This window comes from Maritimibacter sp. 55A14 (assembly GCF_003122205.1).
GTDB lineage: Bacteria > Pseudomonadota > Alphaproteobacteria > Rhodobacterales > Rhodobacteraceae > QEYE01.
In genome coordinates this window covers 111,513-165,950 of record NZ_QEYE01000003.1, presented here as the reverse complement: position 1 = coordinate 165,950, position 54,438 = coordinate 111,513, and the positions used below count along the sequence as shown (strand labels likewise).

59 protein-coding genes and 1 other RNA gene (2 of these 60 running past the window's edge) are annotated in these 54,438 nt (G+C 66.5%); 40 read left to right on the top strand and 20 right to left on the bottom strand.

The features are described from left to right. From DDZ14_RS03745 to DDZ14_RS03710, 8 genes are all read left to right on the top strand, one after another. On the top strand, positions 1-122 hold the 3' portion of the coding sequence (locus tag DDZ14_RS03745) for a GXGXG motif-containing protein (protein WP_109423596.1). Its footprint begins 748 nt before the window's first position; only the last 122 of its 870 coding nucleotides appear in the window; its start codon lies beyond the left edge, outside the window; it ends in the stop codon at positions 120-122. 61 nt (positions 123-183) lie between these two features. Continuing rightward, complete coding sequence (locus DDZ14_RS03740; RefSeq protein ID WP_109423595.1) at positions 184-1,548, top strand: FMN-binding glutamate synthase family protein; 1,365 nt, start codon at positions 184-186, stop codon at positions 1,546-1,548. Positions 1,549-1,621: 73 nt separating this feature from the next. Then, positions 1,622-2,035: a hypothetical protein gene (locus DDZ14_RS03735; protein WP_109423594.1), complete on the top strand. Its 414-nt coding sequence runs from the start codon at positions 1,622-1,624 to the stop codon at positions 2,033-2,035. A 4-nt stretch (positions 2,036-2,039) separates the two neighbouring features. Beyond that, entirely contained in the window at positions 2,040-2,888 is an 849-nt protein-coding gene (locus DDZ14_RS03730; protein WP_109423593.1) for a carbon-nitrogen hydrolase family protein, read from the top strand. After that, a complete protein-coding gene (locus tag DDZ14_RS03725; protein ID WP_109423592.1) occupies positions 2,885-3,478 on the top strand; it encodes a hypothetical protein in 594 nt (197 codons plus the stop codon). Before DDZ14_RS03730 ends, DDZ14_RS03725 begins: the two co-directional genes overlap by 4 nt. Before the next feature lie 70 nt (positions 3,479-3,548). Beyond that, positions 3,549-4,910 carry an NAD(P)/FAD-dependent oxidoreductase gene (locus DDZ14_RS03720; protein WP_109423591.1) on the top strand — a complete coding sequence of 454 codons (1,362 nt, stop codon included), beginning with the start codon at positions 3,549-3,551 and terminating at the stop codon, positions 4,908-4,910. Positions 4,911-4,967: 57 nt separating this feature from the next. Further along, positions 4,968-7,340, top strand: coding sequence for a DUF1989 domain-containing protein (locus DDZ14_RS03715; RefSeq protein WP_158275456.1), 2,373 nt, complete (start codon positions 4,968-4,970; stop codon positions 7,338-7,340). Continuing rightward, the gene (locus DDZ14_RS03710; RefSeq protein WP_199221287.1) at positions 7,337-8,647 is read left to right on the top strand and encodes an FAD-binding oxidoreductase; all 1,311 of its coding nucleotides are present in this window, start codon (positions 7,337-7,339) and stop codon (positions 8,645-8,647) included. Before DDZ14_RS03715 ends, DDZ14_RS03710 begins: the two co-directional genes overlap by 4 nt. Positions 8,648-8,807: 160 nt before the next feature. Here the strand turns inward: DDZ14_RS03710 and DDZ14_RS03705 are convergent, their stop codons facing one another. Next, on the bottom strand, positions 8,808-9,494 hold the full coding sequence (locus DDZ14_RS03705) for a GntR family transcriptional regulator (protein ID WP_109423588.1): 687 nt from the start codon (positions 9,492-9,494) through the stop codon (positions 8,808-8,810). Positions 9,495-9,552: 58 nt separating this feature from the next. After that, positions 9,553-10,878 (bottom strand): aspartate aminotransferase family protein, encoded by a 1,326-nt coding sequence (locus DDZ14_RS03700; protein WP_109423587.1) that lies wholly within the window; start codon positions 10,876-10,878, stop codon positions 9,553-9,555. A 108-nt stretch (positions 10,879-10,986) separates the two neighbouring features. Here DDZ14_RS03700 and DDZ14_RS03695 point away from each other — a divergent pair, with 108 nt between their 5' ends. From DDZ14_RS03695 to DDZ14_RS03680, 4 genes are all read left to right on the top strand, one after another. Next, positions 10,987-11,859, top strand: coding sequence for a MurR/RpiR family transcriptional regulator (locus DDZ14_RS03695; protein ID WP_109423586.1), 873 nt, complete (start codon positions 10,987-10,989; stop codon positions 11,857-11,859). A 44-nt stretch (positions 11,860-11,903) separates the two neighbouring features. Then, positions 11,904-12,872, top strand: coding sequence for a TAXI family TRAP transporter solute-binding subunit (locus DDZ14_RS03690; protein ID WP_109423699.1), 969 nt, complete (start codon positions 11,904-11,906; stop codon positions 12,870-12,872). 125 nt (positions 12,873-12,997) lie between these two features. Next, positions 12,998-15,607 carry a TRAP transporter permease gene (locus tag DDZ14_RS03685; RefSeq protein WP_109423585.1) on the top strand — a complete coding sequence of 870 codons (2,610 nt, stop codon included), beginning with the start codon at positions 12,998-13,000 and terminating at the stop codon, positions 15,605-15,607. Next, positions 15,604-16,038 (top strand): universal stress protein, encoded by a 435-nt coding sequence (locus tag DDZ14_RS03680; RefSeq protein ID WP_109423584.1) that lies wholly within the window; start codon positions 15,604-15,606, stop codon positions 16,036-16,038. Before DDZ14_RS03685 ends, DDZ14_RS03680 begins: the two co-directional genes overlap by 4 nt. 21 nt (positions 16,039-16,059) lie before the next feature. Here the strand turns inward: DDZ14_RS03680 and DDZ14_RS03675 are convergent, their stop codons facing one another. Next, the gene (locus DDZ14_RS03675) at positions 16,060-17,310 is read right to left on the bottom strand and encodes an FAD-binding oxidoreductase (RefSeq protein ID WP_109423698.1); all 1,251 of its coding nucleotides are present in this window, start codon (positions 17,308-17,310) and stop codon (positions 16,060-16,062) included. A 164-nt stretch (positions 17,311-17,474) separates the two neighbouring features. Between DDZ14_RS03675 and DDZ14_RS03670 the strand changes: the two genes are divergently transcribed. The 15 genes from DDZ14_RS03670 (at position 17,475) to DDZ14_RS03600 (ending at position 30,426) form a co-directional block, all read left to right on the top strand. Then, positions 17,475-18,212 (top strand): energy-coupling factor ABC transporter ATP-binding protein, encoded by a 738-nt coding sequence (locus tag DDZ14_RS03670; RefSeq protein WP_109423583.1) that lies wholly within the window; start codon positions 17,475-17,477, stop codon positions 18,210-18,212. After that, positions 18,187-18,789: an energy-coupling factor transporter transmembrane protein EcfT gene (locus tag DDZ14_RS03665; RefSeq protein ID WP_109423582.1), complete on the top strand. Its 603-nt coding sequence runs from the start codon at positions 18,187-18,189 to the stop codon at positions 18,787-18,789. Before DDZ14_RS03670 ends, DDZ14_RS03665 begins: the two co-directional genes overlap by 26 nt. A gap of 49 nt (positions 18,790-18,838) precedes the next feature. Continuing rightward, positions 18,839-19,384, top strand: a complete 546-nt coding sequence (locus DDZ14_RS03660; RefSeq protein WP_109423581.1) for a biotin transporter BioY — start codon at positions 18,839-18,841, stop codon at positions 19,382-19,384. 88 nt (positions 19,385-19,472) lie between these two features. Then, a complete protein-coding gene (locus DDZ14_RS03655) occupies positions 19,473-20,870 on the top strand; it encodes a PLP-dependent aminotransferase family protein (RefSeq protein WP_199221277.1) in 1,398 nt (465 codons plus the stop codon). 160 nt (positions 20,871-21,030) lie between these two features. Continuing rightward, positions 21,031-22,047 (top strand): TRAP transporter substrate-binding protein DctP, encoded by a 1,017-nt coding sequence (gene dctP, locus DDZ14_RS03650; protein ID WP_109423580.1) that lies wholly within the window; start codon positions 21,031-21,033, stop codon positions 22,045-22,047. 89 nt (positions 22,048-22,136) lie between these two features. Then, positions 22,137-22,787 (top strand): TRAP transporter small permease, encoded by a 651-nt coding sequence (locus DDZ14_RS03645; RefSeq protein ID WP_109423579.1) that lies wholly within the window; start codon positions 22,137-22,139, stop codon positions 22,785-22,787. Between the two features lie 13 nt (positions 22,788-22,800). Beyond that, positions 22,801-24,087: a TRAP transporter large permease gene (locus tag DDZ14_RS03640; protein WP_109423578.1), complete on the top strand. Its 1,287-nt coding sequence runs from the start codon at positions 22,801-22,803 to the stop codon at positions 24,085-24,087. 16 nt (positions 24,088-24,103) lie between these two features. Beyond that, positions 24,104-24,547, top strand: coding sequence for a universal stress protein (locus tag DDZ14_RS03635; protein WP_109423577.1), 444 nt, complete (start codon positions 24,104-24,106; stop codon positions 24,545-24,547). Between the two features lie 45 nt (positions 24,548-24,592). After that, complete coding sequence (locus DDZ14_RS03630; protein WP_109423576.1) at positions 24,593-25,378, top strand: aspartate/glutamate racemase family protein; 786 nt, start codon at positions 24,593-24,595, stop codon at positions 25,376-25,378. A gap of 90 nt (positions 25,379-25,468) precedes the next feature. Further along, the gene (eutC, locus tag DDZ14_RS03625; RefSeq protein ID WP_109423575.1) at positions 25,469-26,461 is read left to right on the top strand and encodes an ectoine utilization protein EutC; all 993 of its coding nucleotides are present in this window, start codon (positions 25,469-25,471) and stop codon (positions 26,459-26,461) included. A gap of 23 nt (positions 26,462-26,484) precedes the next feature. Next, on the top strand, positions 26,485-27,666 hold the full coding sequence (gene doeA / locus DDZ14_RS03620) for an ectoine hydrolase DoeA (RefSeq protein WP_109423574.1): 1,182 nt from the start codon (positions 26,485-26,487) through the stop codon (positions 27,664-27,666). Positions 27,667-27,736: 70 nt separating this feature from the next. Next, positions 27,737-28,186 carry a peptide-methionine (R)-S-oxide reductase MsrB gene (gene msrB / locus DDZ14_RS03615; RefSeq protein ID WP_109423573.1) on the top strand — a complete coding sequence of 150 codons (450 nt, stop codon included), beginning with the start codon at positions 27,737-27,739 and terminating at the stop codon, positions 28,184-28,186. Further along, complete coding sequence (gene msrA, locus DDZ14_RS03610) at positions 28,183-28,689, top strand: peptide-methionine (S)-S-oxide reductase MsrA (protein ID WP_109423572.1); 507 nt, start codon at positions 28,183-28,185, stop codon at positions 28,687-28,689. The genes msrB and msrA overlap by 4 nt, the downstream gene beginning before the upstream one ends. A 46-nt stretch (positions 28,690-28,735) precedes the next feature. After that, positions 28,736-29,668: an ABC transporter ATP-binding protein gene (locus DDZ14_RS03605; RefSeq protein WP_109423571.1), complete on the top strand. Its 933-nt coding sequence runs from the start codon at positions 28,736-28,738 to the stop codon at positions 29,666-29,668. Next, a complete protein-coding gene (locus DDZ14_RS03600; protein ID WP_109423570.1) occupies positions 29,665-30,426 on the top strand; it encodes an ABC transporter permease in 762 nt (253 codons plus the stop codon). The genes DDZ14_RS03605 and DDZ14_RS03600 overlap by 4 nt, the downstream gene beginning before the upstream one ends. Positions 30,427-30,589: 163 nt before the next feature. Here DDZ14_RS03600 and dtd read toward each other — a convergent pair whose 3' ends face one another. Further along, entirely contained in the window at positions 30,590-31,027 is a 438-nt protein-coding gene (gene dtd / locus DDZ14_RS03595; RefSeq protein WP_109423569.1) for a D-aminoacyl-tRNA deacylase, read from the bottom strand. Between the two features lie 131 nt (positions 31,028-31,158). Between dtd and DDZ14_RS03590 the strand changes: the two genes are divergently transcribed. After that, complete coding sequence (locus DDZ14_RS03590) at positions 31,159-31,575, top strand: Hsp20/alpha crystallin family protein (RefSeq protein WP_109423568.1); 417 nt, start codon at positions 31,159-31,161, stop codon at positions 31,573-31,575. Between the two features lie 33 nt (positions 31,576-31,608). Here the strand turns inward: DDZ14_RS03590 and DDZ14_RS03585 are convergent, their stop codons facing one another. From DDZ14_RS03585 to DDZ14_RS03560, 7 genes are all read right to left on the bottom strand, one after another. After that, positions 31,609-32,718 (bottom strand): primosomal protein N' (replication factor Y) - superfamily II helicase, encoded by a 1,110-nt coding sequence (locus DDZ14_RS03585; protein ID WP_109423567.1) that lies wholly within the window; start codon positions 32,716-32,718, stop codon positions 31,609-31,611. Between the two features lie 42 nt (positions 32,719-32,760). Beyond that, entirely contained in the window at positions 32,761-33,867 is a 1,107-nt protein-coding gene (locus tag DDZ14_RS03580; protein WP_109423566.1) for an SPFH domain-containing protein, read from the bottom strand. Beyond that, positions 33,867-34,664, bottom strand: a complete 798-nt coding sequence (locus tag DDZ14_RS19310; protein WP_146193076.1) for a hypothetical protein — start codon at positions 34,662-34,664, stop codon at positions 33,867-33,869. The genes DDZ14_RS03580 and DDZ14_RS19310 overlap by 1 nt, the downstream gene beginning before the upstream one ends. Positions 34,665-34,673: 9 nt before the next feature. Next, positions 34,674-35,540 (bottom strand): DUF2927 domain-containing protein, encoded by an 867-nt coding sequence (locus DDZ14_RS03575; RefSeq protein WP_369914457.1) that lies wholly within the window; start codon positions 35,538-35,540, stop codon positions 34,674-34,676. Positions 35,541-35,629: 89 nt separating this feature from the next. Beyond that, positions 35,630-36,823: a toxic anion resistance protein gene (locus DDZ14_RS03570; protein WP_109423564.1), complete on the bottom strand. Its 1,194-nt coding sequence runs from the start codon at positions 36,821-36,823 to the stop codon at positions 35,630-35,632. A 21-nt stretch (positions 36,824-36,844) separates the two neighbouring features. Further along, complete coding sequence (locus DDZ14_RS03565; RefSeq protein WP_109423563.1) at positions 36,845-37,732, bottom strand: 5-bromo-4-chloroindolyl phosphate hydrolysis family protein; 888 nt, start codon at positions 37,730-37,732, stop codon at positions 36,845-36,847. A 247-nt stretch (positions 37,733-37,979) separates the two neighbouring features. Then, entirely contained in the window at positions 37,980-38,765 is a 786-nt protein-coding gene (locus DDZ14_RS03560; RefSeq protein WP_109423562.1) for a pseudouridine synthase, read from the bottom strand. An 82-nt stretch (positions 38,766-38,847) separates the two neighbouring features. Between DDZ14_RS03560 and DDZ14_RS03555 the strand changes: the two genes are divergently transcribed. The 6 genes from DDZ14_RS03555 to rnpB all read left to right on the top strand — a co-directional run bounded on the left by DDZ14_RS03555 (position 38,848) and on the right by rnpB (position 43,024). Beyond that, the gene (locus DDZ14_RS03555) at positions 38,848-39,306 is read left to right on the top strand and encodes a nucleoside deaminase (protein ID WP_199221276.1); all 459 of its coding nucleotides are present in this window, start codon (positions 38,848-38,850) and stop codon (positions 39,304-39,306) included. Between the two features lie 157 nt (positions 39,307-39,463). Next, positions 39,464-39,751, top strand: a complete 288-nt coding sequence (gatC, locus tag DDZ14_RS03550) for an Asp-tRNA(Asn)/Glu-tRNA(Gln) amidotransferase subunit GatC (protein ID WP_109423560.1) — start codon at positions 39,464-39,466, stop codon at positions 39,749-39,751. After that, positions 39,751-41,241 (top strand): Asp-tRNA(Asn)/Glu-tRNA(Gln) amidotransferase subunit GatA, encoded by a 1,491-nt coding sequence (gene gatA / locus DDZ14_RS03545; RefSeq protein ID WP_109423559.1) that lies wholly within the window; start codon positions 39,751-39,753, stop codon positions 41,239-41,241. Before gatC ends, gatA begins: the two co-directional genes overlap by 1 nt. 29 nt (positions 41,242-41,270) lie before the next feature. Beyond that, the gene (locus DDZ14_RS03540; RefSeq protein ID WP_109423558.1) at positions 41,271-41,897 is read left to right on the top strand and encodes a hypothetical protein; all 627 of its coding nucleotides are present in this window, start codon (positions 41,271-41,273) and stop codon (positions 41,895-41,897) included. A gap of 19 nt (positions 41,898-41,916) precedes the next feature. After that, positions 41,917-42,615 carry an N-acetylmuramoyl-L-alanine amidase gene (locus DDZ14_RS03535; RefSeq protein ID WP_233252463.1) on the top strand — a complete coding sequence of 233 codons (699 nt, stop codon included), beginning with the start codon at positions 41,917-41,919 and terminating at the stop codon, positions 42,613-42,615. Between the two features lie 11 nt (positions 42,616-42,626). Continuing rightward, an RNA gene (gene rnpB, locus DDZ14_RS03530) (RNase P RNA component class A) lies at positions 42,627-43,024 on the top strand. A 77-nt stretch (positions 43,025-43,101) separates the two neighbouring features. Here the strand turns inward: rnpB and ggt are convergent. Next, positions 43,102-44,892: a gamma-glutamyltransferase gene (gene ggt / locus DDZ14_RS03525; RefSeq protein ID WP_109423556.1), complete on the bottom strand. Its 1,791-nt coding sequence runs from the start codon at positions 44,890-44,892 to the stop codon at positions 43,102-43,104. Positions 44,893-45,092: 200 nt separating this feature from the next. Between ggt and rpmG the strand changes: the two genes are divergently transcribed. Together rpmG and DDZ14_RS03515 are read left to right on the top strand one after the other, a co-directional pair. Then, on the top strand, positions 45,093-45,260 hold the full coding sequence (gene rpmG, locus DDZ14_RS03520) for a 50S ribosomal protein L33 (RefSeq protein ID WP_008330537.1): 168 nt from the start codon (positions 45,093-45,095) through the stop codon (positions 45,258-45,260). A gap of 90 nt (positions 45,261-45,350) precedes the next feature. Next, positions 45,351-45,857 (top strand): GNAT family N-acetyltransferase, encoded by a 507-nt coding sequence (locus DDZ14_RS03515; RefSeq protein ID WP_109423696.1) that lies wholly within the window; start codon positions 45,351-45,353, stop codon positions 45,855-45,857. A 16-nt stretch (positions 45,858-45,873) separates the two neighbouring features. On the opposite strand, the gene DDZ14_RS03510 is transcribed toward DDZ14_RS03515, so the two are convergent. From DDZ14_RS03510 to DDZ14_RS03500, 3 genes are all read right to left on the bottom strand, one after another. After that, positions 45,874-46,275, bottom strand: a complete 402-nt coding sequence (locus DDZ14_RS03510) for an MAPEG family protein (RefSeq protein WP_109423555.1) — start codon at positions 46,273-46,275, stop codon at positions 45,874-45,876. 70 nt (positions 46,276-46,345) lie between these two features. Then, positions 46,346-47,068 carry a Bax inhibitor-1/YccA family protein gene (locus tag DDZ14_RS03505; protein WP_109423554.1) on the bottom strand — a complete coding sequence of 241 codons (723 nt, stop codon included), beginning with the start codon at positions 47,066-47,068 and terminating at the stop codon, positions 46,346-46,348. A 114-nt stretch (positions 47,069-47,182) separates the two neighbouring features. Beyond that, positions 47,183-47,398 carry a DUF1127 domain-containing protein gene (locus DDZ14_RS03500; RefSeq protein WP_109423553.1) on the bottom strand — a complete coding sequence of 72 codons (216 nt, stop codon included), beginning with the start codon at positions 47,396-47,398 and terminating at the stop codon, positions 47,183-47,185. 123 nt (positions 47,399-47,521) lie between these two features. Between DDZ14_RS03500 and DDZ14_RS03495 the strand changes: the two genes are divergently transcribed. Continuing rightward, positions 47,522-48,376 (top strand): LysR family transcriptional regulator, encoded by an 855-nt coding sequence (locus DDZ14_RS03495; RefSeq protein ID WP_109423552.1) that lies wholly within the window; start codon positions 47,522-47,524, stop codon positions 48,374-48,376. On the opposite strand, the gene DDZ14_RS03490 is transcribed toward DDZ14_RS03495, so the two are convergent. Both DDZ14_RS03490 and DDZ14_RS03485 read right to left on the bottom strand, forming a co-directional pair. Next, complete coding sequence (locus DDZ14_RS03490) at positions 48,361-49,170, bottom strand: hypothetical protein (RefSeq protein ID WP_146193075.1); 810 nt, start codon at positions 49,168-49,170, stop codon at positions 48,361-48,363. The genes DDZ14_RS03495 and DDZ14_RS03490 overlap by 16 nt on opposite strands. Further along, a complete protein-coding gene (locus tag DDZ14_RS03485) occupies positions 49,167-50,132 on the bottom strand; it encodes an NADPH:quinone oxidoreductase family protein (RefSeq protein ID WP_109423550.1) in 966 nt (321 codons plus the stop codon). Before DDZ14_RS03485 ends, DDZ14_RS03490 begins: the two co-directional genes overlap by 4 nt. 373 nt (positions 50,133-50,505) lie before the next feature. On the opposite strand from DDZ14_RS03485, the gene DDZ14_RS03480 reads away from it, so the two are divergent. After that, positions 50,506-50,883 carry a helix-turn-helix domain-containing protein gene (locus tag DDZ14_RS03480; RefSeq protein WP_109423549.1) on the top strand — a complete coding sequence of 126 codons (378 nt, stop codon included), beginning with the start codon at positions 50,506-50,508 and terminating at the stop codon, positions 50,881-50,883. A gap of 89 nt (positions 50,884-50,972) precedes the next feature. Further along, positions 50,973-51,776: a histidinol-phosphatase gene (gene hisN, locus DDZ14_RS03475; RefSeq protein ID WP_109423548.1), complete on the top strand. Its 804-nt coding sequence runs from the start codon at positions 50,973-50,975 to the stop codon at positions 51,774-51,776. Between the two features lie 123 nt (positions 51,777-51,899). On the opposite strand, the gene DDZ14_RS03470 is transcribed toward hisN, so the two are convergent. The 3 genes from DDZ14_RS03470 to DDZ14_RS03460 all read right to left on the bottom strand — a co-directional run bounded on the left by DDZ14_RS03470 (position 51,900) and on the right by DDZ14_RS03460 (position 54,338). Further along, positions 51,900-53,000 (bottom strand): hypothetical protein, encoded by a 1,101-nt coding sequence (locus tag DDZ14_RS03470; protein ID WP_146193074.1) that lies wholly within the window; start codon positions 52,998-53,000, stop codon positions 51,900-51,902. 105 nt (positions 53,001-53,105) lie between these two features. Further along, a complete protein-coding gene (locus tag DDZ14_RS03465) occupies positions 53,106-54,050 on the bottom strand; it encodes an alpha/beta fold hydrolase (protein WP_109423546.1) in 945 nt (314 codons plus the stop codon). Further along, complete coding sequence (locus tag DDZ14_RS03460; protein ID WP_109423545.1) at positions 54,051-54,338, bottom strand: SCP2 sterol-binding domain-containing protein; 288 nt, start codon at positions 54,336-54,338, stop codon at positions 54,051-54,053. Positions 54,339-54,407: 69 nt separating this feature from the next. On the opposite strand from DDZ14_RS03460, the gene DDZ14_RS03455 reads away from it, so the two are divergent. Continuing rightward, positions 54,408-54,438, top strand: the 5' end (the start) of a protein-coding gene (locus DDZ14_RS03455) for a tetratricopeptide repeat protein (protein ID WP_233252462.1). Its footprint extends 536 nt past the window's final position; only the first 31 of its 567 coding nucleotides appear in the window; the start codon lies at positions 54,408-54,410; its stop codon lies beyond the right edge, outside the window.

The following is a 54,438-nucleotide window of genomic DNA, read 5'->3' as shown; positions in this document are numbered from 1 at the left end:
AGCTGACGCAATACGGCCTGATGCCCGACAAGGGGGTGGATCACTTCACCAAGATCGTCGCGGGCAAGCAGCTCTGGAATTACGACAATCTCGAACCGAACGAGAAGAAACTCATTCTCTGATCGCCGCGGCCGCCCGCGCCGCGCGGCGGCCCGCCCGATCCGATCGGAAAGGAACAGATAAATGGCTGATGGCGACATGCCGACGAAAACCGCTCTCGCACGCGATGTGAACCGCATCGGCGACAGCTTCATCTTCCCCCCGCGGGTCATGGACGACATCCATATCAAGTCCGAGCTTGGCCGCTACCGGATGCGGGGTTTCTCGCTCTTCAAGAAAATCCCGCATTGGGACGATCTGACCTTCCTGCCGGGTACGCTTACGCGCTTCGTGATCGAAGGCTACCGCGAGAAATGCGAGACCCGCACCCTGATCGGGCCGCGCGCCAAGCGGCCGCTCGACCTGGACATTCCGGTCTACATCACCGGCATGAGCTTCGGCGCGCTCAGCTACGAGGCCAAGACGGCGCTGGCGCGTGGCGCGACGATGGCGGGCACCGCGACATGCTCGGGCGAGGGCGGCATGATCCCCGACGAGCGGCGCTACAGCTCGAAATGGTTCTACCAGTGCATTCAGTCGCGCTATGGCTTCAACCCCAACCACCTGGTGCTGGCCGACGGCTGCGAGTTCTTCATCGGCCAGGGCTGCAAGGTGGGTCTCGGCGGGCACCTGATGGGCCAGAAAGTGACCGACCAGGTGGCCGAGATGCGCAGCTTGCCCGCCGGTATCGACCAGCGCTCGCCCGCCCGTCACCCCGACTGGCTGGGCCCCGATGACCTGGCGCTGAAAATCCAGGAGATCCGCGAGGCGACCGACTGGCAGATCCCGATCCAGCTCAAGCTGGGGGCGAGCCGCGTGTATGACGATGTGCGCATGGCGGTCAAATGCGATCCCGACTCGATCTATATCGACGGGATGGAAGGCGGCACCGGCGCTGGCCCGCACCTGGCTACCGAAGATACCGGCGTGCCGGGGATCGCGGCCATCCGCCAGGCCCGCAAGGCCATCGACGATCTGGGCAAACGCGGCGAGATCAGCCTGGTCTACGCGGGGGGCATCCGCAACGGCGCCGACGTGGCCAAGGCGATCGCGCTGGGCGCGGACGCCATCGCGATCGGCCATTCGGCGATGATGGCGCTCAACTGCAACAAGGATATCCCCGAGTCGAACTACCCCGAGGAGATCGGCGCCGAGCCGGGCTATTGCTACCACTGCCACACCGGCCGCTGCCCGGTGGGCGTGGCCACGCAGGACCCGGTGCTGCGCAAGCGGCTGGACCCGGACGAGGCGGCAGAGCGCGTGTACAACTTCCTGCACACGCTTACCATCGAGGCGCAGCTCTTCGCCCGCGCCTGCGGCAAGACCCATCTCCACTCGCTGGAGCCCGAGGATCTGGCCGCGCTGACGATGGAAGCCTCCGCGATGGCCGGTGTTCCGCTCGCGGGCACCAATCACACCGTGGGCGTCGCGGATTATCATCATTTCTAAGAGGTGGACCGGCGCCCATCCTGCACCAATTTCGCAGGGCGGGTGAGACCCTCCATCCGAAAGGAGAAAGACAATGGCTGGACATCAGTACCGCGGCTCCGAAATCAAGGATGTCGACCAGTTCCTGAAGGACGCCGCCGGCCTGGAGACCGAGCGCGAGAAGGAGATCGGGCAGCATATCGGCTATCGCTACGATGTGAACCTGGTGCCCGACTACTCACGTATCACGCCCTTCCTCAAGCAATACATGGAAGTGATGGGCTGGGACGACCTCAACTGGCTGGAGGACGTTCACATGGGCTATGAGGAAGGCGCCCCGGCGGTCTTTGACCGCAACATCAACGGCTGGGTGCGGGTGCCCGACACGATTGACCTGCCCGACAACCAGCAGGATCGGGACATGATCGCGCGAGAGCTTCTGATCAAGTTCCAGATGTCGGACCGGCACCCTTTGGTGAACCTCAGGAAGGCCTATATGAAGTTCTGAGATCATGCCGCGCCCGCTCGATATCGCCTGCCTCCAGACCCGGCCACGACCCGATTTCCGGTCGGCCCTGGACGAAGCCCTGCCGCTGGCAGAAGCCGCGGTGCAGGCGGGCGCGGATTTCCTTTTCCTGCCGGAATATTGCGGCGGTCTGGCCAGCCGGGGCAGTGCGCTCGCCCCGCCCTTCGCGGCAGAGGCGGCGCATCCGGTTCTTGCCGAAATGCAGGCCTTCGCCGCCCGGCGCCAGGTCTGGATGATGCTGGGCTCGCTCGCCGTCGAAGGGCCGGCGGGGAAGATCGTCAACCGCGGCTATGTGCTGGACGATCAGGGCCGGGTCCGAAGCCGTTACGACAAGATCCACCTCTTTGACGTGAAGCTCTCGGAGCAGGAGATCTACCGCGAGAGTGCGACGGTCGCGCCGGGCGGGCAGGCGGTTCTGATCGACACGCCCTTCGGCCGCATCGGCCATACGATCTGCTATGACCTGCGCTTTCCGCAGCTTTTCCGCGACCTTGCGAAGGCCGGGGCCGAGATCATCTGCGTGCCTGCGGCCTTCACCCGGCGCACGGGCGAGGCGCATTGGCATGTGCTCAACCGGGCGCGGGCCATCGAGAACGGGGTTTTCATCGTCTCGCCCTGCGCGGTCGGCGAGGTGCCGGGCGGCGGGGAAACCTATGGCCACAGCCTCGTGGTCAGCCCCTGGGGCGAGGTCATCGCCGATGGCGGCACGCTGCCCGGCGTCGTTCAGGCAACGATCGACCTCGACCGCGTGGCCGCGACGCGCGCCCGCGTGCCCAGCCTGTCGCACGACCGTCCCTATACGCTCGCCACACCCGCAAACAGGAGCGTCGCATGACCACCGTCGCCGCCGCCCTCGGCAGCAGCTATTCCGACCACCCGCTGAGGGACATGTTCCTCAAATGGCAATGCCGGGTGCGCCAGATCGCCATGCGCGAGAATGACGGCCGGCCCGACGACGCGATCATGCCGGCGGTGCAACTGCATGGCGCCGATGCGCCGATGGGCCATATCATCACGGTTCTCAACAAGGCGACGGCCTATTCGGTCACCGCGGAGTTGACGCATATGGCCGCCAAAACCAACGATCCGGCCCAGCGGCGCGAGCAGGCGCTGCGCTTCCTGTCGGCCACCCATTACCAGAAGCACCGGGAGTTTTCCGACCTGCTGACCGCGACCTTCCCGCCGGGCTCTCCCGGCGCCGCGGCGATCCGCGAGGCCGAACGCTGCCGCCTGATCTTCGACGCCTATTCCCAGCGCTTCGAGCTTGATTGCAAGGTCTGGCGGCTGGCGCCGCACAATCCGCTCTACCAGGCGACATGGGCGCACAACTTCCTCTTCAACCCGGCGCTGCCGCCGGATACCGAGATCCTGGGGTTCGAGCCCGACTGGGAAGCCTCCGGCGCCGAGCCGGGCATTGCCCGCTAGGCTGCCGCACCCCGCAACGCCGCGCGAACGAGACGACATGAAATCAGGGACCAACAAAGGGAGTTCAGACATGACCAAACGGGTATGCATCATCGGCGCAGGCCCATCCGGGCTGGCGCAGCTTCGCGCCTTCCAGTCCGCCCGGCAGAAAGGCGCCGAGATCCCCGAGATCGTCTGCTACGAGGCGCAGGAGAACTGGGGCGGGCTGTGGAACTACACCTGGCGCACCGGGGTGGACGAGGCGGGATATCCCTGCCACGGCTCGATGTACCGCTATCTGTGGTCGAACGGCCCCAAGGAGGGGCTGGAATTCGCAGATTACACCTTCGACGAACATTTCGAGCGAGAAATCGCGAGCTATCCGCCGCGCGCCGTGCTCTTCGACTATATCGAGGGCCGTGTGAAGAAGGCCGATGTGCGCGACTGGATCCAGTTCAACACGATGGTGCGCGACGTGCACTACGACGAGGGCACGGGCAAGTTCACCGTGACGGCACGCAACACCAGGACCGACACCGAGACCGTGGAAGAGTTCGACCATGTGATCGTCGCGTCAGGGCATTTCTCGACGCCCAACGTGCCCTATTATCCGGGCTTCGAGAGCTTCAACGGCCGCATCCTGCACGCCCATGATTTCCGCGACGCGCGCGAATTCATCGGCAAGGAGATCCTCATCCTGGGCACATCCTATTCGGCCGAGGATATCGGTTCGCAGTGCTGGAAATACGGTTGCAAGTCGGTGACGGTCGCGCACCGGACCGCGCCGATGGGCTTCAAATGGCCTGACAACTGGCAGGAGGTTCCCGCGCTGGTGAAGGTCGATGGCAGGACCGCCCATTTCAAGGATGGCACGTCCAAGGAGGTGGACGCGATCATCCTGTGCACCGGCTACAAGCACCACTTCCCGTTCCTGCCCGACGACCTGCGGCTCAAGACCGCGAACCGGCTGGCGGCGGCGGATCTCTACAAGGGCGTCGTCTGGGTCCACAATCCCAAGCTCTTCTATCTGGGGATGCAGGACCAGTGGTTTACCTTCAACATGTTCGACGCCCAGGCCTGGTGGGTGCGCGACTGTATCATGGGGCGGCTGGAACTGCCCGACGAGGAGACCATGAAGGCCGACCCGAAGGCTCGCGAGGCCGCCGAGGACGCGCTGGAGGACGACTATGCCTGCATTCGCTACCAGGGCGCCTATGTGCAGGAGCTGATCGACGAGACCGACTATCCGAGTTTTGACGTGGAAGCCGCGAACCAGGCATTCTTCGAGTGGAAGAAGCACAAGAAACAGAACATAATGGAGTTCCGCGACCACGGCTATGTTTCGCCGATGACCGGCAAGAAGGCGCCGGCGCACCACACGCCCTGGGTCGATGCGCTCGACGACAGCCTCGAGGCCTACCTGCAAACCGAGAAGGAGACGCAGGACGCCTGACACCGCGTTCCGGCCGGGACGGTCCCGGCCGGACCCCCGATGGAGGGAGATACCCTCATGACCGTAAAACCCGTTTTCGAAACACCCTATGAACGACACGGGGTTCTGACCCCGGGCCTGCCGATCCTGCCCCACGGGACCGAACGCCACCCGGTGCCGGGCGGCGGCTCGCGCGCTGTGCAGATCTCGGCGGGCGACGAAATTTCGTTGCTGAACCGCGAGGGGCTTCAGCCCGGCGAGCTGGTCTTCTTCGCGCCCGACGGCAGCTCCTCGGCGGCGATGATCGACGGCACATCGGCGGGCCGGCCCGAAGGCGTGATGGCGGTGCTGTCGGCCGGCAATCCCTCGGCGCGCAAGGTCCGCCGCGCGCTGGAGGCCGCGGGTTTCGATCTGACCCGCGCCGAGGCTGTGCGCGTCTTCGCCGACGGCTCGCGCCCCGGCGACATGGTGACGTTCACCGCCACGCGCGACGGCCTGCTGATCGCGGCGGCGCCCGGCGGCCCCATGGCGCCCGATGCGCAGAACGCGCCGACCGAGCTGATCCTTTACATCCGACGCGCCGATCCGGGGCAAGGCAAGGGCAGGCTCCTGCCGCCCGATCCGCTCGCCCGGACGCTGCTGGACATCAACATCCAGCCGGGAAACGCGCAATCCTATGAGGTCAAGAAGGGTCAGTACATCCAGATCCTCGACGTGCAGGGCCGCGAATGCTCCGATTTCCAGGCGTTCAGCCTGCGCGCGCTCGACCGCGGATTGGAACGCGAGATCGACCCGACGACCACGCGCTCGCTCATGGGGTCGCTTTATCCTCAGCCGGGCATCTTCTCGAAATACTGGACCGTGGACCAGGAACCGCTGGTGGAGATCGTGCAGGACACATGCGGGCGGCACGACACGTTCGGGCTTGCCTGCACGGCGCGGTATTACGAGGATCTGGGCTATCCCGGCCATGTGAACTGTTCCGCCAACATCAATGCCGACCTGGCACGCTACGACGTGCGCCCGCGCGCTGGCTGGCCGGCGATCAACTTCTTCTTCAACACCATGCTCGACGACGCCAACGCGCTCGGCATGGACGATCCCTGGTCGCGGCCCGGCGACTATGTGCTGCTGCGCGCGCTCTCCGATCTGGTCTGCGTCAGCACCGCCTGTCCCTGCGACGTGGACCCGGCCAACGGCTGGAACCCCACCGACATTCAGGTCCGCACCTATGGCGCGGGCGAGGAGTTCAGCCGCTCGGTCGGCTACCGGAAATCAGCGGAGGCCGATGTGGAAGACACCAGGAAAACCGGATTCCATGATTGTTTTGCCCGTCACACACGGGATTTCGTCGAGTACAACGGCTATTGGCTGCCCAACACGATGACCAATCACGGCGCGATCGCCGAATACTGGGCCTGCCGGGAAAAGGCCGCAGTCATGGACCTGAGTCCGTTGCGCAAATACGAGGTCACCGGCCCCGACGCCGAAGAGCTCATGCAGCTCTGCGTGACGCGCAACATGAAGAAACTTTCCGTCGGGCAGGTGGTCTATACCGCGATGTGCTACGAGCATGGCGGGATGATCGACGACGGCACCGTGTTCCGGCTGGGGGAGACGAATTTCCGCTGGATCGGCGGCAACGACACGTCGGGGCTGTGGCTGCGCGAGCAGGCCGAGAAGCGCGGGCTGAACGCCTGGGTGCGCGCCTCGACCGACCAGTTGCACAACATTGCCGTTCAGGGGCCGCTGTCGCGCGAGATCCTGGCCGAGCTTTTCTGGACCCCGCCCACACAGGCCACGGTGGAGGAGCTCGAATGGTTCCGCTTTACCATCGCCCGGCTGGGCGATTTCGCCGGCACCGCCGTGGTGATCAGCCGGACCGGCTATTCCGGCGAACTGGGCTACGAGGTCTTCTGCCACCCCAAGGACGCGCCGGAGATTTTCGACGCGATATGGAAAGTCGGCGCGCCGGAGGGCATGGTGCCGCTGGGGCTTGCGGCGCTCGACATGCTGCGCATCGAGGCCGGGCTGATCTTCGCCGGCATGGAGTTCTGCGACCAGACCGATCCCTTCGAGGCCGGGATCGGCTTCGCGGTGCCGCTGAAATCCAAGAACGACGACTTCATCGGCCGCGCCGCGCTGGAGGACCGCAAGGCCCATCCGCGCCGAAAGCTCGTCGGGCTCGACATCGAAGGCGGGATCGTGCCGGGCACCGGCGACTGCATCCGGATCGGCAAGGCGCAGGTGGGCGAGATCACCAGCGCGGTCAAATCGCCGATCCTGGGGCGGACCATCGCGCTGGCCCGGCTCGATGTCACCCATGCCGAACCAGGCACCGCGGTGGAGGTGGGCCAACTCGACGGGCAGCAGAAGCGCCTGAGGGCCACCGTCACGACCTTCCCGCATTTCGATCCCGGCAAGGAACGGGTGAAGGGCAATTACGCGTGAGCCTCTGGGCCGAGGGCGCAGCACCCGGCACCCCCTATTGGTGGGAGGGTGCGGAGACCCCTGCGCTGACCACGGACCTGCCCGAGCGCGCGGATATTCTGGTGATCGGTGCGGGCTATACAGGGCTCTCGGCTGCGATCGCGGCACATGATTGCGGCGCGTCGGTCTGCGTGGTCGATGCCGAAGCGCCGGGCCGGGGGGCCTCGACGCGCAATGGCGGCATGGTGGGCGCGCATCCGCGGCTGGGATGGGATGCGCTGGCGAAAAGCTTCGGCGGCGAGGTCGCCGATGCGCTCTTCGCCGAGGCCACGCCGGCGCTCGACTTCGTGCGCGACCTGATCGCGCGCGAGGGCATCGACTGCGACTTCCGGCAAACCGGCCGGGTGCAACTTGCCTGGACGCGCGTCCATTTCGAGGCACAGCAGCGGCTGGCCGCCCATGTCCGGGCCAAGAGCGACGTGAAGGCCGAGATCCTGGACCGCGCGGCGCTGGCGCGCGAGATCGGGACGGGGCGCTATTTCGGCGGCATCCTCTTTCCCGAACACGGCGCGCTCCATCCGCGCAAATACCATGACGGGCTGCTCGCCGCCGTTCTGCGGCGCGGGGTGCCGGTTCTGGGCGGTGCCGAGGTCACGAGCCTGGACCGGCAGGGGGGCGGCTTCACGGCGCAGACCGCCAAGGGTCCGATCCGCGCGGAAAAGGTGATCCTCGCCACCAACGGCTACACGACGCCGCTCTTTCGCTGGCATGTCGCTCGCGTCTTTCCGCTGCCCAGCTACCTGATCGCCACGGAGCCCTTGCCGGAGAACCTGATCGGCCATCTGGCGCCCGGTCGCCGCATGATGGTGGAGACCCGCGCGCGGCATTCCTATTTCCGCGTCTCCCCGGACGGCACGCGCATCCTCTTCGGCGGGCGGGCCTCGATGCGGGAGGTGGACATGCGGACCGCCGCGCGGCGGCTGCACGCGACCATGACCGGCATCTGGCCGGAACTGGCGGAGGTGCGCGTCACCCATGCCTGGTGGGGCAATACCGGCTTCAGCTTCTCGCACATGCCCAGGGTTGGCGAACACGCGGGGCTGCATTACGCGATGGGTTTTTCGGGCTCGGGAACCGTGATGGCGCCCTGGCTGGGGGCCAAGGCCGCCTGGCGTGCGCTGGGCGATCCGCGGGGCGAGACGGCCTATGCCGCCACGGCGCTGCGCCGGCATGTCCTGCACCCGTTCGCCCGGCCGCATTTCCTGAAGGCCGCCGATCTGTGGTATCGGTTCGCGGTCGATGCGGCGGAGACCCGCGCCGGCCGCTGAGCGCATGCCCACTCCATCGGCAGTATTCGCGTAGCGCACCACGGCGCGCGTGCGGATTCGCCCGGCAGGACCGGCTGGCCGGCTTCGCGGCGATCCGGCAGGGCAGGGCGGTGGCAAGAGACGAATTGGAGAGCCCGCCTCTTCCGGAGCGTTGCCGCGGTCAGTCGGTTCCGATCACGTCCAGCGGCAGCGGATCGGGATGCACGAACATTTCGATATGCTCGCGCGAGAGCGCCCAGTGTTCGAGCGTCAGCTTCACCACGCCTTCGGCGTCGCCGGCCTCGATCAAAGCGATGAAGCGGTCGTGGTGATCGGCAGCCGTGGCGATATTGTTTCCCAAGTCGGACGGGCCGGCGCGCCAGAAGGTCTGGCCGATCCGGGCGTGGTCGATCAGCAGACGTTGAAGGCTGGGCAGCAGATAGGGGTTGGCCGACATCTGCCCGATGATCCAGTGAAACCTGTCGTTCCAGGTGATCATCCCTTCCACATTGCCCGCCGCGACGGCCTTGCGGAACTTGGCCTGGGTGCTGCGCAACTCCGCGATCTGCGCGGGCTGGGCATTCTGGGCGGCGAGCCGCGCGACGGCGGCGTAGATCATCGGCGCGGCCGTGAAGAAGGCGCGCAGGTGCCGGTGGTCCATCGGCGCCACGATGGCGCCGCGATTGCTGCGGATCTCCAGATACCCTTCCCCGGCGAGACGGCGGAACACCTCGCGCAGGGGGGTGCGCGAGACGCCGTATTCCCGGCTCAGAGACGTTTCGTCGAGCGGCAGGCCCGGTTCCAGTTCCAGCGTGACGACGCGGCGTTTGAGATCCTCGTAGAGGCGTTCCTTGGCATTGCTCGGCATCTGTGGCCCTTCATCGGAGTCCACGGAGTATTGCAGAGAGCCGGGGCCGGGCAAAGCCCTAGCGATTGAAAACACGCTCGAAAGTGCGGCCGAGCTTTCCGATGATCTCGTCGATATGCGCATCCTCGATAATGAAGGGCGGCGCCAGCAGCAGATGGTCGCCCTGCACCCCGTCGATGGTGCCCGACATCGGGTAGCAGACCAGGCCCTCCTCGAAGGCGATGCGCTTGACGTCCCGCGCGATGCCGCGCGCCGGGGCGAAGGGGCGCTTGGTCTCGCGGTCCTCCACGAACTCGATCCCGCGGAAGAGCCCGCGACCGCGGATGTCGCCCACATGGGGGTGTTGGCTGAAGGCGTCTTCCAGCGCGGTCCGGAGCCGCTCGCCCATCACGCCGGCGCGTGCGGCCAGTCCGCCGTCGGTCAGCTTCTCCATTACCGCCAGCCCCGCGGCGCAGGCGGTGGGATGGCCCATATAGGTGTGACCGTGATGGAAGAAGCCGGACCCGGCCTCGATCGCGCCGTAGATGGCGCCGGAACAGAGCATCGCGCCGATCGGCTGGTAGCCCGCGCCGAGCCCCTTGGCGATGGCGGTGATGTCGGGCGTCACGCCGTCCTGTTCGCAGGCGAAGAGCGTGCCGGTGCGCCCCATCCCGCACATCACCTCGTCGAGGATCAGCAACACGCCGTGGCGGTCGCAGATCTCGCGGATGCGCTTGAAATAGCCCGGCGCGGGGGGCACCGCGCCTGCCGTGGCGCCGACCACCGGTTCGGCGACGAAGGCCATGACGTTTTGGGAACCCAGCCGCGCAATCTCGGCCTCCAGTTCATCGGCGGCGCGGCGGCCATAGGCTTTGGCATTTTCGCCGGACGCCTGCTCACGATAGGCGTAGCAGGGCGCGATATGAGAGGTCTCCACCATCAGCGGCGCGAAGGGCTCCCGCCGCCACATGTTGCCGCCGGTGGCCAGCGCGCCCAGCGTGTTGCCGTGATAGCTCTGCCGCCGCGCGATGACCCGGTGCCGGTCCGGCTGGCCGATCTCCAGATAGTACTGGCGGGCGAGTTTCAGCGCCGCCTCCATCGCCTCCGACCCGCCGGAGACGAGATAGACCCTCTCGATCCCCGGTGGGGCGTGTTCGATCAGCTTGTCGGCCAGCGATTCGGCCGGCGCGGAGGTGAAGAAGCCGGTATGGGCGAAGGCGATCGCGTCGAGTTGCGCCTTGACCGCGGCGATCACATCCGGGTCGCCATGCCCCAGGCAGGACACGGCCGCGCCGCCCGAGCCGTCGAAATATTGTTTTCCGTCAGTATCATAGAGGTAAACGCCCGCCCCGCTGGCGACCTGCGGGGGCTGCACCTTGGTGTGGCGCCCGAAGACATGTGACATGGTGATTCCCCAATCTGCGCAGGCAGCTAAGCAGACTGATACAAATGTCTCAAGACTTGACTGAAACTGAAACGGATGGAACCTTGGCCGGGTCATCAGGGGGCAGACATGGCCGAACACGAGACGCTGGAAGCGGTCCTCGCCAGGGAATATGCCGGGCTGAGCGCGAAACTGCGCGAGGCGGCGGATTTCGTGGCCGCCAACCAGGTTGACGTGGCCACCCGCAGCCTGCGCTCGGTTTCCACCGCCAGCGGGTTGGCGCCGGCGACCTTCTCGCGCCTCGCGCGGGCGCTGGGCTTCGAGTCCTACGAGGGCTTGCGCGAACAGTCGCGCGACTCGATCGGGCGGCAATTCAGCAGCTTCTCGGAAAAGGTCGAGCGGCTCCAGGCCGAGGCCAATTCCAACAACCAGCCGCCTTTCCTTGCGCGCCAGGCCGGGGCGTGCAGTGCAAATATCGAAACCATGATGGCGCGTATCGACCCGGCCCGCCTGTCGGAGGCTGTGGACCGGCTGCACGCGGCGCGCAAGGTGCTGCTGGTCGGCGCACTGGGGTCCACCGGGCTGGTGGAATACCTCTCCTACATGGCCAATTACGTCACCGACAACTGGTATCTCGCCGGGCGCATGGGCGCCTCGCTGGGCAGTGGCCTGGCCGAGATCGAGGCGCGTGACGCCCTGATCGTTGTGACCAAGCCGCCCTTCGCGCGGCGCGCCATCCATGCCGCCCGGCTGGGTGCGGCGCGGGGCGCCTATGTCATCGTGATCACCGACAGCCATGCCTGCCCGGCCTTGCAACACGCCGCCACGCGCTTCATCCTTCCCACCGACAGCCCGCAGTTTTTCTCGTCCTACGCGGCGACGCTGGTGCTGGCGGAAACGATCATCGGGATGCTGGCGGCACGCCTGGGGACGGCGGCCCGCGCCCGCATCCGCATGGTGGAAGAGAACAACAGGCGCCTGGAAGAGGTCTGGGATGGCTGATGGACCCGCAACAACCTGACTAGCAACCAAAAAGGGAGTAAATGATGTTTGCGAAATTCAAGCTGAGCGTAGCGGCCGCCGCGATCGGGGCGGTCATGGCCCCGGCGGCTTATGCCGAGGAGTTCATCACCATCGGCACCGGCGGCGTCACCGGTGTCTATTACCCGACCGGGGGCGCGATCTGCCGCCTAGTCAACAAGGGCCGCAAGGAACACGGCATCCGTTGCTCGGTCGAATCGACCGGCGGGTCAGTCTACAACATCAACACGATCCGCGCCGGGGAGCTGGAATTCGGCGTGGCGCAATCCGACTGGCAGTATCACGCCTATCGCGGCACCTCGCGCTTCGAGGAGCAGGGGCCGTTCGAGGAACTGCGCGCCGTCTTCTCGGTGCATCCCGAGCCGTTCACGGTGGTCGCCCGCGCCGATGCGGGCGTCGAGAATTTCGATGACCTCAAGGGCAAGCGCGTCAATATCGGCAACCCCGGATCGGGCCAGCGCGGCACGATGGAAGTGCTGATGGAGGCCAAGGGCTGGACGACGGCCGATCTGGGTCTCGCGACCGAGCTGAAGGCGGCCGAGCAGTCGGCGGCGCTCTGCGACAACCAGATCGACGCGATGGTCTACACGGTGGGCCACCCGTCGGGCTCGATCCAGGAAGCCACCACGGCCTGCGACTCGGTGCTGGTGGATGTCGATGGCCCGGCCGTCGAGGCGCTGATCGAGCAGAACTCCTTCTACCGCTCGGCCACAATTCCGGGTGGGATGTATCGCGGCACCGACGAAGATACGCAGACATTCGGCGTGGGCGCGACTTTCGTGACCTCCACGGCGGTCTCCGAGGACGCCGTTTATGCGGTGGTCAGCTCGGTCTTCGACAATTTCGATGACTTCAAGAAGCTGCACCCGGCCTTCGCCCATCTCGAGCCCAAGGAGATGGCCACGGCGGGCCTGTCGGCCCCGCTGCATCCGGGCGCGGTGAAGTATTACCGCGAGCAGGGCTGGATCGAGTGATCCCGGCGCCCTGAGCGCGCGAGAACGAAGGGTCGGGGGCGGTTCGCCGCCCCCTCCGCCGCCCGGAGGGGCGAACCGACAACGAAAATCAAGCCGCGCAAGGCGGCCCGCAGGGAGAGTGTGCCATGGCCGGGAACCAGCAAAAGGGTCGCCAACTCAGCGAGGAGGAGCTTCAGGAACTCGTCTCTTCCTCGGATGCGGGCGCGCGCAACCCGGTCGGACCGGTGGGCATGTTCCTGGGCGTGCTGGCGCTGATCTGGTCGCTTTTTCAGGTGCTGCTCGCATCGCCCGTCTCCAATGTGGTGCTGCCCGGCGATCTCATCAACAACTCCCGCCAGATCCATCTGGCCTTCGCGATCTTCCTGGCCTTCATGGCCTATCCGGCGCTGAGAACCAGCCCGCGCGACCGTATCCCGGCGCAGGACTGGGTGATGGCCGCCGCCGGGGCTACAATCGCGCTCTACGGGTACATCTTCTACGACAAGCTGGTGCAGTCCGGTGGCCTGGCGGACGACACCGACAAATGGTTCGCCCTGGCCGGGTTGGTGCTGCTCTTCGAGGGCGCGCGCCGCGCGCTCGGACCCGCGATGGCGATCATCGCGACGATCTTTCTGCTCTACGTCTTCTTCGGCGCCTCCGACATGGTGCCCGAGGTGATCCGCTGGAAAGGCGCTTCGCTGCAAAAGGCGATGAGCCACATGTGGACCACGTCGGAGGGCGTCTTCGGCATCGCGCTGGGCGTGTCGACGAAATTTGTCTTCCTCTTCGTGCTCTTCGGCGCACTTCTGGATAAGGCGGGCGCCGGCAATTACTTCATCAAGATGGCCTTCGGGGCACTGGGCCACCTGCGCGGCGGGCCGGCCAAGGCCGCGGTCGTGGGGTCTGCCGCGACCGGGCTGATCTCGGGTTCCTCCATCGCCAACGTGGTCACCACCGGCACCTTCACCATCCCGCTGATGAAGCGGGTCGGCTTCACCTCCGAACAGGCGGGTGCGGTCGAGGTGGCCTCATCGGTCAACGGTCAGATCATGCCGCCGGTGATGGGGGCCGCGGCCTTCCTGATGGTGGAATATGTCGGCATCTCCTATCTGGAGGTGATTACCCACGCCTTCCTGCCCGCGGCGGTCTCCTATATCGCGCTGGTCTATATCGTCCATCTGGAGGCGGTGAAGCGCAACATGCCCACGCTGGGCGACCGGGTCGTGTCGCTGGGGCGCACCATTGGCGGCATGGCCGTTTTCTTCGCGGGTTTCGCGGCGCTCTGCTACGGGGTGAAATACCCGGTGGGCTGGATCACCGCCGCGGTGCCCGATGGCGCCGGCTGGGTGCTCTCGGCGCTCATTTTCCTGGCCTATCTCGCGCTGCTCTGGCTGGCTGCGCAGACCGACGACCTGGAGCCCGACGATCCCAATGCCGAGGACGTGAAGCTTCCGGTGGTGGGCGAGATCTACAAGGCCGGGCTCTATTACCTGCTGCCGATCATCGTGCTGGTCTATTTCCTGATGATCGAACAGAAATCGCCCGGCCTGTCGGCCTTCTGGGCCACGGCGCTGCTCTTCGTGATCTTGCTCACCCAGCGTCCGCTCAAGGCGATCTTCCGGGGCGGGAGCCACACCGCCAACGCGTTCCGCGACGGGGTTCTGGACTTGGTCTCGGGATTGATCGACGGGGCGCGCAACATGATCGGGATCGGCCTGGCCACCGCCACGGCGGGCGTGATCGTGGGCACCGTTACGCTGACCGGCATCGGACAGGTCATGGCCGATCTGGTGGAATTCATCTCGGGCGGCAACCTGATCCTGATGCTGATCTTCGTGGGGCTGCTGTCGCTCGTGCTGGGCATGGGCCTTCCGACCACGGCGAATTACATCGTCGTCTCCTCGCTGATGGCGGGTGTGGTGGTGGAACTGGGCGCGCAGTCGGGGCTGATCGTGCCGCTGATTGCGGTCCACCTCTTCGTCTTCTATTTCGGCATCATGGCGGACGTGACGCCGCCGGTGGGTCTGGCCAGTTTCGCCGCCGCCGCGGTCTCGGGCGGCGATGCGATCCGGACCGGCTTCATCGCCTTCTTCTACAGTTTGCGGACCGTGGCGCTGCCCTTCGTCTTCATCTTCAACACCAACCTGCTGCTCATTGACGTGACGGTGGTGCAGGGGGTGGTGACATTCGTGGTGGCGACGGTGGCGATCCTGGTCTTCACGGCCGGCACGATGGGCTGGTTCCTGACCAAGAACCGCATTTACGAGAGCCTGGCGCTGGTGCTGGTGGCCTTCGCGCTCTTCCGGCCGGATTATCTCATGGACCGTATCCAGCCGCCCTTCACCGAGGTGGAGCCGGCCGGGCTTGCGCAGGCTCTGGACGCGGTGCCGGCGGGTGAGAACATGCGCATCGTCGTCAGGGGGCCCGATTTCATCACCGGGGAGGTGAAGGAGACGACGCTGGTCGTGACCGCCGAGGCGGGCACGCCGGGTGCGGAACTGCTCGACGCGCAGGGGCTGGCCCTGCTGGAGGAGGATGGCGTCGTGAAGCTGGAGGAGCCGTTCCCCGGCACACCCTTCTTCGACACGATGAGCGGCTTCGACTTCTACGGCGATAAGCCGGTGCAGGTCGTCGCGGCGCGTGCGGCCGCCGACCAGATGCCGCAGGAGCTGATGTTCATTCCCGCCCTGCTGCTGCTGGGGCTGATCGCGTTCCTGCAGCGCGCCCGCATGAGCCGAGAAGGAGTACCGGCATGAGCACCTCTGTCCTGTGTGCCGTCGACGTCAGCCAGCCCAAGGTGGATATCGAAGTTCTGAAAACCGCCGCACGATTGGCTGCGCTCGATGGCGCGCGCCTTGATGTCATCACCGTGGTCCCCGATTTCGGGATGAGCATGGTCGGCGGCTTCTTCGAGGAAGGCCATCACGACGCGGCGGTGGGTGCGGCGCGCAAGGCGCTCAAAACGCTCGTTGAAAAGGCCTTGGGCGCGGAGGCCAACAAGGAGATACGTCATGTCGTGGCGACCGGGAACGCCTATGAGCAGATACTCCAGACCGCGGCGCAGGCCGGGACCGATTTGATCGTGATCGGCGCGCACAAGCCGGATTTCAAGGATTACCTGCTGGGCCCCAACGCCGCGCGCGTGGTGCGCCACGCGGATTGCTCGGTGCATGTCGTGCGGGTCTGACCGCGCCGCAACCTCGCGAGATCAGCCGAACCGGTCGGCCGCATAGGGGACCATGTCGATATTGGGGCTCTGCCCGGAAATCATCTGGGCCAGCAGGCGTCCGGTTTTCGGCCCGCCGGTCAGCCCCACATGCTGGTGCCCGAAGCCGACCCATGCCCCAGCGACGCCGGGGGCCGGGCCGATGACGGGCAGCGAATCCGTCGTGGCCGGGCGGTGGCCCATCCATTCGGTGCACTCCGCCCAGGTGATGCCGGGCATCGCCGCCTGCAGGCTGCGGCGCAGCATCTCGAAGGGCGCGCGGGACGGACCGGCCTCCAGCCCGCCGAACTCCACCACTCCTGCCAGCCTCAGGCGGCCCTCCATCGGCGTGGCCACGAACTTGCCCGCCGCGATCATCGAGGGCGCGCGCGGCATGGCCGAGGGCTCCCACAGCTCGATGTGATAGCCGCGCTCGGTCTCCAGCGGGATGCGCAGCCCCAACGCGCGCGCCAGCGGCCCCGACCAGGCGCCGGTGGTCAGCACCGCGGTGTCGCAGGCGATCGTCTCGCCGCCCGCGCGCACGCCGGTCACGCGGCCCTCAGCGCGGGCAATGTTGCTGACCTCGGCCTTCAGGACGCGCCCGCCCTGTGCCTCCAGATGCCGGGCCAGCGCCTTGACATAGGCGCCGGGGTCGCTGATGCGCCCGTGATTGCCGATCCGTGCGGCGAAGCCCAGCAGCGGCGCGAAGACCGGATCATGCGCGGCCAGTGCCTCGCGCTCCATCTCGGTCCAGCGGAACCCGTGCGCGCGCCGGATGTCCCAGGTCAGCGCGTCGGCCTCGTATTCCGCGCGGCTGCGATAGACATAGAGGTAATCCGAGGGCACGACATACCGCTCCGCCCCGGTGCCCTCGGCCAGTGCCTGATGGTCGGCCAGGCTATCGCCGATCAACGGCATCAGCGCGGCGGCGATGCGGCGGGTTTCCGGGCCGGTCGCGTGGCTCAGATACCGCGCGAGCCAGGGCAGCAGCCGGGGCAGGTAGGACCAGCGCAGGTAGAGCGGCTGATCGCGGCCGAGAAGCATTTTCGGAGCCTTGGCGACGACCCCCGGCACGGTCACCGGTACGATCGCGCAGGAGGCCAGCAACCCGGCATTGCCATAGCTCGTCCCGTCGCCGGGTGCGCCGCGGTCGATCAGCGTCACGTCATGGCCCGCGCGGTGCAGCTCGATTGCGGTCGAGACGCCGACGATGCCCGCGCCGATCACCACCACCTTGCGTCTGTCCCCTGCCATGCCGAATATCCCCGCCGCGTCGTCCCGCGCCACTCTCCCCCCGCCCGCAGTCGGCGTCAAACCGATTATGCGTATCGCGCGCCCGGCTTGCGGCGGGGCTTTGCCTTGGCGGCGTGCGCGGCGTATAGGGGCGGGCAGAGTGGGGCCGGAACGGAGCCGGGCGAATGCAGGCGGGCGGGATCAGCGAAACGGGGGCGGGGGCGCGGCTTACCGGCGTCTCCTGCCGGCTGGGCGCGCGCCAGGCGATCGACGGGTTGACGCTCGACCTGACAGAGCGGCGGATCGGCGTTGTCGGGCGCAACGGGTCCGGCAAGTCCACCCTGGCGCGGCTCGTCTGCGGGCTGATCGCGCCTGATGCGGGGACCGTGCGGGTGGGCGGCGTCGATGTCGCCTCCGACCGCGCCGCGGCGATCCGCCAGGTCGGCATCCTCTTCCAGAACCCCGACCACCAGATCATCTTTCCCACGGTGGAGGAGGAACTGGCCTTTGGCCTCGGTCAACTCGGGCAGGGGCGCGACGCCGCGCGGCAGGGCGCGCACGCCATGCTGAAGCGGTTCGGGCGGGCACATTGGGCGTACCGGGCGGTGCATACGCTCAGCCAGGGCCAGCGGCACCTTGTCTGCCTGATGGCGGTGCTGGCGATGGAGCCGCGGCTGATCGTGCTGGACGAGCCCTTTGCCGGGCTCGACATCCCGACCACGCGCGCGCTGGGGCGATATCTCGACGGGCTGGACCAGCAGCTTCTGCATATAAGCCACGATCCCGCGGCGCTGACCCGCTATGACCGGGTGCTCTGGCTGGAGGCCGGCCGGCTGGCGATGGACGGCCCCGCCGGCACGGTGCTCGCGGCTTTCACCGAGGCGATGGAGGCGCGCGATGATCGCACTGACCTCGCCGATTGAGACGCCCTGGCATCGGCTGCCCGCGGGGCCGAAACTGGCGCTCCTTTGCGCGGTGACGCTGGGGCTGGTGCTGACCGGCAGCCTCAGCGTTCAGCTTGGCGCGCTGGCGGCGGTGGCGGGGCTCTACCTGCTGCCGGGCCGGGACTTCGCGCGGGCCGGACTGTGGGCGCTGCGCCCGCTCATTCCATTCTTGGTGGTGATCTTCCTGTGGCACTGGTTCACCGAAACCGCGCTTCAGGGGGCGGGCATCGCCGCGCGGCTGCTGGCCGCGGTGGGGCTGGCCAACCTGGTGACGATGACGACCCGGCTCGATGACATGATCGGCGTCCTGCGCCGGGTGCTCGCGCCGCTCCGGCGGCTGGGCTTGCGCACCGGGGCGCTGGAGATCGCGATCGCGATGGTGATCCGCTTCATCCCGGTGCTGGCGATCAAGGGCAGGGCGCTCACCGAGGCGTGGCGCGCCCGTGCCAAGGGGCGGCCTGGATGGAGAGTTGTTGCGCCCTTCACCCTTCTGGCGATAGATGATGCGGAACATGTGGCCGAAGCCCTGCGCGCGCGCGGCGGCGTACCCAGGTGATGAGACCGGCGGCAGGTTCGCCGCGAGACCGACGCAATGGAGATACGTCATGGAACGCAACGTCGCCCTTATTGCCCTTTTCGCCGCGCTGATCGCGGCACTGGGCCTGATCCCGCAGCTTGTGCTGCCTTTCGGCGTACCGGTGACCGCGCAGAGCCTTGGCGTGATGCTCTGCGGCACGGTGCTGGGCGCGCGGCGCGGCGCGCTGGCGGTGCTGCTCTTCCTGCTGCTGGTGGCGCTGGGTCTGCCGCTCCTGGCCGGCGGACGCGGCGGGCTGGGGGTCTTCGCGGGACCGACGGTGGGCTTTCTCGTGGGCTTCCCGATGGCTGCCTTCACCGCCGGTCTGATCATGGAGCGCTGGCGCGCCGTACCGGTGCTCTGGGCGGCGATCGCGGGCAGCATTCTGGGCGGGATCGTGGTGCTCTACATCCCCGGCATCATCGGGCTGGCGCTGGTTGCGGGCATGACCCTGCCGGCCGCGAGCGCGGCGATGCTGCCGTTCATTCCCGGCGATCTGGTGAAAGCGGGGCTGACCGGGGTGATCACCGCCGGGCTGGCGCGGGCGCGTCCCGACAGCCTGCTCTCGCGCCGCTGAGGGCGGGCCGGTCCGCGCGGCGGAACGCGGCGCGGGCGAGGATGGCCAAGTGGAAAACACTTGTAAATTGTCATGCGAATCGCAATCAATGGATTTCATGACAATATGGCCGCCAAAGCCCGGGACGCTGCGCCGGCCCGCCTACCGTTCGCTGGCCGAGGCGGTTGTGGCAGCGGTCAATGCGGGGCTCCTGTCGCCCGGCGACAGGTTGCCCACGCATCGCCAGATGGCCTTCGATCTGGGGCTCAGCGTTCAGACCGTCAGCCGCGCTTATGACGAGTTGATCCGGCGCGGCGTCGTCAACGGCGAGGTCGGGCGCGGCAGCTTCATCCGGCGGCCGCAAGCCGAGGCCGCGACGCCGTTCGCGCCGGACCGGCAGTTCGGCGGCGATATCGACCTGTCGCTCCTGAAGCCGGTGCTGGAACAGGCGCATCTGAATGCGATGCGCGACGTCCTGGCCGCGCTCAGCGAGAACTTCCCGACCACTGCGATCTCCTCCTTCCGGCCGTCGAGCGCGCTCAGGGCCTATCAGCCTGCGGCGGAGCGCTGGCTGAAACGCTGCGGTCTGCCGCTGGAACGGCAGAGCGTGTTGTTGACCAACGGAGCCACCGCCGCGATGACCGTCGCGCTGATGACCGTGGCCCAGCCGGGCGATCTGATCCTGGCCGAGGCGTTGAGCCATCACACACTGAAGACGCTGACGCGCTATCTGGGCATGCGCGTCGCGGGGCTGGCCACCGACGAGCAGGGCATTCTGCCCGAAAGCCTCGCCGCCGCCTGCGCCCGCGATCCGGTGAAGGCCCTTTATGTCATGCCTTCGGGGCTCAATCCTCAAGCGGCCATGATGGGCACGCGCCGCCGCGGCGAACTGGCCGAAATCGCACGCGCCCATGACATCGCGATCATTGAGAACGATGCCTGGGGGCCATTGCAGCCAGGCCGTCCCGCGCCGGTCTCGGCGCTCGCGCGGGAACGCAGCTTCTACTTCACCAGCCTGACGAAGTGTATCCTGCCGGGGTTGCGCATCGGGTTCCTGGTGGTGCCCGAGACGCGCGAGAGCGCGGCGGCAAGCCGCCATCTGGTGACCAATTGGATGGCCACGCCCCTGATGGCCGAGATCGCGGCGCGCTGGATCAATGACGGAACGGCGGACGATCTGCTGCAACGCCAGCGCGCCGCGCTGGCCGAGCGCAACGCCCTGGCCGAGCGCATCCTGCACGGCCTGCCGTTCCGCGCCAGCATCAACGGGATGCATGTTTGGCTGCCGCTGGAGCCGCCCTGGCGGGACGCGGTGCTCGTGGAACACGCGCGTATCAACGGCGTCGCGATCGCGCCGGGGACCACCTTCGCGCTCGACGGGGGCGAGCGGCGTCCTGGCGTGCGAATCTGCCTGGGTGGCGAGTCGCGCGAAAATCTCGAGCGCGGGCTGGAGGTGATCTCGCGCCTTCTGCGCAGCGCGCCGGAGCCGGTTCTGATGGCGATCTGAGCATCAAGCCGCGAATGGTGGAAAAACATTAATTGTCATGATATAATTATCCAAATTGACTCGCTTTTGACCCCGAGTCACAGTCGCCCCATCGCTAGCCGGCCCCGCGTTCCGTTCGCGGGAAATCGGCAATCGACGTTTGCAACAGAGAGGATGGTCCATGACTAATCGCAAAACCGCATTACTCGGTACGATCGCGGCCGCCGCGCTGGGGGCCAGCGCGATGATGGCGCAGGCCGATACCTGGCGTTACGCCTTCGAGGAAGCGATGGACGAGGTCCAGGGCAAGTTCGCGCAGAAGTTCAAGGAGGAGGTCGAGGCGAATTCAGATCACACGATCCAGCTCTTCCCCTTCGGCACGCTGGGCGAGAGCGCCGACACAATGGAACAGGCACAGGCCGGCATCCTTCAGTTCGTGGATCAGAGCCCCGGCTTCACCGGCTCGCTGATCCCGGAGGCGCAGGTCTTCTTCGTGCCTTACCTGCTGCCGCAGGACACCGAGGAGCTTGGTGAGTTCTTCCGCACGTCCAAGGCGATCAACGAGATGTTCCCCGAACTTTACGCCCAGCAGGGATTGGAACTGCTGACCATGTTCCCCGAGGGCGAGGTCTGCATGACCACGCAGGAGCCGGTTCACAGCCCGGCCGACCTCAACGAGGTCAAGTTCCGGGTGATGACCAACCCGCTCCTGGTCGAGAGCTACCAAGCCTTCGGCGCGACGCCGACGCCGCTGCCCTGGGGCGAGGTCTATGGCGCGCTTCAGACCGGCATCATTCAGGGTCAGGAAAATCCGGGCTTCTTCCTGGAATCCACCAAGATGTACGAGGTGACGGATGTCATCACCTGCATCGGCCACAACAACTTCACCACCGCGGTGATGGCCAACAAGGATTTCTATGACGGCCTGTCCGAGGACGAGCAGCAGATGATCCAGAACGCCACCGATGTCGCGTTCGAGTACATCCTCGACTACCAGTCGGGCCTTCAGGAGGAGGCGCTGGCGAACATCAAGGAAGCCAAGCCGGAGATGGAAATCAACATCCTCTCCGAAGAAGAGCGCCAGCCCTTCATGGAAACCGCGTCCGAGGTCGAGGCCGCCTTCATCGAGATGACGGGCGAAAGCGGCAAGGAGATCCTCGAGCAGATGAAGGCCGATCTGGAAGCCGTCGCCGAGTGAAATCTCGCCGCGCGACATGACGCAAAGACAATGGCTCCGGGCCGGTCAGGCCGGTCCGGGGCCGCTTGCGAAGAACGGGGACCGTGAGCATGGGTGAAGAAGAAAAAGCGGAAGAACAGGACGGCGCCACCCGTCCGGACAAGACCGGGGCCGGGCCGACCGGCGGCAAGGAAGCGCCGCGAGATACCCACGCCTCCACCCTTCCTGGCGTCTTCGGTTTCGTCGATAGCTGGATCAGCCGGATCGAGTCGGTGATGCTGGCGGTGGGGGTGCTGCTGATGGCGGCCAACACCATCGCCAATGTCATCGGGCGGTTCATCTTCCAGAGCAGTATTTTCTTCACCGAGGAACTCAACCGCATCCTGATCATCCTGATCACCTTCGCCGGTATCAGTTATGCCGCGCGCCACGGCCGCCATATCCGGATGTCCGCAATTTTCGACACGATGCCCGCCACGATGCGCAAGGCGATGATGATCATCATCGCGCTGGTAACGGCGGTCTTCATGTTCGGGCTTTGCTATTATTCAATCGCCTTCATCGAGACGCAGGCTGCGCGCGGCCGGGTGCTTCCGTCACTGCAAATCCCGGTCTGGATCATCCTGATCTGGGTGCCGGTGGGCTTCTTCATGACCGGGCTGCAATACACGCTGACGGCCATCAAGAACCTCGTCGAGAAGGACATCTACCTCTCCACCTCGGTGCTGGAGGGGTACGAGGAAGACGAACTGGAAATCTGAAAGGGGCAGGACCATGGCAGTTACCGTATTCTCCGCGATGATCGTCCTGCTTCTGCTGGGCTTTCCCATGATGATCCCGCTGATCGTCGGCGCCTTCATCGGGTTCTACAGCATGTTCAACGGCTTCGGTCAGATGGAAACCATGGTGCAGCAGATGATGGCGGGCATCCGGCCGGCCTCGCTCATCGCGGTGCCGCTGTTCATCCTGGCGGCCGACATCATGACGCGCGGCCAGTCCGCCGGGCGGCTGATCGACATGGTGATGAGCTTCATGGGCCACCTGAAGGGCGGGCTTGCGGTATCGACCGCCGCGGCCTGCACCATGTTTGGCGCCGTCTCGGGCTCGACCCAGGCGACGGTCGTGGCCATCGGTTCGCCGCTGCGCCCGCGGATGCTCAAGGCCGGCTACAAGGACAGCTTCGTGCTGGCGCTGATCGTCAACGCCTCCGACATCGCGTTCCTGATCCCGCCCTCGATCGGCATGATCATCTATGGTGTCGTCTCGAACACCTCGATTTCCGAGCTCTTCATCGCGGGGGTCGGGCCGGGGCTGCTGATCCTGGTGCTGTTTTCCTTTTATTCCTGGATCTACGCGGTGCGCAACGGCGTGCCGACCGAAGAAAAGGCAAGCTGGGCCGAGCGGTTGCGCGCGGTGCGCGGCGCGCTCTGGCCGCTGGGTTTCCCGATCATCATCATCGGGGGGATCTATGGCGGCATCTTCTCGCCAACCGAGGCGGCGGCGGCCTGTGTGCTCTACGCGCTGATCCTGGAAGTCGTGGTGTTCCGCTCGATGACCCTGCCGGATGTCTACGATACGGCGAAATCGACCGGGCTGATCACCGCTGTCGTCTTCATCCTGGTGGGCGCGGGCGCCGCGTTTTCCTGGGTGATCTCTTTTGCGCAGGTGCCGCAGGAAATCCTGGGTGCCATCGGGATCGACGAGATGGGACCGATCGGAGTCCTCTTCGTGATCTCGATTGCCTTCTTCATCGGCTGCATGTTCGTGGACCCGATCGTGGTGATCCTGGTGATGGTGCCGATCTTCGCGCCGGTCGTGGAAGCCGTCGGGCTGGACCCGGTGCTGGTGGGCGTGATCATCACGCTGCAGGTGGCCATCGGATCCGCGACGCCACCCTTCGGGTGCGACATCTTCACGGCCATCGCGGTCTTCAAGCGACCTTATATGGAGGTGATACGCGGTACGCCGCCCTTCATCGTCATCCTGCTGGGCGTCGCTGTGGCGATGATCTACTTCCCGCAAATCGCGCTCTTCCTGCGTGATCTGGCATTCGCGAAATAACCGGGGGGACGTGACAATGTTCAAGAGGATTCTGGTTCCCGTCGATGGCTCCAAGGGGGCGGAGGCGGCGCTCGACATGGCTTTGCAGCTTCAGTCCGCCACCGGCGGCAAGGCCGAGTTGCTGATCCTGACGGTTTTCCGGCATCACGGCCAGCTCGAGGCGTCCTTCTCGATGGTGCGTGCGTCCGAACCGAATAACATTGACGACGCACTGCGCGACCACGCCAAGGAGATCGCGGAATCCGGCAAGGCCCATGCGAAGAAGTCCGGTGCCAAGAAAGTCCGGGCCTTCGTCAAGAACGGCCCGCCCGCGCGCTCCATAGTAGCCTTCGCTCGCGAGCACGAGGTCGATCTGATCGTGCTGGGCAGCCGTGGCCTGGGCTCGATCGAGGGCTATCTTCTGGGCAGCGTCTCGCACAAGGTCACGGGGCTGGCCGAGTGCCCGGTGCTGGTGGTCTGACGGGGAGCGGCGGGGCCGCCCGCCGCGGTTCGGAAAGTTCGGGAAATGACTGACGAAAATGTCGAGGCGTCGCCGGTCGAGATCGCGTTGCGGCCGGCCGGGGATGTGGCGCGGTTCGGGTTGGTGGCACTCTCCACCGACCTGACGACGGAGGGCGACATGGCGCTTCTGCTGCCGCCGGGCGCGGCGCTTCATGTCTCGCGGGTGGCCTTCGAGAACCCCACCACGCCCGCGAACCTGGCGCGCATGGCGCCGCGGCTGACGGGTGCGGCCGATCTGCTGGTGCCGGGCGCGGCACTCAGGGCGATCTACTACGCCTGCACCGCGGCCTCGGTGGCGATGGGCGACGACTATGTGCGGGAGGCGGTGCAGGCCGCGCGCCCCGGCGTGCCGGTCGTCACGCCAACCGGCGCGGCCAGCGCAGGTTTCAAGGCGCTGGGCGTGGGGCGGGTCGCGCTGCTGACCCCCTACCTGCCCGAGACGACAGCGCCGATGGCGGCCTATTTCAGCGCGCAGGGTCTCGACGTGCGGCGCACGCATTGCATGGGCCTGGCCGATGACCGCGACATCGCGCGGGTCGCGCCCGAGGCGATCCTCGCCGCGGCGCAGGCAGTCGATTGCCCGGAGGCGGAGGCACTTTTCATCTCCTGCACGGCGCTGCCCGCGGCGGCGCTCGTCCCGCGCATCGAGGCGGCCATCGGCAAGCCGGTCCTGACCTCCAACCAGGCCGGCGCCTGGGCGCTGGCGCGGGCCGGCGGTTTTGGCGGCCACAGGCCGGCGGCGGGCGGGCGGCTCTTTCAGGCCGCGCCGGCCGAATCCGCCGCCCGATGATGGCTTGCGCTTTCGGCCGGCCGCGGCACTATCGCGAAACCGGAATCGCCGCACACGGTCGGCGGGACCAGACAAGACGGAGTTCAGAGAATGCCTGACATCACGATCCTGACCGAGGCGGAGTTGCGCCGGGCCGTGCGGCTCGATCCGGAAGCGATCGACTGCGTGCAGGATGCCTTTGCGGCGCTGGCGCGCGGCGGCGTGGAGATGCCGCCGATCCTGTCGATGGCGATCGAGGAGCATAACGGCGAGGTCGATGTGAAGACCGCCTACATGCCGGGCCTGGAGAGCTTCGCCATCAAGATGTCACCGGGTTTCTTTGACAACCCGAAGATCGGACTGCCCTCCACCTCGGGGCTGATGATCCTGTTTTCCGCCACGACCGGGATGCTGAACGCGCTGCTGCTGGACAATGGCTATCTGACCGATGTGCGCACCGCCGCGGCGGGCGCCGTCGCGGCACGGCACCTGGCGCGCGAGGACGCGGCCACGGCTTGCATCATGGGCGCGGGCACGCAGGCCATGCTGCAACTCAAGGCGCTGACGCTCGTGCGCCCGATCCGCCGCGCGGTAATCTGGGCGCGCGACCCGGCCAAGGCGGAGACCGCTGCGGCCGGGATGGCGCGGGAACTCGGCATCGAAGTGGTGCCCGAGGCCGAGCCCGTGAAGGCCGTCGCGGGCGCCGATGTGATCGTGACGACCACGCCCGCGACCACGCCGATCCTAAGCGCCGATTGGCTGGAGCCGGGCCAGCACGTGACCGCGATGGGCTCCGACCAGCACAGAAAGAACGAACTCGATCCGGCCTGCCTGGCGCGCGCGGATCTTTACGTGCCCGACCGGCAGGCGCAGACCGCCGTCATGGGCGAGTTGCGCGCCGCGATCGGGGCGGGGTTGGTGCGTGAGGACCGCAAGTTTGCCGAACTGGGTGAAATCGTCAACGGCACCGCGCCCGGTCGCGGCTCGGCACAGGCGATCACCATCGCCGATCTGACCGGCACCGGCGTGCAGGACACGGCCATCGCCACCTTTGCCTTCCGGCGCGCGCAGGACGCGGGCGCCGGAAGCGTTTTCAAGAACTGACAGCCAAGGAAGGATCAGGCCGCATGGCAACGCCCCCCCTGCATTTCACCCGCGCCGAATATGCCGACCGGATTGCCCGCACCCGCAGCGCGATGGAAGCGCGCGGCGTCGACGCGATCGTCGTCTCCGACCCCTCGAACATGGCCTGGCTCACCGGCTATGACGGCTGGTCCTTCTATGTCCATCAGGCGGTGGTCCTGGGTCTGGAAGGCGAACCCGTCTGGTGGGGCCGGGCGATGGATGCGGTGGGCGCGAAGCTGACCGTCTTCATGGATCACGCCAATGTGGCGGGCTATGACGACACCTATGTGCAGAACCCCTCCAAACACCCGATGGAAACGCTCGCCGCCCTGATGCAGGAGCGTGGCTGGGGCACCGGCCGCGTGGGCGTGGAGCGCGACAACTACTATTACTCCGCCGCCGCCCATGCCGCGCTGGTGGACGGGCTGCCGGAGGCGGAGATTCTGGACACGACCGGGCTGGTAAACTGGCAGCGCGCGGTCAAGTCGGAGGCCGAGATCGGCTATATGCGCAGCGCCGCGCGCATCGTCGAGGCGATGCATGCCCGGATCGTCGAGATCGCCGAGCCGGGGATGCGCAAGAACGACCTGGTGGCCGAGATCTACCGCACCGCGATCCGCGGGGTGGGCGATGCCTGGGGCGACTATCCGGCGATCGTGCCGATGGCGCCCTCGGGGCTGGACGCGACCGCGCCACACCTGACCTGGGACGACAAGCCGCTGAAGGCGGGCGAATGCACCTTCTTCGAACTGGCGGGCGTCCATCGTCGCTATCACGCCACGCAGTCGCGCACGCTCTTCTTCGGCGCGCCGCCGCAAAAATACCTCGACGCGGAAAAGGCCGTTCTGGAAGCGGTCGCCGCCGGGCTGGACGAGGCCCGACCCGGCAAACATGCCGAAGACATAGCCAACGCCTTCAACGCGACGCTCAACCGGCTGGGCTTCGAGAAGGACAGCCGCTGCGGCTATGCGATCGGGTTGAGCTACCCGCCGGACTGGGGCGAGCGGACAATCTCCTTCCGGCGCGGCGACCGGACAGTGCTCGAGCCCGGCATGACCTTCCATTTCATGCCTGCGCTCTGGCTCGACGATGGCGGGCTGGAGATCACCGAGCCGATCCTGATCACCGAAACCGGGGTCGAGATGCTCTGCGACACGCCGCGCAAGCTCTTCGTCAAGGACTGACGACCGCCGGGGTTGGACATCCGGTCCGCAAGGCCCCATCTTCATCCCACGGCAGTCATGGGAGGAGCCGATGACGACATTCCGCAGGACAGACGAGGCCGTCGCCGCCCTGACGCCCGAACAATACCGCGTCACCCAGCAGAACGGGACCGAGGCGCCGGGCAGCGGCGCCCTGCTCGGCAACAAGGCGCCGGGCATCTATGTCGATGTGGTCTCGGGCGAGCCGCTCTTCGCCTCCAGCGACAAGTTCGAGTCGGGCTGCGGCTGGCCGAGTTTCACCAAACCCATAGTGAAGGCACATCTCCGCGAACTGCGCGACACCAGTCACGGCATGGTCCGCACCGAGGTGCGCTCGGCGCATGGCGACAGCCATCTGGGGCATGTGTTTCCGGACGGGCCGCGAGACAGGGGCGGTCTGCGTTACTGCATCAATTCGGCGGCGCTGCGGTTCATTCATCGCGACGACATGGAGGCCGAGGGCTATGGCGATTACCTGGACCAAGTGGAGGACGTGACATGACCGAACGGGCAGTTCTGGCAGGCGGATGCTTCTGGGGCATGCAGGATCTGATCCGCAGACTCGATGGGGTGATATCCACACGTGTGGGTTATACCGGAGGCGACGTGCCCAACGCGACCTATCGCAACCACGGCACCCATTCCGAGGGGATCGAGATCGTCTTCGATCCCGCGAAGATCAGCTATCGGCGGCTGCTGGAGTTTTTCTTCCAGATCCACGACCCCACCACGCCGAACCGGCAGGGAAACGATGTGGGGATGTCCTACCGCTCGGCCATCTATTACGTGGACGACGCACAGAGGCAGACCGCGCTCGACACGATCGCGGATGTGGAGGCGTCCGGCCTCTGGCCCGGCAAGGTCGTGACGGAGGTCGAGCCGGCGGGCGATTTCTGGGAGGCCGAGCCGGAGCATCAGCGTTACCTGGAGCGCATTCCCAACGGTTATACCTGCCATTTCCCGCGCCCCGACTGGGTGCTGCCGCGCCGCGATGCGGCGGAATAGGCGGCCGGGCCGCACGGGCTGACGGAAGACGGGGCAGGGAGGTCCGATGGCGGCGATCATTTCGGTCGAGGGACTGGGCAAGCGCTATGCGGGCGGCGTCAGCGCGCTGGAAGACGTGTGCCTGGAGATCGAGAAGGGCGAGATCCTCGCGCTGCTCGGACCCAACGGCGCGGGCAAGACGACCCTGATTTCCATCATCTGCGGTCTGGTGACGCCAAGCGCGGGGCGGGTGACGGTCGGCGGCCACGATGTCGTGACGGATTACCGGGAGGCGCGCCGGCTGATCGGGCTGGTGCCGCAGGAGGTGGCGCTGGAACCCTTCGAGAAGGTCATCAATTCGGTGCGGTTCTCACGCGGGGTCTTCGGGCGGCCCGGCGACCCGGCACGGATCGAGGCGGTGCTGCGGCAATTGTCGCTCTGGGACAAGCGCGACGCGCAGATCATGACGCTCTCGGGCGGGATGAAGCGGCGCGTGCTGATCGCCAAGGCGCTGGCGCACGACCCGGATATCCTGTTTCTCGACGAACCCACGGCGGGCGTCGATGTGGAACTGCGCCGCGAGATGTGGCAGATGGTGCGCGAACTCAAGGCCGCCGGCGTCACCATCCTGCTGACCACCCATTACATCGAGGAGGCCGAGGCGATGGCCGACCGTGTCGGCGTCATCACCGGCGGAAGGGTGCTTCTGGTGGAGGAGAAGAACGCGCTGATGCGCCGGATGGGCAAGCGGGAGATGCGGCTGGAACTGCAGGAGCCCGTGGGCGAGCTTCCCGCCGCGCTCGCCCCCTACGGGCTGGAATGCGAGGAAGACGGGCAGGTGCTGGTCTACAGCTACGACACCGCCGCGGCGCGCACCGGCATCACGAGGCTGCTGACCGACCTGGCCGATACGGGGCTGGTGCTCAACGACGTGCAAACCCGGCAGAGCAGCCTGGAGGAGATTTTCGTCGATCTGTTGCGGGAGAACGCCGAGGCATGAACTGGCTTGCGATCCTGGCGATCTACCGTTTCGAGATGGCGCGCACCAAGCGCACCATCGCGCAGAGCGTGATCTCCCCCGTCATATCCACCTCGCTCTATTTCGTCGTCTTCGGCGCGGCCATTGGCTCACGCATAGACGAGGTGGAGGGCATCGGATACGGCAGTTTCATCGTCCCCGGCCTGATCATGCTGACGGTGATGACCCAGAGCATCGCCAACGCTTCCTTCGGGATCTATTTCCCGAAATTCCTGGGCACGATCTACGAGCTTCTCTCCGCCCCGGTCTCGTTCCTGGAGATCGTGATCGGCTATGTCGGCGCGGCGGCCACGAAATCGCTGATGATCGGGCTGATCATCCTGGCCACGGCCGGTTTCTTCGTGCCGCTCCAGATCGCGCATCCCGTGGCGATGCTGGCCTTCCTGGTCCTGACCTGCGTGAGCTTCAGCCTCTTCGGCTTCATTCTGGGGATCTGGGCCGGCAATTTCGAACAGTTGCAGCTTGTGCCGCTTCTTGTGGTCACGCCGCTGGTCTTCCTGGGCGGCAGCTTCTATTCGATCTCCATGCTGCCGCCGGTCTGGCAGACGATCACGCTCTTCAACCCCGTGGTGTATCTGATCTCCGGATTCCGCTGGAGCTTCTTTGGCATCGGCGATGTGGGCGTGGCGGTGAGCCTGGGCGCGATCCTGGCCTTCCTGACGCTCTGCATGGGCGTGGTGTGGTGGATTTTCCGAACCGGCTGGCGGCTGCGCAGCTAAAGTGGCCGTCCTTCGATCTGCACCGTACTGCCCTGAATGGAGATAGCTCCGCGCGGGAGCAAGGCCGCGGGCCACCGCGCAAATTCCAGACCGCGGTCTGGTGCCCCCGTAGCGCGTCTCCGAACCTGCCAAGGTCCGCAGTTCGGTTCGGGTTCTCGTGCTTTCAGACCTCCAGCCAGATCGTCACCGGGCCGTCATTGACCAGCCGTACCGCCATATCGGCCCCGAAGCGTCCGGTGGCGACCTCGACACCCAAGCCGCGCAAGTGTTCTGCGAAGTCCAGATAGAGCCGCTCGCCCTCGGCGGGCGGGGCGGCGGCGGAGAACCCCGGCCGGTTCCCACGCGCGGTGTCGGCGGCCAGCGTGAACTGGCTGACGACCAGCGCCGCGCCCTCGGTATCGAGAAGCGAGCGGTTCATCCGGCCTTCGTCGTCGCGGAAGATGCGCAGCCGCGCCACCTTGGCGGCGAGCTTTTCGGCTTCGGCCCCTGTGTCGCCCGCCATCGCGCAGACCAGGATCAGAAGCCCCGGCCCGATTCGGCCAAGGTTCTCGCCATCCACGCTGACCCCGGCCTCGCTGACGCGTTGTATCAGGGCTCTCATCGCTGCGATCTCCCACTCTTCCGTGTCCTTCCGGTCAGACCGGACAGGAGCCTTTGATGCAAGTCAATGCCAGCGCGGCCGCCCGCCGCTAGGGTCGGGACATTCTCGTTACACTGCAAGGGAGTTGCACAATGGTTGAACAGTCCCATACCAGCGGCTTCTGGCCGTCGATCTACGAACCGTTCCGCCAGTTCGGCAGCCGCGTCGCCGACTGGATCGCCCCGGCGAGCGAGGCGTCATCGGGCGATGACGCTTACACGATCTCGGTCGAATTGCCAGGCGTGGACGCCGACGATGTGGAGCTTTCGGTGGATGAGGGCGTGCTGGCGCTGAAGGGCGAGAAACGCACCAGCCGCGAGGAGAAGGGCGAGACCTGGTATTTCTCCGAGCGTCAGTATGGCGCCTTCAGCCGGTCCTTCCGCCTGCCGCCGGATGCCGACGCTGCGAAAGTGTCCGCCGACATGAAGGACGGCGTGTTGGTCATCACCGTGCCAAGAAAAGCAGCGGGCGGGGAAAGCACCCGCAAGGTGGAGATCGCGAAGAAATAGGCCCGCGCGACGGGGGCGGCGGTCCCGCCCCCGTCACTGGCCCTGCGCGGCGAAATAGCCCGCCACGGCGGCGGCGATCAGGCCCAGCGTCACCGCCAGGGCAATCTTCCAGGCCGACCAGGGCCGTTCGCCCGAGACCTTTCCGGTCTGCCCGTTGACGACGAACCGGTAGGTCTTGCCGCGGAACTTGTAGGCGGCCAGCCAGACCGGCAGCAGGATATGCTTGAAGGTGACATCGGCGATCTCGGTGTCGATGGCGTGGACGCGCTGCCGGTCGCCGCCAATGTCGAATTTCACGTCGCGCTCGATGGTGCGGTCCATGACCGCACGGGCCTGCGCGAAGCCGTCTTCCAGCGTCACGGTGTAGCTCTCAGCGCGGAACCCGGCCAGGTAGGCGGGTGTGTAGGGCTCCAGCCCCGAGAGATCCCAGGGCGCGAGCGCGTCGGTGTGGCGCCGGGGCAGCGACGCCGCGGCCAGCACCAGCACGTCGTCGAAAGCCCGCGCCACCCGCCCCGCGACCGGCGTCCAGCTTACCCGCGCCACCCGGACCTCGGCGCGCTTGCCGTCGCGCATCACCGTGCGGGTCTCGTAATAGACCGTGCCGCGTTCGCCCCGATAGTGCGAGGCCGTGTCGGCGTCATAGGTCCAGAAGGGCACGTAGATGCCCTGCATCCGCCGGCCCTTGCGCGCGTACTCCTTGAGGCCGTCGGGCGCAAACCAGAGCCGGCCCAACCAGCCGGTCATCGCCTTGCGCGCGGCGGGCTCGTCCAGCGCGAAGGGGACCAGCGCGCGTGGCTTGATCTGGCGGCTGCGCCCGGTATCGGTGACGACCGGGCTGGCGCAGAACGGGCATTTGGCGGCGTGCAGGTCGGCGTCGAATTCCACATCCGCCCCGCAATTGGTGCAATGGACGATGCGCGCCTCGGCCATCTCAGCCTCGGGCAGGCGGGCCTCCAGCGCCGCGCGGAAGTCGAGTTCCCGGATCGCCTGCGTGCTGCGGCCCGCGCCGTCGATCGGGGTCTCGTTGCCGCAATGGTCGCAGAGCATCCGACGCCCCGCCGGATCGTAGCGCATATCCGCGCCGCAGGCGTCGCAGGGAAAGCGGTGGATATGCTCCGGTACTGGGGGCTGGGTCGGGGGCATCGCGGGCGGCTCTCGGGCGGCGGAAGGGGCGCGCGGCGGCTCTCAGGCAGCGGGCGGCGGCGGGGGCGGCGGCATCACGGTGAAAAGCTGCGCCAGTTCCGCCACGTCCTCGGCACGCTGCCAGCCGTCCTGTCCGGGCGTCCAGACCAGGCTGTCGCGGCCGAGCTTGCCCTCGACGGCCATGCGCCCCAGCGCGGCCTTGGAATAGGGGCCATGCGTCGCGCCGTTCTCGGCGATGTGCCAGACATGCTCCACAGGCGGTGGAGGCGGCGGCGGGGTGGCGCCCCATGGGCCCTGGCGCGCCGCCATCTGCCCGGCCATCGCCATGCCCAGACCTGCGCCCAGCCCCGCGCCCATGCCGCCCCCGCCTGAGGGGTTCTCGGCAGCGGAGGTCATCGCCTCGGCGGTGGAATACTGCGTGAAACGGTCCAGATCGCCCACCAGCCCCATCGAGGTGCGCTTGTCGAGTGCCTTCTCGACCGCCGGCGGCAGCGAGATGTTCTCGATGTAAAGCTCCGGGATCGCCAGTCCATATTCCTTGAGCGTCGGCGCGATCTCCTCGGCAATCACGCGGCCCAGATCGGCGGTGTTGGCGGCCATGTCGAGCACCGGGATGCCCGAGCGCGCAACGGCGCGGGAAAACTCCTGCACGATGATGTTGCGGATCTGGAAGCTGATCTCGTCCATGGTGAACTCGCCGTCGGTGCCCACGATCTCGACCAGGAACCGCGCCGGATCGACGACGCGCACCGCGTAGGTGCCATAGGCGCGGATGCGCGTCGGGCCGAATTCCGGATCGCGCAGCATGATCGGGTTCTTGGTACCCCATTTGAGATTGGCGAACCGAGTGGTGTTGATGAAGTAGATCTCGGACTTGAAGGGCGAGCGGAAGCCGTGATCCCAGTGCTGGAGCGTAGTCAGCACCGGCATGTTGTTGGTCTCCAGCATGTAGAGACCGGGGGTGAAGACATCCGCCAACTGGCCTTCATGCACGAAGACCGCGGCCTGGCCCTCGCGCACCGTCAGCTTGGCACCGTACTTGATCTCGTGGCCCTCGCGCTCGAACCGCCAGACCAGCGTGTCGCGGCTGTCGTCCACCCAGTGGATGACGTCGATGAACTCGCCACTCAGGAAATCGAAAATGCCCATCACGCGTCCCCTTCCTTTTTCTCATGTATTCTTGAGAGCATCTCTTCCATTTCTTTCTCATGCTGCGCGGTGCTTTTGGCAAGTACTCGCAGCTGACCGCCCTCTGTCGCTCTCGTTAAATCCTTTGAGAGCCTCTCAAGAGATTTTGCGATGACAGCCATTGGTGGTGAATGCGCCATCTGATGGTGAAGCTCTCTTACATCAATTATTTGAGTCGAAGAGTACCAATTCTCCTCGATATCTTGATATTTAACAGAAATATGGAATGGTCTTATTGGCTCATCACCTAAAAGGCGATGTCCTACGCCAAAATTGTATTGAACAGATTGGTTTTGCTTTATGACTCGAATCGGGTGCGTAAGGTTGCGAAGATTTGTGGTAACCCGACTCTCGTCAAAATCATCATCATTCTTGTCAAAAGATAGAGTTACATTCAATGCTGCACCTGCGCCGACGTTGCTTACTTCAAAGGTGATCATCATGGGCGCGTCGGATCGTTTGCCTAGATGAACCAAAATAACAGGGTCAGTTCCGGCTTGTCGAATTCGTCTCTGTTCAAAAAGCGCGTTATAAGAGATCAGAAGCGATACGAGTGCGACTGCCAAGGCCAGGAACGCAGGCGCCGCATTTAAAAACTCGTTCTTCGTTACCTCGATTTCAAGAAAATGTATGGACAGGTAACTTGCCAGGCAGAGCACAAGGCCAACAACCACGCCAAGAGCAAACCGACCTTCAGATAAAACTGAATGCTTTGATTTGGTTTCAGTTTTTCGAAGAAATTTTCCCTTACCGGTCATTGATATTTCCTAACTCGCCCCCTCGCCCATCAACTCCGCCGCGATCGTGCTTACGATAGGGCGGGCCTCGGCGGGGGTCATGCCCAGCCGCAGGCGCCGGTCATAGAGGATTTGCAGGAGCAATTCGTCATGCTCGGTCAGCAGGGCGAATTCCTCGTCGTCGTTGAAGATCGAGGGGCGCGCCACGGGGCTGTCATTGGCCAGCCCCATTGCCTGCGCGATCTCCTCGTGGATGCAGGAGAGGCGCAGCAGATCCGGATGCTCCGCCTTCACCAGCACGACGGCGGCGGTGTAGGCGTGGTTGCTCTTGCGCTCCGACAGCGCGTAGGCGGCGCAGAAGGTGCTGCGCGGACTGTGAGTGATCTCGTTGACGACGGTCGGGCTGATGCGCGGCACGAGTTCCTCCAGCCGCGGGCCGATGGTCCGCTGCTCGTCACGGTTGAGGAAGAGCACGATGAAATTCGCGGGCCCTTCGGTCAGGCCGATGCGGTGGCCCGTCAGCCGGGCAATGCGCGCGTTGTAGGTTTCGACATTGCGGCGGTCGCGGGCGCGCTGTTCGTCGGTGACCGAAGGCCCGAAGACCAGCCGCATGCGGATCGGCACTTCCCAGCGCCGCAGCCGGCTTGGGGTCTGGCGCTGCACGAATGTCCCCGATTGCAGCGCGTATTCGTCGTAAAGCGCGATGCGTTCGAAATTCTCCACCAGATTGCGGGTGGAGAAATAGGTATCCGGCCCGCCACCGTCGCGGCGCAGGAGCCCCTGCGACAGAAGCCGCGCCTGGACGCCGCCATAATAGGCCGCCAGCCGGCGGCTTTCCTCCGACGGCTCGCCCGCGTCGAGGCGGGGTTCCGCCGGCTCTATCGCGACCGGCCCCATCGGGTCGCAGGCCGCCAGCGCCAGACCAAGGGTCAGCGCCAGCGCGCCGCGTCGAAGAATCTCCGGTTTGCGTCGGGTCACGAAAACCGTCATGCAGGCGGAACGCTGGTGCCGGAACTGTAGCCCGCGGCGCTGTCTCTGGCCTTGGCGGCCGACAGGGTTTCGCGCAACTCACCCTCCATCTTCCTGAGCTCTTCCTCAGCCGCGGCGCGCTTGGCCTTTCCTTCATCCGCGATGGCCAGGCTTTCCTCGATCGTGGCGATCAGGTCGGCATTGGCCTGTTTCACGGCCTCGATGTCGAAGACGCCGCGCTCCATCTCCTCGCGGACGGTGCGATTGGCCTCCTTGAGGTTCCTGGAGTTCGCGGTCAGCAATTCGTTGGTCAGGTCGGTGGCCTCGCGCACCGCCTTGGCCGCGTCGGCGGAACGCTGGATCGTCAGCGCCTGTGCGAGTTGCGTTTCCCAGAGCGGGACCGTGTTGACCAGTGTCGAGTTGATCTTGGTCACCAGGCTCTTGTCGTTTTCCTGGACCAGCCGGATCGAGGGCAGCGATTGCATCGTGACCTGACGGGTCAGTTTCAGGTCGTGGACCCGGCGCTCCAGATCGTCGCGGGCGGCGCGCAGGTCGCGCAATTCCTGCGCCTTGATGACGCCTTCGTTTTCCGGGGCGTCCTCGGCTTCCTGGGCCTTGGCGGGGATTAGGCTGGCGTCCAACTCGCCCAGCTTGGCCTCGCCCGCGGCAATATAGAGCGCAAGTTCGTCGTAGAAATCGAGCGTCTTCTCGTAGAGCTTGTCGAGCGACTTGATGTCCTTGAGCAGCATGTGCTCATGGCCCAGCAGGTTATCGGTGATGCGGTCGATCTGGCGCTGCACGGTCTCATAGCGGGCCATCAGTTCGTGGATCGGTTTGGCCTTGCCCAGGAGCCGCTCCCACCAGGAAAGCTTGCGGTTGGGGTCCAACTCGTCGACCGAGAAGCCTCTCAGCGTGCCCACCATCTCGCGCAGCGAGTCGCCGGCGGGGCCGACATCCTTGTTGCGCACATCGGCCAGCATCGCCTGGCTGATCTGCTGCAATTCCGCTTGGGCACGGCTGCCGAAGGCAACGATGGAATTCGTGTCGCCCATGTCGATCTCATCCATGCGTTTGCGGATTTCCGCGGCAGCGGGTGCCTCTGCCTTCTCTAGCGGCACGATCTCGGTGCCCGGCTCCGGCAATATGGCGGCACTCAGCGCCTCGACCTCGCGAAGCTCGGCTTCGGCCTTCTGGCGAACGGTGTCAGACATGTACGTGCTCCATCACTGCATTCATTTCTGGGGGCGGACGCCTTCGCGCGCAAGCCGTTCGCGCAGCACCTCGATCTCGACTTCGAAATCGGTGCGATTATCAGCCATCAGCGCTTTGGTGCGAGTCTGGAAATTCGCTTCCAGATCGTCCAGCAGCGCGACGAAATCGGCGCGGTCCTCGGGCGCGGGGTTGCGGGCGCGCAACTCCGAGAGTTTCTGCGCCGCGTCCCGCGCACCGATCAGGTAGACGCCGAGATAGCGCCGCGCGGCGGTCAGGTCGCGGGGGTCCTGCTCGACGGTGCGGAACATGTCGCGCGCGGTGGCCTGGAAACGCTCCACCCGGTCCTCCAGCGCGCGGTCCCCGAGGCCGGCAATGGCGGTGCGCATGGCGCGCAAATGCGCCTCGGCCTCGTCCACGGCGCGCGCCACCCGGTCGCCGGCATGGGCGTCGAACCCGTCCATGCCCTTGTTCCGCAGCGGGTCGATCCCGAATGAAAGCAGATGCAGCCCCGCGCCGATCAGGGCATAGATCGCGGGGCCGATCACCGCACCGCCGGTCTGCCAGGCGGCAAGGAATATTCCCGCGCCGGTCAGCACCGAGGCGAAGATCTTGCGCGGAATGGCGGGCCGCCGCGCAACCTTGCGCGCGTCATAGACATCCTCGGCCCTCAGTCCTTCGCGCAGGAGCCAGGCTGCCAGGACCAGCGTCCCGAAGGCCGCCAGATCGACGGCCATGCCCGCAGGACCGGCACCGAAGGCGGTGAAGAGCAACGGCAGCGGGGCGAGAAAGAGCAGGTTGACCCGCGCGCCCGCACGCGGCACGCGCTGGCCTTTCAGGGGCCGCGCCGGGGCAGATTCCTCGGCGCGCTCCGCGCCGGGGCTGAACTGGCCGCCATAGCGCTGCGCCATCAGGGACCGGCTCCGAGCAGGCCCGACGCCACGGCGACGATCAGGACCAGAAGCACCGCATAGGCGATCTTCTGCAAGGATGTGGCGGTCATGTCTGCCCCCTGGCAATCGGCGCCGAATGAACTCACCCGTTTATACGCGATGCAGCATGGCCTTGCCAGCCGCGAAACCCGGCTGCGCAAGTGATTGCCAGATCAGTGCTTTACGCGGAGGTCGTGGCGGGTTGGCCAGCGCTGTTTCGCGGCGCTCAGCGCCGGCGTTTGCGGCGCGCGGGGGCGGGCTTGGCCGGCGTGGGTTTTGCAGGCTCCAGCCCGAGTTGCTCGCGCAGGACGCGGGGGCGCACCTCCTCCACTGCGCCGGGGGCAAGTTCCCCAAGCTGGAACGGCCCGTAGGAAACGCGGATCAGCCGATTCACGGTCAGGCCCACGGCTTCCATCGCGCGGCGGATCTCGCGGTTCTTGCCCTCGCGCAGACCCACCGTCAGCCAGGCGTTCGCGCCCTGCTGCCGGTCGATACTCACGATCATCGGATGGAAGCGCTCGCCATCGGCGGTCAGGCCCTTGCGCAGTGGCTCCAGCATCGCGTCGTCCGGCGCGCCCCTGACGCGCACCCGGTACTTGCGCAGCCAGCCGGTGGAGGGCAGTTCGAGCCGACGCTTGATGCCGCCATCGTTGGTGAGCAGCAGGAGGCCCTCGGAATTCAGGTCGAGCCGGCCCACGGGCATGACCCGCGGCAGGTCGGCTGGCAGGGTATCAAAGACCGTCTCGCGGCCCCTCTCGTCATGCGCCGTCGTGACCAGCCCGGTGGGCTTGTGATAGCGCCAAAGGCGCGGCGGCGCGGGCGCGGCGAGCGGCTTGCCATCGACGGTGATCCGGTCCGACCCGGTCACGTTGAGCGCGGGGCTCTCGATGGTCCTGCCGTTGACGGCCACGCGGCCCGCGGCGATCGCGGCTTCCGCCCCGCGGCGGGACGCCACACCCGCCCGCGCCAGCACCTTGGCGATGCGCTCGCCCTTTTCCGCCTCGTCGCTCATGCGCCCCCTCTAGCTCGCGATTGCGGCCGGGCCAAGCGAAACATGGCTTGCCCGCCGGGGCGCGGCTTGCCAGAAGGGTCCGATGAGCCCGTTTCAGAGCCATATGGACGCCGCCCTGGCTGAAGCCCGCGCCGCAGCCGCGCGCGGCGAGGTGCCTGTGGGCGCGGTCGTTGTCTCGCCCGCAGGCAAGATCGTGGCGGCCGCGGGCAACAGGTGCGAGGAACTGGCCGACCCCACCGCGCATGCCGAGATCCTGGCGCTGCGGGCGGCCTGCAAGGCGGCGGGCAGCCCGCGCCTGCCGGGGCACGCGCTCTATGTCACGCTGGAACCCTGCCCGATGTGCGCCGCGGCAATCGCGGCGGCGCGGATCGAGCGGCTGCTCTACGGCGCGGCCGATCCCAAGTCGGGCGGTGTCGCGCAGGGCCCGCGCATCTTCAGCCACCCGCAATGCCACCACAAGCCGCAGGTTTATGACGGGATCGGCGCGGCGGAGGCCGAAGACCTGCTCAAGCGTTTCTTCGAGGGGTTGCGCGACGGGTGAACCGGAGCGGCGCCATCCGGGTTCCGGGCTTGGCGGCGGGCCGGCCGGAAGTTCGCGATGCCCGCCTGATTGATCGGAACCTGCCGCCGCCACATGCTTGCAGTGGGCGGGAGCGGGCGCTAAACGGAGCGTCGGATGCAAGATCAGGACGGAGCCCATGTCGATTGATACCGAGACCGCCCGCCGGGTGGCGAAATTGGCCCGGATCGAGGTCGCCGAGGCGGACCTGCCGCAGCTCGCAGGTGAGCTGTCGAACATCCTGACCTTCATGGAGCAGCTCAACGAAGTCGATGTGGAGGGTGTGGAGCCGATGACATCGGTCACGCCGATGCGGCTCAAACGCCGCCGCGACGAGGTGACGGACGGCGGCTATCCCGACAAGGTTCTGTCGAACGCGCCCGACGCGCGCGAGGGCTTCTATGCCGTGCCGAAGGTGGTCGAGTGATGGGCGAGTTGACGACACTGACCATCGCCGAGGCCCGCGACCGGCTGCGCGCGGGCGACGTGAGCGCGGTCGAGCTGACCGAAGCCTGCCTGGCCGAGATCGAGGCAGCGGGCGCACTCAACGCCTTTTCGGTGACCACGGCCGAGATCGCGCGCCACCGTGCCGAACAGGCCGACGACCGGCTCAGGACCGACGCAGACGCACCGGCGATGTGTGGTATCCCGATCGGCATCAAGGATCTCTTCTGCACCCGCGGCGTGGCCAGCCAGGCGGCGTCGCGCATCCTCGACGGGTTCAGGCCGGAATACGAATCCACCGTCACCCAGAAGCTGCACGACGCCGGCGCGGTCATGCTGGGCAAGCTCAACATGGACGAGTTCGCGATGGGCTCGTCCAACGAGACCTCGACCTACGGGCCGGTCGTCAATCCGTGGCGCGCGGAGGGCTCCAACAAGGATCTGACGCCGGGCGGTTCCTCGGGCGGGTCCGCTTCGGCGGTGGCGGCCGATCTCTGCCTCGCGGCAACTGGAACGGATACCGGCGGGTCGATCCGCCAGCCCGCCGCCTTTACCGGGATCGTCGGGCTGAAACCCACCTACGGGCGCTGCTCGCGCTGGGGGATCGTGGCCTTCGCGTCGTCGCTCGACCAGGCCGGGCCGATGACCAAGACGGTGCGCGACGCGGCGATCATGTTCGGTGCGATGGCCGGGCACGATCCGAAGGACAGCACCTCGGCCGACATGGCGGTGCCGGATTTCGAGGCCGCGCTGGCCGGTGATATCCGCGGCAAGACCATCGGGTTGCCCCGCGAATACCGGATGGACGGGATGCCCGCGGAGATCGACAAGCTCTGGTCCGAAGGCGCCGAGATGCTGCGCGACGCGGGCGCGAAGACCGTCGATATCTCGCTGCCGCATACCAGATACGCGCTGCCCGCCTATTACGTGATCGCGCCCGCCGAGGCGTCCTCGAACCTGGCGCGCTATGATGGGGTGCGCTACGGTTTCCGCGCGAAGCTCGAAAAGGGCGACGGGATCACCGAAATGTACGAGCGCACCCGCGCCCAGGGCTTCGGCCCGGAGGTGCAGCGCCGGGTGATGATCGGAACCTATGTCCTGTCCGCGGGTTTCTACGACGCCTATTACCGCCGCGCGCAGCGGGTCCGCACACTCATCAAGCGCGATTTCGAGGAAGCCTTCGCTACGGGTGTCGATGCCATTCTGACCCCATCCACCCCCTCGGCAGCGTTCGGGATCGGCGACATGGCGGATGCCGATCCGGTGCAGATGTATCTCAACGATGTCTTCACCGTGACGGTGAACCTGGCCGGGCTGCCGGGCATTTCGGTTCCCGCAGGAACGGATGCGAGCGGCCTTCCGCTGGGGCTGCAGCTGATCGGCCGGCCCTGGGACGAGGCCGGTCTGCTGAACACCGCGCAGGTGCTGGAGCAGGCGGCGGGCTTTGTTTCCAAACCGGCGAAATGGTGGTAGGTAACAGAAAAACAAGAGGCGAGGCAGCCATGCGGATCTTTCTCCCCGTCATCGGATTATGTGCTCTGGCGGCCTGTGCGCCCACGGTTCCCGAAAGCGGCCAGGGCGTGGGCTTCGGCGACTACGACAGCTATCTCGAGGCGGAACGCGCGCGCGAGGCCGAACTGCGTGGCCAGCCGGTGCCTGACGGGCCGGTGATCTCGGACGAGGCGCCCGAGACGCACCCCCCCGGCACCGCCCCGCAGGAACAGCAGGTGGCGATCGACACCGACAATCCGGGCATTTCGCGCAGCCAGAGCTTCGAGGTCGTCTCGGAGCGCGAGACGATCGAGTCCGACGCGGCCAAGATACGCGCCCAGCGCGAACAGTACGAATTCGCCAAGCCCAAGCCCCTGCCGGAACGCGACAGCAAGGTCAACGTGGCGCAGTTCGCGCTCTCCACCGTGCATTCGGTGGGCGAGAAGAAATACAATCGCAGCCCCTTCGGCGGGCTTTCGACCAAGCGGCGCTGCGCGCGCTACGGCACACCCAACGATGCGCAGCAGGCATTCCTGGATGCGGGCGGGCCGCGCAATGACCGGCTGGGGCTCGATCCGGATGGCGACGGCTTCGCCTGCGACTGGTCGCCCGAGGTGTTCCGCCAGATGGTCGAATGACCGGCGCGCCGGGGCCGTGATGGAGCCGCTGGCGCATCCCTCGCCCAATTTCGGTCCGCGACGCGGAGGCGCGCGGCCGGACATGGTGGTACTCCATTACACCGCGATGCCCAGCACCGGGGCAGCCCTGGCGCGGCTCTGCGATCCGGCGACGGAGGTTTCCTGCCACTATCTTGTCTCGGAGAGCGGGACGGTCCTGCACCTGGTGGCCGAGGAAGACCGCGCCTGGCATGCTGGCGCCGGGGCCTGGGGCGAGGTCAGCGACGTGAATTCGCGCTCCATCGGGATCGAACTGGCCAATCCGGGGGGCGCGCCCTTCCCGGCGCCGCAGATGACCGCGCTGGAGGCGCTGCTGGCGGGCGTAGTCGCGCGCTGGGGGATCGTGCCTGAGCGCGTCATCGGGCATTCCGACGTGGCGCCGGGGCGCAAAAGCGATCCGGGGCCGAAATTCGACTGGCGGCGGCTGGCCTGCCAGGGGCTTTCGGTCTGGCCCGGCGCGCGCGATGCGGCCGGCGCGTCCTTTGCCGCGCTGGCGCGGCGCGCGGGCTATGTCTGGACGGCGGGCGACGTGACGGCCGAGGCGGCGGTTCTGGCGGCCTTCCGCCAGCGCTTCCGCCCCGCGGCGCGCGGCCCGCTGGCGATTGAGGACATGGAACGGCTGGCCGACCTGGCGGCGCGCTGGCCGGTTGCGCTTGACCGGAACTCGGCCAGCCCCTAGATGGGCAGGGCGCGGATGGCCGGATGGCCACGTGTCCCGGATTCGTCCGGAATGCGAGGAAAGTCCGGACTCCATGAAGCAACGGTGCCGGGTAACGCCCGGCCGGGGAAACCCGAGGGAAAGCGCCACAGAAAACAGGTGGCCCCGGCTTCGGCCGGGGTGACAGTGAAACGGTGGGGTAAGAGCCCACCGCGGGACGGGCAACCGGACCGGCACGGCAAGCCCCACCGGGAGCAATGCCGAATAGGGGCCTCGCGTCCCGGAGCGATCCGGGGCAGGGCGGCTTCGGCCCAGAGGTCCGGGTTGGCAGCTAGACCCCGGCGGCGACGCCGGGGCCAGATGAATGGCCATCCAGGGCGCGGCGCAAGCGGCGCCCGGACAGGATCCGGCTTACAGGCCATCCGCGCGCACCGATCCGGCGGAAGCGCCGCCCGCGAGGGCGGGTGCCTCCGGCGGGGATGTTTTCGGCAAAAAGAATGGGCGCGGTCAGCGCCCCAGCGCCACGCCTTCGCGGCGCGGATCGGCGCCACCTTGCAGATCGTCGCCGATCGCGATGGCGTGGAGGCCGGAGACGAGCGGGGTGAGGCCGGTTTCGAAGCCGAGCGCCTCCAGCGGGGTCTGGAGAGCCATCGCGCTGCTGCCGGCCTCGATCTCGAAAGCGCCGAACCGGTTCAAAAGATGCGGCATCGCCACCGCCTGCTGCACGTCCATGCCCCAGTCGAGATGCGCGATGAGGGCCTGCGCGACATAGCCGATGATCCGGCTGCCGCCGGGCGAGCCCAGCACCAGGACCGGCGCGCCGTCCTCCATCACGATGGTGGGCGACATCGACGAGCGCGGCCGCTTGCCGGGGGCAAGCGCATTGGCGATGGGCCGGCCGCCGGAATGGGTGGCGAAGGAGAAATCCGTCAACTCGTTATTGAGCAGGAAGCCGTTGGTCATCAGCCGCGAGCCGAAGCCGTTCTCGATGGTCGTTGTCATGGCCAGCGCGTTGCCATAGCTGTCGACGATGGAGATATGGCTGGTGGAGGGCAACTCGATCGCGATGTCGTCGGCGCGCCGGAGCGCGTGGTCGAATTCGGGTTCTCCAGGCGCTGCCTCGTCCAGCGCGCGCGTTCCGCGCAGGAGCGCCGCCCGGTCTCGCAGGTAGTCCGGCGCGATCAGTCCCTTCACCGGAACCGCTACGAAATCGCTGTCGGCCATGTAGCGGCCGCGATCGGCGAAGGCCAGGCGCGAGGCGTCGCCGATGAGCCGCCAAGCCTCGGCCGACCGGGGCCCGAGCGCGGCGAGATCGAAGGGCTCCACGAGACCCAGGATCTGGCCCAGCGTCAGCGCCCCGGAGGAGGGCGGCCCCATGCCGCAGACCTGCCGGCCGCGATAGGGCGCGCAGACCGGCGGGCGTTCGCGCACCCGGTAGAGCGCCAGATCGGTCATCGAGAGCGTGCCGGGATTGTCCGACGCGCCCTGGACCGTGGCCACGATGTCGCGCGCGATGGCGCCGGTATAGAAGGCCCGCGCCCCGTCGCGCGCGATGGCGCGCAGCGTGGCCGCATAGGCGGGGTTGCGCAGCCGATGGCCGGGTGTCGGCCGCACGCCGCCGGGCAGGAAATAGGGCCGGGCGGTTTCGCTTTTCATCAGGTTCAGCATGTCGCCGGCCACCATCGCCGCGAGACGCGGCGAGACCTCGAAGCCGTCCTCGGCCAGTCCGATCGCGGCGTCGAAGAGTCCGGCCCAGTTGGCCCTGCCCCAGCGGCGGTGGGCCTCCTCCAGCAGCGCGGGCGTTCCCGGCGTGCCGACCGAGCGGCCGCCGATCACCGCGTCGAAGAATTCCATCGGCGCGCCGTTTTCGTCCTGGAAGAGCCGCGGCGTCGCATCGAGCGGCGCGGTCTCGCGCCCGTCCAGCGTGGTCAGCGCGCCCGTCGCCGCGTCGTACCAGACCAGGAACGCCCCGCCGCCCAGGCCCGAGGATTGCGGCTCCACCAGCCCCAGCACGGCCTGGACTGCGACCATCGCGTCGGCCGCGCTGCCGCCACGGGCCAGCACCTCGGCCCCGGCCTCGGCGGCCAGCGGATGCGCGGCCGCGACCATCCAGTCGTGCGCACGCACCGGGCGGCCCGCTTGCTTGGCCTCCAGCGCGGCCTGGGTCTGCGGGTGCTGCGCGCTCTGCGCCAGCTCGGACGGGCCCTCGGGGGCGACGGCATCGGCGGCCTGCTGGGCGAAGAGCGGCAGCGCGAGGGCCGTCAGGAGGGCGCAGAGGCCGAGGGTCGTGCGGATCATGGCCCGTCTTCCGGCAGTTGAACCTGCGCCAAACCTGTCATGCAGGGTCGGGCCGGTAAAGCCCCCGGCGGGGCGGCGGGGTCACAATATCGCGGCGCCATCGGGCCTTTGCGGTTGACAGGGCCGCGCGCGCAGGTAAAAGGCGGGCTTCAAGGATTTCACGGGCGGCCCGCGCTGCCCCGTTCGACTGGAGCTCAGAGATGGCCAAACCCACCACGATCAAGATCCGCCTGAACTCGACGGCAGATACCGGCCACTTCTACGTGACCAAGAAAAACGCACGCACGATGACCGAGAAGATGACCGTACGCAAGTACGACCCGGTTGCGCGGAAGCATGTCGAGTACAAGGAAGGCAAGATCAAGTAAGCCTTCCCCCTTCACGGGACAGACATCGGGCCGCGCTGGGATCAGCGCGGCCCTTTTCGTTTTCACGTTCGCTTCGCAATGGAGGCCCGGATGCCCCGGACCCTGATACTTCGCACAGCCCTTCCGACAGACCTGCCCGCCATCGACGGGCTGCTGGCGCGCAGCTACCCGGCGCTGCTGAAGGCCGACTACCCGCCCTCGGTGCTGGTCACCGCGCTGCCCATCATCGCGCGGGCCAATCCCGCGCTCGTCGCCTCGGGTACCTATTACCTGGTGGCCGATGCAGGTGGCGCCGTGCTGGGGGCGGGCGGATGGAGCTTCGCCGCCCCGCAGGGCGGGCGCGCCGACGGAAGCACCGCGCATGTCCGGCATGTGGCGACCGACCCGGCGGCGCTGCGCCGCGGTGTCGGTCGGATGCTGATGGCGGCGGCCGTGGCGGCGGCGCGTCGGGCCGGGGCGGAGCGGCTGGAATGCCAGTCGACGCTGATGGCGGTGCCATTCTACGCCGCAATGGGGCTGGAGACGCTGGGCGAGATCACCGTGCGGCTACGCCCCGGCATCGACTTTCCCGCGGTGCGGATGCAGCGCGCGCTCTAGGCCCGTGCGCGACGCCTCAGCCCAGCAGTGCGGTGGCCAGCGCCAGCAGCGCGACGCCCTGCGCCAGCACCGTGACGAGCATTCCGTAGAAGCGGAACCGCCAGTGCAGACCGGACTGCGCGAAATAGGCGGCATGGGATACCCGCCCCAGCGTGAAGGCGGCGGCGACCGGGGCCAGCAGCGTGCCGGGCGCGCCGGCGGCCTCGGCCAGCGCCAGCACAATCAGGAAGACGGGGATCTGCTCGGCCGCGTTGGCCTGCCCGCGGATGCGCTTGAGCATCACCCGGTCGCCGCCATCGCCCAGCACGATCTTCTCGGACCGGCGGTAGAGGATGACCGACATGGTCAGCAGCAGATAGAGCGCGCCATTCGCCAGCGCGGCGGCGGAACTCACGGGCAGGGCCGGGATCGTATCCATGTGGTCGTCCTTTGCAAAGAAAAGGGCCGGTCGCGGGGACCGGCCCTCGGAAGCGGGATGTCGGCGGGTGTTACTCGCGCCCGCCCATGAATTGCAACAGGAACATGAACATGTTCAGGAAGTCGAGATAGAGGCGCAGGGCCCCCATGATCGCCGACTTGCCGAGCCAGACCTGGTCGCCATGCGCGGCATGCTGGATGTATTCGTTCTTGATCGACTGTGTGTCATAGGCAGTCAGACCGGCGAAGATCAGGACGCCAAGCGCGGAGACCGCGAACATCACCGCCTCGGATTGCAGGAAGATGTTGACGATCATCGCGACGATCAGGCCGATCACACCCATGATCAGGAACGAGCCCCAGCCGGAGATATCCTTCTTCGTGGTGTAGCCCCACAGGCTGAGCCCCGCGAAGGCGATCGCCGTCACGAGGAAGGTCTGGGCGATGGAAATGCCCGTGAAGACCGCGAAGATATAGCTGATCGACAGGCCCATCAGCGCGGAGAAGAGCCAGAACACCGCCTGCGCGGCGCCCACGGAGAGACGGTTGATCATGGCACTGAAACCAAAGACCACGATCAGCGGTGCGAACATCACCAGCCATTTCAGCGGGGTGCCGAAGATCTGTGCCAGCAGCGCATCGTTGTTGCCCACCACGAAAGCCACGCCGCCGGTGATGAGCATCGCCACGGACATCAGCCCGTAGACCTTGTTCATATGGGCGCGAAGCCCTTCGTCGATCTGGGTCGTCCGGGCACCGGCACCTGTCTGCCGGATGGTCTCGAACTCGGCCATGTCTGCACTCTCCTTGTCTGATCCTGCGGCAACCGCCCGGATGGGCGGTTACCTTCGGATAGGCATATTGGCGCAGTCGCGCAGGTTTTCAAGCATTCCCTGCCGTTATCCCGGCTATTTCAGCCAATTCTCCGGCACGTCCCAGATCGGACGACGCGCCTCGCGCAGGGCCTCGGCGCGGTTCACCCCGATATCGTCGAGCATGTGGTCATCGAGACGGGCGAGTTTGCGGCGTTCCCTGTGCTGCCTGAAGACCCGCAGGATGAGGCCAGGCAGGGAGATGCGGCGAACCCGGCCCGGATTGACGGCGGTGCGGATGCGTGTGGTCATGGCTCTCTCCTTCTTTCCTGGTGATGCAAGCTCGTGCTCCCATCAACTTGCTTGATATATTTGCGTGCTCGTGTTTGATTTGTGAAATGAATGTTTTTGCGCTTTGACATAAGGGATCGTGATATGCCCAGAAATCTCGACATGACCGCGCTGCGCTCCTTCGTGACCGTGGCCGATGCCGGCGGGGTGACGCGCGCGGCGAGCCTTCTCCATCTCACCCAATCGGCGGTTTCGATGCAGCTCAAACGGCTGGAGGAATCGCTCGAGCTGCAATTGCTGGACCGTTCCGCGCGGCGCATCGCGCTGACAGCGGCGGGCGAACAACTCCTCGGCTACGGCAAGCGGATGCTGGCGCTCAACGACGAGGTCTGGGCGCGGCTGACGCATCAGGAATTCGAGGGCGAGGTGCTGTTGGGCGTGCCCGACGACATCGTCTATCCCTACATTCCCAAGGTACTGAAGCGGTTCAATGCGGAATATCCGCGGGTGCGGGTGAACCTCATCTCCTCCTACACGAGGCGGCTGAAGGATCTGCACGCGCGCGGGGAATGCGACGTGATCCTGGCGACCGAGGCGGGCTGCGACAATGGTGGCGAGACGCTGGACACCCGTCCGCTTCTGTGGATGGGCGCGCCGGGTGGATCGGCCTGGAAATCGCGGCCGCTGCGGCTGGCATTCGAGCATGGCTGCATCTTCCGGCAGCGCACGCAGGAGGCGCTGGACGCCGCGGGCATCCCGTGGGAGATGGCGGTGGAATCGGACCGCTCCCGGTCGGTGGAGGCCAGCGTGACTGCCGATCTGGCCGTGCATGCCGGCGTAGCGGGCACTACGCCGCCCTATATCGAGGAAGTCGATCACGGCGGCGCGCTGCCCGATCTGGGGCACACCTGCATCAATCTCTACGGTGCGGGCAGTCCGGGCAGCGGCGTCGGCGCGGAACTGGCGGCGATGGTCCGCCAGGCCTATTGCTGCGGCTGAGCCGGGTCGCCGGCGGGCCGGGCTGTCTCGGGCCGGGTGACGTTCTGCGGCGGGATGTGGACGAGCCGTGCGATGCGGCGCGCGTCCATCCCCATCAGCCGGTAGAGTCCCGCGCCCACCAGCCCCGCATCGCGTTCGGCGCGAAATTCCAGCACATGCAGCGCGCCTTGCGGCAGTACCGTCTCTAGCCGCTTGTAGAACCCCTGCCAGTAATAGGGGATGGCGTGCCGCGCCGCGAAATCCCGCACGTCGAGCCAGGGAGCATCGGGCCGGTGGCGGTTGCGGTAGCGCTGGACAGAGGTCAGCCAGTCATGGATCGGCCGGCGGTAAAGCGCGACCTGCACCTCTGCGCCCTCCGTCTGCAACCCCTCCAGCATGGCGGGCAGGGTGAGATGGGCGAAGGGGTAAAGCCCCATGATCCCGGCGCGACTGGGCATCGGGCCCAGCAGATCCTCATGGCTGATCAGCGTGGCGCGCGCATAACGGCCGCGCACGCCCAGTACCGCCGCGGCCTCCGTCAGTTCCGCGTGTGCGGCGCGGGCCGCGTCCTCGGACCGCAATTTCATGGTGATACGTCGCAGCGCCTGCAATTCCGCGGCCTCGCGCGCGATAACCTCGCAGCTCAGCGGCAGTCTGGGCAGGTTGAACTCCGCCATGCGCTGGATGAAGGTGCTGGCCGTCTTGTGCGGTCCCAGATGAAGCACGATGCGCCGGCCCCGTTTCGGGCCCGTGGCGCGCTGGCAGGCGCGGCGCAGGCCGGGTGGCAGGACAGGGTGCATCGCACGCGTCGTCACGCGCCGGTCCGCACCACGACCTTGCCGGTGCTCTTGCGGCTGCGCAGAAGCTCCATCGCCTCCGCCGCCTGCTCCAGCGGCAGGACATGGCTGACATGCGGTTTGAGCCGGCCTTCGGCGTACCAGGCGAAGAGCGTGGCCAGGCTCTCGCGCAGCACGTCAGGCCGGAAGCCCATGTAGCCACCCCAGTAGAACCCGATCACGGTGATGTTCTTGACCAGCAGGATATTGGCGGGGATTTGCGGCACCTCGCCGCTGGCGAAGCCCAGCGGGATCACGCGGGCCTCCGGCCGGCAGGCGCGCAGGGCGGCCCTGAACTGATCGCCGCCCACCGGGTCGTAGACGACATCGGCCCCGCCGAGCGCCTTCACCGCCTCGCGGATATCGGCGCTGTCGCTGTCGATCAGGTGATCGGCGCCGGCGGACTCGGCGGCCTTGAGCTTTTCCGCCCCGCGCGCCACGGCGATCACCCGCGCGCCCATCAGTTTGCCAAGTTCCACCGCGGTCAGCCCGACGCCGCCCGCCGCGCCCAGAACCAGAAGCGTCTCGCCGGGTTGCAGATGTGCGCGGTGGGCCAGTGCGACATGCGAGGTGCCATAGGCCACCTGAAAGGCCGCGGCGTCGGTCAGGCTCATCGCGTCGGGAACAGGCACGCAGCGGTCGGCGGGAAAACATCCCGACTCGGCCAGCCCGCCATGCCCGGCGAAGACCGCGACGCGGGTGCCCGGTGCGGGCTCCGACACCCCCGGTCCCAGCGCGTCCACGGTGCCGGCCACCTCCATACCCGGCACGAATGGCAGGGCAGGCTTTTCCTGATACTTACCCTCCACCATCAGGAGATCGGCGAAGTTGAGCCCGCAGGCCCCGATCTTCAGCTGCAACTCGCCCGGCCCCGGTGTGGGATCGGGGCACTCGGCGAGGACAGGGGGCTGGTCGAGGCTGCGGACGAGAATCGCTCTCATGGGAACTCCGGATTTTCCTTCGCTGCGGAGCCTATCCGCCCCTCCCGCCGGAGCCAAGTGTGACCGCTGCGTGTCCCGGTTCCGGGGGCGCGTCGCAAAAAGGCGAATCTCCAACATGCTATTTGCAAAATGCAATGCAAAATGCGAAACACGCTTTGATTGATCGGGGTGGGGGCCGCATTACCTTAACCGAGATCGGAAAAGTCTCTATCTTTTGCGGAAAACTGGAGTCTATCTTTCTGAATTCCTCGGATTGGCCGGGTGCCGCCCGGTCGCCGCAAATTCTAACACGACAAAGTCATTTTGGCAGAATCTGAACGATCTGAGCATCTGGAAATCGTCTTGGGTGCGTACAAGTGAAGGAGACCAGTAGATGAAACATCCCGTGGACGTTCACGTGGGCAAGCGCGTCCGGCATCGCCGCTGGATGGTGGGCATGACCCAACAGCAACTCGCGGAAAAGGTCGGGATCAAGTTCCAGCAGATCCAGAAATACGAGACCGGCATGAACCGGGTCAGCGCGTCCCGGCTCTGGGACATCGCGCAGACGCTGGGCGTTCCGGTCAGCTTTTTCTTCGAGGGTCTGTCGATCGGGGCGGGGGACATGGGCAGCGACGAGGTGGAAAGCCTGCCGGGCGATCTGCTGGCGGACAAGGAAGCGCTGGAACTCGTGCGCTCCTATTATGCCATCCCTGAAAACCAGCGTCGGCGCCTCTTCGACCTTGCGCGCGTGCTGAGCGACGTGGGCTAGTCGCGTACGACGCGCCAAGCCAGGTTGACCGCGGGGCCGGGGTGTGAAAACTCCGGCCCCATGGCATTTCAGGGTGGAGCGCGGGCGACATGACAGGCAAGGACACCGCCGATCTGGCCGCTTTGTGGGATGTCGCCGAACTCCTGGCCGATGCCGCGCGCGACGCGACGCTACCGCATTTCCGCAGCGCCGGGCTTGCGGCCGACAACAAGGATCCGGCCGGGTTCGATCCCGTGACCGAAGCCGACCGCGCGGCGGAGGCGCGGATGCGCGCCCTGCTGGCCGAACACCGGCCGGACGATGCCATCCTGGGCGAGGAGATGGGCGAGACGCCGGGGCGGAGCGGGCTGACCTGGGTGCTGGATCCCATCGACGGCACCCGCGCCTTCATGAGCGGTGCGCCCACCTGGGGCGTGCTGATCGCGCTTTCCGATGCCGGCGGGCCAGTGCTCGGTATCATCGACCAGCCCTATATCGGCGAGCGCTTCTTGGGCGGACCGGATCGGGCGGAAATGCGGGGTCCGCGGGGCGACCGGCGGCTGGCCACGCGCGGAACCCGGCGGCTGGAGGACGCGACGATCTTCACCACCTATCCGGATTTGGGCAGCCCGGCTGAGACCGCGTCCTTCAACGCGCTGGCGGCGCGCACCCGGCTGACCCGCTACGGCATCGACTGCTACGCCTATGCGATGCTTGCGCTGGGCCAGATCGATCTGGTGGTGGAGGCCGAGTTGAAACCCTATGACATCCAGGCCCCTATGGCCGTGGTGCAGGCCGCCGGCGGGGTCGTCACCGGTTGGGATGGCGGGCCGGCGCATCGCGGTGGCCGCGTGCTGGCCGCCGCAAATCCGGAGATCCATGCCCGCGCGCTGGAGATACTGCATAACACCTAGTGTTTGCCACCTGACAAAAGGTTCCCAGTCTGCCTCTGGTGCGCCCTCGGTCACTCGGACGAAGGTCCGAGGGGCAACTATGCGGACAAAGCGCACGCTCTGGTCTTCCGCCCCTTCGGGACGTTACAACCAGTTGTAGCGACGCGCGTCCCGAGACTTGAGCGCCGCTATCATACTTGCACCTTCCTTTGTCGGCAACGCGTCGAGGATTGATCGAAGTTCCCCATCGACGGAGGCCCGAGACGCGCCGCGAGCTTCCGCTTTCTCATACCAATCGGCGCCTGAGGCATAGTCTCCCATTTCCAAACAGACCGCACCAAGCAGTGTGCAGGGTCGAAAGTCCTCCGGTGTCAGGGAGTGAGCCTCGATACCGGATTGCATTGCATCATCGTGACGCTGCACGTCTCTGAACGCACCACCTCGCGTTGTAAGTACGGCCGAACGCTGATTTCCTTCTGTGACTTGACGGAGCGCTTGCTCGACTACGATGAGCCCGTCTTCGGCGCGCCCGGCCTTCCGCCAGTGAGCGCACGCATTGACCGCCTGCCACACATCGCCGGTCCGATGCCAGGCTTGGGTGAGCTCTCTTGCACAGTTTCCATGGTGGGCCTTGCGCAGTTCGACGGTCCAGTAGTCCGAACCATGTTCACCTAACCAAAGAAGATCATCTTTATCGATGGGGGCCCCATCCGCGACCGATCGGAGAATTCGCATGACCCGTCGATAGTGGCTCTGCTCGATATAACCTTGGCCGAACTGCTCGCGAAAGCGGCGCTTCTCGAGCTGCTTCTCTCGCTTCGCGAAGAGAGCTTTGTTCTTTCGCTCGGTTGCCTCTGTTTTGTGGCGCGCCTCTTCAGCTTCCCTTTGCTCGGCGGCCGCCTTGGCCCGGAGGCGCGCCTCCCGCTCCGTCTGTGCATTCTCGCGAAACGAATTTCCATCCAGGCTGCCAAGTGCAAGCTGGAGCAGTGCATGGTAGCCTCTCTCTTGCAGAAACGCGCGCTGGATGTCGGTCAGGGGGCGGTGAGCGTCAACCTTCTGGAGCACGGCGTGAAGTCGGCTCGCGGGTATGATCGCTCCGGGCACGTCATCAAGGAAATACGCGGAGGCAAGGTCAGCAGCAGAGGAGGTCAAGGCACTCTTTCTCAAGTAAACGTTGTTGGAGTACTGTGCCAAAACTTGCACTGTTAGGAAACCGATCTGATGCCAATCCGAGCCGGCTGACACGTCCGCTTCGGGCTCCTAGCCGTCATCTGACCGTTTTGCTCAAGGATGCTGGACCAATGCCCGATACCCTGCTTCCATCGGGTATCTTATGTCAGGTGGCGAACACTAGCGGTGGCCCTTGAAGAACTCTGCCATCGTGTCGAAGCAGAGACCGCGGATTGCGGGTGTCTCCATCATGATTTCGTGCTGGCCACCCTCGAGGACTTCCATCCGTGCATTGGGCCAGCTCCGGGCGATTTCCTCCACTGCGGCGCGATCGACGATGCGTTCTTCCGAGCCGACCATCACGAGGATCGGCAAGTCGGGTTGCGGCAGGCTGGTAACCGCAACCTTCTCGCGCAGGGCCTCCGAGAGCCAGTGCAGGCTCGGCCCGCCGATGGCCAGTTCCGGGTGCTCGGCCATCTGGCGCGACATGTAATCCCACATGTCCCGGTCGGTGGTCAGGGTGTTGTCCTCGAAGGGTGCGGTAAAGACGTAGTTCTGCCCTTCGGTGCCCGGCGCATAAAGATGCCCGAATCCCAGCGGGCGGCTGACCCGGCTCAGCGCGCGGGCGACCGGGCGCAGCGGGGCGGCCATCGCGATCTTCCACATCGGCCCGGTGAAGGCGGCGGCGCGCACCGGCATTCCCTCGTGCAGCGCGCGCAGCCCGATGCAGCCGCCCATGGAATGGCCCACAAGGTACCAGGGCTGCGGCATCTCCTGCGCGTCCAGAAGTTCCAGAAAAACCGCCACGTCCCGCTGATAGTCGGCGAAATCCTCCACATGCCCCGCGCCTGCATCGGCCAGCAGGCGGTCGGCCAGCCCCTGGCCGCGCCAGTCGACCGCGGCGCAGTCGAAGCCGCGTGCGCGCAGGTCACCCGCCGCGCGGCCGTATTTCTCGATGAATTCGGTGCGCCCCGGAAAGATAATGATCGTGCCGTTCGGCGCCTCCCGCGCCGAATCGCGCCAGATGGCGGCGCGTAGGCGCACGCCGTCATCCGCGGTCAGCCACCAGGCGGTGCCGCCTTCAGGCGCGTCGGCGACGTCCTCGAAAAGCGGCGCGGGCTCCATTCAGCTCAGGGCCGAGCCGAGTTTCATCGCGGTGCCCATGTCGCCATCGACGCTGAGCTTGCCGGACATGAAGGCAGTGGTTGGGTTCAGGTCGCCCGAAAGCATGGCCTGGAACGTGTCGGCGTCGGCCTTGAGCGTGCAATCGGCGGGTTCGTCGCCCGCGCGCACCCCCGCGCCGTCGACCATGACGGAGCCTTCGCCTTCGATCTCGAATTTCACGCTCCCGTCGAAGCCGTCGCCGATCTTGTCTTTCAGCGCGGCCACGGCACCGTCAATCACATCGCTCATTTGGGTCTCCCGGTAAAAAATGAATGTCCGCGGCTCGCAATTTCCGCCGCGGAGGTTACACTTTCCGTTATGGAGCGTTTGAGAGCACTTTCCAATCTTA

Coding starts and splice junctions, on each gene's coding strand:
- DDZ14_RS03740 (WP_109423595.1), top strand. CDS start 184: ATGGCTGATGGCGACATGCCGACGAAAACCGCTCTCGCACGCGATGTG.
- DDZ14_RS03735 (WP_109423594.1), top strand. CDS start 1,622: ATGGCTGGACATCAGTACCGCGGCTCCGAAATCAAGGATGTCGACCAG.
- DDZ14_RS03730 (WP_109423593.1), top strand. CDS start 2,040: ATGCCGCGCCCGCTCGATATCGCCTGCCTCCAGACCCGGCCACGACCC.
- DDZ14_RS03725 (WP_109423592.1), top strand. CDS start 2,885: ATGACCACCGTCGCCGCCGCCCTCGGCAGCAGCTATTCCGACCACCCG.
- DDZ14_RS03720 (WP_109423591.1), top strand. CDS start 3,549: ATGACCAAACGGGTATGCATCATCGGCGCAGGCCCATCCGGGCTGGCG.
- DDZ14_RS03715 (WP_158275456.1), top strand. CDS start 4,968: ATGACCGTAAAACCCGTTTTCGAAACACCCTATGAACGACACGGGGTT.
- DDZ14_RS03705 (WP_109423588.1), bottom strand. CDS start 9,494: ATGCCGAGCAATGCCAAGGAACGCCTCTACGAGGATCTCAAACGCCGC.
- DDZ14_RS03700 (WP_109423587.1), bottom strand. CDS start 10,878: ATGTCACATGTCTTCGGGCGCCACACCAAGGTGCAGCCCCCGCAGGTC.
- DDZ14_RS03695 (WP_109423586.1), top strand. CDS start 10,987: ATGGCCGAACACGAGACGCTGGAAGCGGTCCTCGCCAGGGAATATGCC.
- DDZ14_RS03690 (WP_109423699.1), top strand. CDS start 11,904: ATGTTTGCGAAATTCAAGCTGAGCGTAGCGGCCGCCGCGATCGGGGCG.
- DDZ14_RS03685 (WP_109423585.1), top strand. CDS start 12,998: ATGGCCGGGAACCAGCAAAAGGGTCGCCAACTCAGCGAGGAGGAGCTT.
- DDZ14_RS03680 (WP_109423584.1), top strand. CDS start 15,604: ATGAGCACCTCTGTCCTGTGTGCCGTCGACGTCAGCCAGCCCAAGGTG.
- DDZ14_RS03675 (WP_109423698.1), bottom strand. CDS start 17,310: ATGGCAGGGGACAGACGCAAGGTGGTGGTGATCGGCGCGGGCATCGTC.
- DDZ14_RS03670 (WP_109423583.1), top strand. CDS start 17,475: ATGCAGGCGGGCGGGATCAGCGAAACGGGGGCGGGGGCGCGGCTTACC.
- DDZ14_RS03665 (WP_109423582.1), top strand. CDS start 18,187: ATGATCGCACTGACCTCGCCGATTGAGACGCCCTGGCATCGGCTGCCC.
- DDZ14_RS03660 (WP_109423581.1), top strand. CDS start 18,839: ATGGAACGCAACGTCGCCCTTATTGCCCTTTTCGCCGCGCTGATCGCG.
- DDZ14_RS03655 (WP_199221277.1), top strand. CDS start 19,473: ATGGATTTCATGACAATATGGCCGCCAAAGCCCGGGACGCTGCGCCGG.
- dctP (WP_109423580.1), top strand. CDS start 21,031: ATGACTAATCGCAAAACCGCATTACTCGGTACGATCGCGGCCGCCGCG.
- DDZ14_RS03645 (WP_109423579.1), top strand. CDS start 22,137: ATGGGTGAAGAAGAAAAAGCGGAAGAACAGGACGGCGCCACCCGTCCG.
- DDZ14_RS03640 (WP_109423578.1), top strand. CDS start 22,801: ATGGCAGTTACCGTATTCTCCGCGATGATCGTCCTGCTTCTGCTGGGC.
- DDZ14_RS03635 (WP_109423577.1), top strand. CDS start 24,104: ATGTTCAAGAGGATTCTGGTTCCCGTCGATGGCTCCAAGGGGGCGGAG.
- DDZ14_RS03630 (WP_109423576.1), top strand. CDS start 24,593: ATGACTGACGAAAATGTCGAGGCGTCGCCGGTCGAGATCGCGTTGCGG.
- eutC (WP_109423575.1), top strand. CDS start 25,469: ATGCCTGACATCACGATCCTGACCGAGGCGGAGTTGCGCCGGGCCGTG.
- doeA (WP_109423574.1), top strand. CDS start 26,485: ATGGCAACGCCCCCCCTGCATTTCACCCGCGCCGAATATGCCGACCGG.
- msrB (WP_109423573.1), top strand. CDS start 27,737: ATGACGACATTCCGCAGGACAGACGAGGCCGTCGCCGCCCTGACGCCC.
- msrA (WP_109423572.1), top strand. CDS start 28,183: ATGACCGAACGGGCAGTTCTGGCAGGCGGATGCTTCTGGGGCATGCAG.
- DDZ14_RS03605 (WP_109423571.1), top strand. CDS start 28,736: ATGGCGGCGATCATTTCGGTCGAGGGACTGGGCAAGCGCTATGCGGGC.
- DDZ14_RS03600 (WP_109423570.1), top strand. CDS start 29,665: ATGAACTGGCTTGCGATCCTGGCGATCTACCGTTTCGAGATGGCGCGC.
- dtd (WP_109423569.1), bottom strand. CDS start 31,027: ATGAGAGCCCTGATACAACGCGTCAGCGAGGCCGGGGTCAGCGTGGAT.
- DDZ14_RS03590 (WP_109423568.1), top strand. CDS start 31,159: ATGGTTGAACAGTCCCATACCAGCGGCTTCTGGCCGTCGATCTACGAA.
- DDZ14_RS03585 (WP_109423567.1), bottom strand. CDS start 32,718: ATGCCCCCGACCCAGCCCCCAGTACCGGAGCATATCCACCGCTTTCCC.
- DDZ14_RS03580 (WP_109423566.1), bottom strand. CDS start 33,867: ATGGGCATTTTCGATTTCCTGAGTGGCGAGTTCATCGACGTCATCCAC.
- DDZ14_RS19310 (WP_146193076.1), bottom strand. CDS start 34,664: ATGACCGGTAAGGGAAAATTTCTTCGAAAAACTGAAACCAAATCAAAG.
- DDZ14_RS03575 (WP_369914457.1), bottom strand. CDS start 35,540: ATGGGGCCGGTCGCGATAGAGCCGGCGGAACCCCGCCTCGACGCGGGC.
- DDZ14_RS03570 (WP_109423564.1), bottom strand. CDS start 36,823: ATGTCTGACACCGTTCGCCAGAAGGCCGAAGCCGAGCTTCGCGAGGTC.
- DDZ14_RS03565 (WP_109423563.1), bottom strand. CDS start 37,732: ATGGCGCAGCGCTATGGCGGCCAGTTCAGCCCCGGCGCGGAGCGCGCC.
- DDZ14_RS03560 (WP_109423562.1), bottom strand. CDS start 38,765: ATGAGCGACGAGGCGGAAAAGGGCGAGCGCATCGCCAAGGTGCTGGCG.
- DDZ14_RS03555 (WP_199221276.1), top strand. CDS start 38,848: ATGAGCCCGTTTCAGAGCCATATGGACGCCGCCCTGGCTGAAGCCCGC.
- gatC (WP_109423560.1), top strand. CDS start 39,464: ATGTCGATTGATACCGAGACCGCCCGCCGGGTGGCGAAATTGGCCCGG.
- gatA (WP_109423559.1), top strand. CDS start 39,751: ATGGGCGAGTTGACGACACTGACCATCGCCGAGGCCCGCGACCGGCTG.
- DDZ14_RS03540 (WP_109423558.1), top strand. CDS start 41,271: ATGCGGATCTTTCTCCCCGTCATCGGATTATGTGCTCTGGCGGCCTGT.
- DDZ14_RS03535 (WP_233252463.1), top strand. CDS start 41,917: ATGGAGCCGCTGGCGCATCCCTCGCCCAATTTCGGTCCGCGACGCGGA.
- ggt (WP_109423556.1), bottom strand. CDS start 44,892: ATGATCCGCACGACCCTCGGCCTCTGCGCCCTCCTGACGGCCCTCGCG.
- rpmG (WP_008330537.1), top strand. CDS start 45,093: ATGGCCAAACCCACCACGATCAAGATCCGCCTGAACTCGACGGCAGAT.
- DDZ14_RS03515 (WP_109423696.1), top strand. CDS start 45,351: ATGCCCCGGACCCTGATACTTCGCACAGCCCTTCCGACAGACCTGCCC.
- DDZ14_RS03510 (WP_109423555.1), bottom strand. CDS start 46,275: ATGGATACGATCCCGGCCCTGCCCGTGAGTTCCGCCGCCGCGCTGGCG.
- DDZ14_RS03505 (WP_109423554.1), bottom strand. CDS start 47,068: ATGGCCGAGTTCGAGACCATCCGGCAGACAGGTGCCGGTGCCCGGACG.
- DDZ14_RS03500 (WP_109423553.1), bottom strand. CDS start 47,398: ATGACCACACGCATCCGCACCGCCGTCAATCCGGGCCGGGTTCGCCGC.
- DDZ14_RS03495 (WP_109423552.1), top strand. CDS start 47,522: ATGCCCAGAAATCTCGACATGACCGCGCTGCGCTCCTTCGTGACCGTG.
- DDZ14_RS03485 (WP_109423550.1), bottom strand. CDS start 50,132: ATGAGAGCGATTCTCGTCCGCAGCCTCGACCAGCCCCCTGTCCTCGCC.
- DDZ14_RS03480 (WP_109423549.1), top strand. CDS start 50,506: ATGAAACATCCCGTGGACGTTCACGTGGGCAAGCGCGTCCGGCATCGC.
- hisN (WP_109423548.1), top strand. CDS start 50,973: ATGACAGGCAAGGACACCGCCGATCTGGCCGCTTTGTGGGATGTCGCC.
- DDZ14_RS03465 (WP_109423546.1), bottom strand. CDS start 54,050: ATGGAGCCCGCGCCGCTTTTCGAGGACGTCGCCGACGCGCCTGAAGGC.
- DDZ14_RS03460 (WP_109423545.1), bottom strand. CDS start 54,338: ATGAGCGATGTGATTGACGGTGCCGTGGCCGCGCTGAAAGACAAGATC.